Source organism: Tsukamurella soli (assembly GCF_039541155.1).
GTDB lineage: Bacteria > Actinomycetota > Actinomycetes > Mycobacteriales > Mycobacteriaceae > Tsukamurella > Tsukamurella soli.
In genome coordinates this window covers 1-47,769 of sequence record NZ_BAABFR010000037.1, presented here as the reverse complement: position 1 = coordinate 47,769, position 47,769 = coordinate 1, and the positions used below count along the sequence as shown (strand labels likewise).

The 47,769-nt window shown below is 70.8% G+C and carries 58 protein-coding genes and 1 tRNA gene; 32 read left to right on the top strand and 27 right to left on the bottom strand.

What is annotated here, in order from left to right:
* Nucleotides 1-244, bottom strand: a 244-nt coding sequence (locus ABD908_RS13310) for a hypothetical protein (RefSeq protein ID WP_344996417.1), incomplete at its 3' end; no start/stop codon positions are given.
* Nucleotides 245-695: 451 nt separating this feature from the next.
* Here ABD908_RS13310 and ABD908_RS13305 point away from each other — a divergent pair.
* The 4 genes from ABD908_RS13305 (at nt 696) to ABD908_RS13290 (ending at nt 4,499) form a co-directional block, all read left to right on the top strand.
* Nucleotides 696-1,430 (top strand): hypothetical protein, encoded by a 735-nt coding sequence (locus tag ABD908_RS13305; RefSeq protein WP_344996414.1) that lies wholly within the window; start codon nt 696-698, stop codon nt 1,428-1,430.
* 225 nt (nt 1,431-1,655) lie between these two features.
* On the top strand, nt 1,656-2,528 hold the full coding sequence (locus ABD908_RS13300; protein ID WP_344996411.1) for a chymotrypsin family serine protease: 873 nt from the start codon (nt 1,656-1,658) through the stop codon (nt 2,526-2,528).
* Between the two features lie 82 nt (nt 2,529-2,610).
* Nucleotides 2,611-4,149 carry a hypothetical protein gene (locus ABD908_RS13295; protein ID WP_344996409.1) on the top strand — a complete coding sequence of 513 codons (1,539 nt, stop codon included), beginning with the start codon at nt 2,611-2,613 and terminating at the stop codon, nt 4,147-4,149.
* A gap of 14 nt (nt 4,150-4,163) precedes the next feature.
* Nucleotides 4,164-4,499 (top strand): hypothetical protein, encoded by a 336-nt coding sequence (locus ABD908_RS13290; RefSeq protein ID WP_344996405.1) that lies wholly within the window; start codon nt 4,164-4,166, stop codon nt 4,497-4,499.
* 62 nt (nt 4,500-4,561) lie between these two features.
* On the opposite strand, the gene ABD908_RS13285 is transcribed toward ABD908_RS13290, so the two are convergent.
* The 7 genes from ABD908_RS13285 to ABD908_RS13255 form a co-directional block, all read right to left on the bottom strand.
* Nucleotides 4,562-4,828 (bottom strand): hypothetical protein, encoded by a 267-nt coding sequence (locus ABD908_RS13285; RefSeq protein WP_344996402.1) that lies wholly within the window; start codon nt 4,826-4,828, stop codon nt 4,562-4,564.
* Between the two features lie 48 nt (nt 4,829-4,876).
* A complete protein-coding gene (locus tag ABD908_RS13280; protein WP_344996400.1) occupies nt 4,877-5,086 on the bottom strand; it encodes a hypothetical protein in 210 nt (69 codons plus the stop codon).
* Entirely contained in the window at nt 5,087-5,311 is a 225-nt protein-coding gene (locus ABD908_RS13275; RefSeq protein WP_344996397.1) for a hypothetical protein, read from the bottom strand.
* A 161-nt stretch (nt 5,312-5,472) separates the two neighbouring features.
* Nucleotides 5,473-5,763, bottom strand: coding sequence for a helix-turn-helix domain-containing protein (locus ABD908_RS13270; protein ID WP_344996394.1), 291 nt, complete (start codon nt 5,761-5,763; stop codon nt 5,473-5,475).
* A complete protein-coding gene (locus tag ABD908_RS13265) occupies nt 5,760-6,437 on the bottom strand; it encodes a hypothetical protein (RefSeq protein ID WP_344996391.1) in 678 nt (225 codons plus the stop codon). Before ABD908_RS13265 ends, ABD908_RS13270 begins: the two co-directional genes overlap by 4 nt.
* A 48-nt stretch (nt 6,438-6,485) precedes the next feature.
* On the bottom strand, nt 6,486-6,818 hold the full coding sequence (locus ABD908_RS13260) for a hypothetical protein (protein WP_344996388.1): 333 nt from the start codon (nt 6,816-6,818) through the stop codon (nt 6,486-6,488).
* A 63-nt stretch (nt 6,819-6,881) separates the two neighbouring features.
* Complete coding sequence (locus ABD908_RS13255; protein WP_344996385.1) at nt 6,882-7,388, bottom strand: hypothetical protein; 507 nt, start codon at nt 7,386-7,388, stop codon at nt 6,882-6,884.
* A gap of 178 nt (nt 7,389-7,566) precedes the next feature.
* Here ABD908_RS13255 and ABD908_RS13250 point away from each other — a divergent pair, with 178 nt between their 5' ends.
* Together ABD908_RS13250 and ABD908_RS13245 are read left to right on the top strand one after the other, a co-directional pair.
* The gene (locus tag ABD908_RS13250) at nt 7,567-8,157 is read left to right on the top strand and encodes a recombinase family protein (RefSeq protein WP_344996383.1); all 591 of its coding nucleotides are present in this window, start codon (nt 7,567-7,569) and stop codon (nt 8,155-8,157) included.
* A 62-nt stretch (nt 8,158-8,219) separates the two neighbouring features.
* Complete coding sequence (locus ABD908_RS13245) at nt 8,220-8,342, top strand: hypothetical protein (RefSeq protein WP_344996380.1); 123 nt, start codon at nt 8,220-8,222, stop codon at nt 8,340-8,342.
* Between the two features lie 25 nt (nt 8,343-8,367).
* On the opposite strand, the gene ABD908_RS13240 is transcribed toward ABD908_RS13245, so the two are convergent.
* The 3 genes from ABD908_RS13240 to ABD908_RS13230 all read right to left on the bottom strand — a co-directional run bounded on the left by ABD908_RS13240 (nt 8,368) and on the right by ABD908_RS13230 (nt 9,801).
* Complete coding sequence (locus ABD908_RS13240) at nt 8,368-9,138, bottom strand: DUF4389 domain-containing protein (RefSeq protein WP_344996377.1); 771 nt, start codon at nt 9,136-9,138, stop codon at nt 8,368-8,370.
* Nucleotides 9,139-9,244: 106 nt separating this feature from the next.
* On the bottom strand, nt 9,245-9,379 hold the full coding sequence (locus ABD908_RS13235) for a hypothetical protein (protein ID WP_344996374.1): 135 nt from the start codon (nt 9,377-9,379) through the stop codon (nt 9,245-9,247).
* A 2-nt stretch (nt 9,380-9,381) separates the two neighbouring features.
* Nucleotides 9,382-9,801 (bottom strand): hypothetical protein, encoded by a 420-nt coding sequence (locus tag ABD908_RS13230; protein ID WP_344996371.1) that lies wholly within the window; start codon nt 9,799-9,801, stop codon nt 9,382-9,384.
* Nucleotides 9,802-9,861: 60 nt separating this feature from the next.
* Between ABD908_RS13230 and ABD908_RS13225 the strand changes: the two genes are divergently transcribed.
* The 9 genes from ABD908_RS13225 to ABD908_RS27650 all read left to right on the top strand — a co-directional run bounded on the left by ABD908_RS13225 (nt 9,862) and on the right by ABD908_RS27650 (nt 14,910).
* Entirely contained in the window at nt 9,862-10,197 is a 336-nt protein-coding gene (locus tag ABD908_RS13225; RefSeq protein WP_344996368.1) for a hypothetical protein, read from the top strand.
* Complete coding sequence (locus tag ABD908_RS13220) at nt 10,197-10,391, top strand: DUF4926 domain-containing protein (RefSeq protein ID WP_344996365.1); 195 nt, start codon at nt 10,197-10,199, stop codon at nt 10,389-10,391. The genes ABD908_RS13225 and ABD908_RS13220 overlap by 1 nt, the downstream gene beginning before the upstream one ends.
* Nucleotides 10,392-10,454: 63 nt before the next feature.
* A complete protein-coding gene (locus ABD908_RS13215; RefSeq protein ID WP_344996362.1) occupies nt 10,455-10,763 on the top strand; it encodes a hypothetical protein in 309 nt (102 codons plus the stop codon).
* A gap of 20 nt (nt 10,764-10,783) precedes the next feature.
* Nucleotides 10,784-11,314 (top strand): VOC family protein, encoded by a 531-nt coding sequence (locus ABD908_RS13210; RefSeq protein WP_344996359.1) that lies wholly within the window; start codon nt 10,784-10,786, stop codon nt 11,312-11,314.
* Nucleotides 11,315-11,428: 114 nt separating this feature from the next.
* Complete coding sequence (locus ABD908_RS13205) at nt 11,429-12,772, top strand: AAA family ATPase (RefSeq protein WP_344996356.1); 1,344 nt, start codon at nt 11,429-11,431, stop codon at nt 12,770-12,772.
* Entirely contained in the window at nt 12,769-13,023 is a 255-nt protein-coding gene (locus ABD908_RS13200; RefSeq protein ID WP_344996353.1) for a hypothetical protein, read from the top strand. The genes ABD908_RS13205 and ABD908_RS13200 overlap by 4 nt, the downstream gene beginning before the upstream one ends.
* The gene (locus tag ABD908_RS13195; protein WP_344996351.1) at nt 13,023-13,283 is read left to right on the top strand and encodes a hypothetical protein; all 261 of its coding nucleotides are present in this window, start codon (nt 13,023-13,025) and stop codon (nt 13,281-13,283) included. Before ABD908_RS13200 ends, ABD908_RS13195 begins: the two co-directional genes overlap by 1 nt.
* A gap of 32 nt (nt 13,284-13,315) precedes the next feature.
* Entirely contained in the window at nt 13,316-14,383 is a 1,068-nt protein-coding gene (gene thrC, locus ABD908_RS13190) for a threonine synthase (protein ID WP_344996349.1), read from the top strand.
* Nucleotides 14,384-14,388: 5 nt separating this feature from the next.
* Nucleotides 14,389-14,910, top strand: coding sequence for a VOC family protein (locus ABD908_RS27650; protein ID WP_425584379.1), 522 nt, complete (start codon nt 14,389-14,391; stop codon nt 14,908-14,910).
* Here ABD908_RS27650 and ABD908_RS13185 read toward each other — a convergent pair.
* From ABD908_RS13185 to ABD908_RS13175, 3 genes are all read right to left on the bottom strand, one after another.
* Nucleotides 14,828-15,085 (bottom strand): helix-turn-helix domain-containing protein, encoded by a 258-nt coding sequence (locus tag ABD908_RS13185; RefSeq protein ID WP_344996346.1) that lies wholly within the window; start codon nt 15,083-15,085, stop codon nt 14,828-14,830. The genes ABD908_RS27650 and ABD908_RS13185 overlap by 83 nt on opposite strands.
* Before the next feature lie 108 nt (nt 15,086-15,193).
* The gene (locus tag ABD908_RS13180; protein WP_344996343.1) at nt 15,194-16,378 is read right to left on the bottom strand and encodes a tyrosine-type recombinase/integrase; all 1,185 of its coding nucleotides are present in this window, start codon (nt 16,376-16,378) and stop codon (nt 15,194-15,196) included.
* A 153-nt stretch (nt 16,379-16,531) separates the two neighbouring features.
* Nucleotides 16,532-16,616 (bottom strand) — tRNA-Ser (locus ABD908_RS13175).
* A gap of 57 nt (nt 16,617-16,673) precedes the next feature.
* On the opposite strand from ABD908_RS13175, the gene ABD908_RS13170 reads away from it, so the two are divergent.
* Both ABD908_RS13170 and ABD908_RS13165 read left to right on the top strand, forming a co-directional pair.
* Nucleotides 16,674-17,642, top strand: coding sequence for an NAD(P)H-quinone oxidoreductase (locus ABD908_RS13170; protein ID WP_344996340.1), 969 nt, complete (start codon nt 16,674-16,676; stop codon nt 17,640-17,642).
* On the top strand, nt 17,639-18,640 hold the full coding sequence (locus ABD908_RS13165) for a hypothetical protein (protein ID WP_344996338.1): 1,002 nt from the start codon (nt 17,639-17,641) through the stop codon (nt 18,638-18,640). Before ABD908_RS13170 ends, ABD908_RS13165 begins: the two co-directional genes overlap by 4 nt.
* 50 nt (nt 18,641-18,690) lie before the next feature.
* Here ABD908_RS13165 and ABD908_RS13160 read toward each other — a convergent pair whose 3' ends face one another.
* Nucleotides 18,691-19,887: a cysteine desulfurase-like protein gene (locus ABD908_RS13160; protein ID WP_344996335.1), complete on the bottom strand. Its 1,197-nt coding sequence runs from the start codon at nt 19,885-19,887 to the stop codon at nt 18,691-18,693.
* Between the two features lie 133 nt (nt 19,888-20,020).
* On the opposite strand from ABD908_RS13160, the gene ABD908_RS13155 reads away from it, so the two are divergent.
* The 4 genes from ABD908_RS13155 (at nt 20,021) to glfT1 (ending at nt 23,135) form a co-directional block, all read left to right on the top strand.
* Nucleotides 20,021-20,503, top strand: coding sequence for a bacterial proteasome activator family protein (locus tag ABD908_RS13155; protein ID WP_344996332.1), 483 nt, complete (start codon nt 20,021-20,023; stop codon nt 20,501-20,503).
* 64 nt (nt 20,504-20,567) lie between these two features.
* Complete coding sequence (gene wzm / locus ABD908_RS13150; protein WP_344996329.1) at nt 20,568-21,422, top strand: galactan export ABC transporter permease subunit Wzm/RfbD; 855 nt, start codon at nt 20,568-20,570, stop codon at nt 21,420-21,422.
* 1 nt (nt 21,423) lies between these two features.
* The gene (gene wzt / locus ABD908_RS13145) at nt 21,424-22,236 is read left to right on the top strand and encodes a galactan export ABC transporter ATP-binding subunit Wzt/RfbE (protein WP_344996327.1); all 813 of its coding nucleotides are present in this window, start codon (nt 21,424-21,426) and stop codon (nt 22,234-22,236) included.
* The gene (glfT1, locus tag ABD908_RS13140; RefSeq protein WP_344996324.1) at nt 22,233-23,135 is read left to right on the top strand and encodes a galactofuranosyltransferase GlfT1; all 903 of its coding nucleotides are present in this window, start codon (nt 22,233-22,235) and stop codon (nt 23,133-23,135) included. Before wzt ends, glfT1 begins: the two co-directional genes overlap by 4 nt.
* Nucleotides 23,136-23,211: 76 nt before the next feature.
* Here glfT1 and ABD908_RS13135 read toward each other — a convergent pair whose 3' ends face one another.
* The 5 genes from ABD908_RS13135 to ABD908_RS13115 form a co-directional block, all read right to left on the bottom strand.
* Nucleotides 23,212-24,069 carry an endonuclease domain-containing protein gene (locus tag ABD908_RS13135; RefSeq protein WP_344996321.1) on the bottom strand — a complete coding sequence of 286 codons (858 nt, stop codon included), beginning with the start codon at nt 24,067-24,069 and terminating at the stop codon, nt 23,212-23,214.
* A 116-nt stretch (nt 24,070-24,185) separates the two neighbouring features.
* Nucleotides 24,186-25,781 (bottom strand): glycosyltransferase family 39 protein, encoded by a 1,596-nt coding sequence (locus ABD908_RS13130; RefSeq protein WP_344996318.1) that lies wholly within the window; start codon nt 25,779-25,781, stop codon nt 24,186-24,188.
* On the bottom strand, nt 25,778-27,586 hold the full coding sequence (locus ABD908_RS13125) for a glycosyltransferase (protein ID WP_344996315.1): 1,809 nt from the start codon (nt 27,584-27,586) through the stop codon (nt 25,778-25,780). Before ABD908_RS13125 ends, ABD908_RS13130 begins: the two co-directional genes overlap by 4 nt.
* 10 nt (nt 27,587-27,596) lie before the next feature.
* On the bottom strand, nt 27,597-28,022 hold the full coding sequence (locus tag ABD908_RS13120; RefSeq protein ID WP_344996312.1) for a GtrA family protein: 426 nt from the start codon (nt 28,020-28,022) through the stop codon (nt 27,597-27,599).
* A gap of 42 nt (nt 28,023-28,064) precedes the next feature.
* Nucleotides 28,065-28,526: a PNPOx family protein gene (locus tag ABD908_RS13115; RefSeq protein ID WP_344996310.1), complete on the bottom strand. Its 462-nt coding sequence runs from the start codon at nt 28,524-28,526 to the stop codon at nt 28,065-28,067.
* A gap of 146 nt (nt 28,527-28,672) precedes the next feature.
* Here ABD908_RS13115 and ABD908_RS13110 point away from each other — a divergent pair, with 146 nt between their 5' ends.
* From ABD908_RS13110 to ABD908_RS13070, 9 genes are all read left to right on the top strand, one after another.
* Entirely contained in the window at nt 28,673-29,899 is a 1,227-nt protein-coding gene (locus ABD908_RS13110) for a hypothetical protein (protein ID WP_344996307.1), read from the top strand.
* A gap of 32 nt (nt 29,900-29,931) precedes the next feature.
* Nucleotides 29,932-30,192 (top strand): hypothetical protein, encoded by a 261-nt coding sequence (locus ABD908_RS13105; RefSeq protein ID WP_344996304.1) that lies wholly within the window; start codon nt 29,932-29,934, stop codon nt 30,190-30,192.
* Nucleotides 30,193-30,211: 19 nt separating this feature from the next.
* Entirely contained in the window at nt 30,212-32,026 is a 1,815-nt protein-coding gene (gene glmS, locus ABD908_RS13100) for a glutamine--fructose-6-phosphate transaminase (isomerizing) (protein WP_344996301.1), read from the top strand.
* 86 nt (nt 32,027-32,112) lie between these two features.
* Nucleotides 32,113-34,008: an arabinofuranosyltransferase gene (locus ABD908_RS13095; protein ID WP_344996298.1), complete on the top strand. Its 1,896-nt coding sequence runs from the start codon at nt 32,113-32,115 to the stop codon at nt 34,006-34,008.
* Complete coding sequence (locus tag ABD908_RS13090) at nt 34,005-35,933, top strand: arabinofuranosyltransferase (RefSeq protein ID WP_344996295.1); 1,929 nt, start codon at nt 34,005-34,007, stop codon at nt 35,931-35,933. The genes ABD908_RS13095 and ABD908_RS13090 overlap by 4 nt, the downstream gene beginning before the upstream one ends.
* Before the next feature lie 60 nt (nt 35,934-35,993).
* Entirely contained in the window at nt 35,994-37,415 is a 1,422-nt protein-coding gene (dprE1, locus tag ABD908_RS13085; RefSeq protein ID WP_344996292.1) for a decaprenylphosphoryl-beta-D-ribose oxidase, read from the top strand.
* A gap of 53 nt (nt 37,416-37,468) precedes the next feature.
* Complete coding sequence (gene dprE2 / locus ABD908_RS13080) at nt 37,469-38,230, top strand: decaprenylphospho-beta-D-erythro-pentofuranosid-2-ulose 2-reductase (RefSeq protein ID WP_344996289.1); 762 nt, start codon at nt 37,469-37,471, stop codon at nt 38,228-38,230.
* Nucleotides 38,231-38,237: 7 nt separating this feature from the next.
* Nucleotides 38,238-40,196, top strand: a complete 1,959-nt coding sequence (locus tag ABD908_RS13075) for an arabinofuranosyltransferase (RefSeq protein WP_425584378.1) — start codon at nt 38,238-38,240, stop codon at nt 40,194-40,196.
* Between the two features lie 27 nt (nt 40,197-40,223).
* Complete coding sequence (locus ABD908_RS13070; RefSeq protein ID WP_344996283.1) at nt 40,224-41,057, top strand: SDR family NAD(P)-dependent oxidoreductase; 834 nt, start codon at nt 40,224-40,226, stop codon at nt 41,055-41,057.
* Here the strand turns inward: ABD908_RS13070 and ABD908_RS13065 are convergent.
* The 6 genes from ABD908_RS13065 to ABD908_RS13040 all read right to left on the bottom strand — a co-directional run bounded on the left by ABD908_RS13065 (nt 41,050) and on the right by ABD908_RS13040 (nt 44,838).
* The gene (locus tag ABD908_RS13065; RefSeq protein WP_344996280.1) at nt 41,050-41,205 is read right to left on the bottom strand and encodes a hypothetical protein; all 156 of its coding nucleotides are present in this window, start codon (nt 41,203-41,205) and stop codon (nt 41,050-41,052) included. The two genes, ABD908_RS13070 and ABD908_RS13065, sit on opposite strands and share 8 nt — an antisense overlap.
* Entirely contained in the window at nt 41,183-41,461 is a 279-nt protein-coding gene (locus ABD908_RS13060) for an FAD-dependent monooxygenase (protein ID WP_385923050.1), read from the bottom strand. The genes ABD908_RS13065 and ABD908_RS13060 overlap by 23 nt, the downstream gene beginning before the upstream one ends.
* Before the next feature lie 21 nt (nt 41,462-41,482).
* A complete protein-coding gene (locus ABD908_RS13055) occupies nt 41,483-42,883 on the bottom strand; it encodes a class I SAM-dependent methyltransferase (RefSeq protein WP_344996277.1) in 1,401 nt (466 codons plus the stop codon).
* Between the two features lie 89 nt (nt 42,884-42,972).
* The gene (locus ABD908_RS13050) at nt 42,973-43,536 is read right to left on the bottom strand and encodes an energy-coupling factor transporter transmembrane component T family protein (RefSeq protein WP_344996275.1); all 564 of its coding nucleotides are present in this window, start codon (nt 43,534-43,536) and stop codon (nt 42,973-42,975) included.
* 22 nt (nt 43,537-43,558) lie between these two features.
* On the bottom strand, nt 43,559-44,266 hold the full coding sequence (locus ABD908_RS13045) for an energy-coupling factor ABC transporter ATP-binding protein (protein ID WP_344996272.1): 708 nt from the start codon (nt 44,264-44,266) through the stop codon (nt 43,559-43,561).
* Nucleotides 44,263-44,838 carry a biotin transporter BioY gene (locus ABD908_RS13040; RefSeq protein WP_344996269.1) on the bottom strand — a complete coding sequence of 192 codons (576 nt, stop codon included), beginning with the start codon at nt 44,836-44,838 and terminating at the stop codon, nt 44,263-44,265. Before ABD908_RS13040 ends, ABD908_RS13045 begins: the two co-directional genes overlap by 4 nt.
* A gap of 41 nt (nt 44,839-44,879) precedes the next feature.
* Between ABD908_RS13040 and ABD908_RS13035 the strand changes: the two genes are divergently transcribed.
* Nucleotides 44,880-45,455: a TetR/AcrR family transcriptional regulator C-terminal domain-containing protein gene (locus tag ABD908_RS13035; protein WP_344996266.1), complete on the top strand. Its 576-nt coding sequence runs from the start codon at nt 44,880-44,882 to the stop codon at nt 45,453-45,455.
* 380 nt (nt 45,456-45,835) lie between these two features.
* On the opposite strand, the gene aroQ is transcribed toward ABD908_RS13035, so the two are convergent.
* Nucleotides 45,836-46,273, bottom strand: a complete 438-nt coding sequence (gene aroQ, locus ABD908_RS13030) for a type II 3-dehydroquinate dehydratase (RefSeq protein WP_344996263.1) — start codon at nt 46,271-46,273, stop codon at nt 45,836-45,838.
* Between the two features lie 62 nt (nt 46,274-46,335).
* Here aroQ and ABD908_RS13025 point away from each other — a divergent pair.
* Nucleotides 46,336-47,769: arabinosyltransferase domain-containing protein (locus ABD908_RS13025; protein WP_344996260.1), on the top strand; the 1,434-nt coding region annotated here is incomplete at its 3' end.

Below are 47,769 nucleotides of genomic sequence, written 5' to 3'. Positions count from 1 at the left end.
CGGCCGCGCACGCGTGCCTGCCGACAGACCCCACCTGCACCCCCGGCGCGCCGGGCGGCGGAGGGGGATCGACACCGACGATCAACACCCCGACCATCCAGACCACCGCACCCCAGGCACCCACGACGACGATCGGACCCGCCACCAACACCGGCATACCGACACTCCCCACGGACACCGGCGGCACCACACCCGGGATGAGCGTGCAGACCCCGGACTGGCCCACCGCCACCAACGGCTGCATCTACAACTGCGGGACGCCGACGGTCACCCACCCACCAGTCCAGACACAGCAACCGGTGGTAACGCAGCAACCGGCGCAGGCTTCGAGTCCCGCCCCGACGACGATCGGACCACAACTGGTCCCCACTGCAGTTCCCCCGACCCCCTCACGAGTTGTCACCGCCGGGAACACCACCGCGACCGTTGTCAACAGCGACGCCCGCACCACCTGGCCAGAAGCAACCACCACCGAGTACGTGGGTAAAGGCTGGTGGGGGTGGACGAAATGCATACTCGGCACGATGGGCTCAGGCACCGTCGGCGGATTGACCGGCGCGGGAGCCGGTGCCGTCGTCGGTGCAATTCCCACCCTCGGCATCGGAGCCGGCCCCGGGGCCATAGGGGGCGGCGTAGCCGGATACGCCGGTGGTGCCGGTGTCGGTATCGCGACCTTCTGCTAAAGGACAGGATCAATGACGCCCAACACTCCCCGGCGGAAGCTACCCAACCCCTTCGCGCTCATCGCTCTCGTCGCCGCAGCACTGGCGTTGCTCCTCAATCTCGCACTGGGACTGCGGCTCGACACTCCGCAGACATACCTACTACCCGGTCTGCTGCTTTTCTCCGCGTTGACCATCGCCTTCATCCCGTACCGACCAACGGGCGCGCTGCGCGTAAGCAGGCGCATCGTCATCATCGTGGTGTGCCTGTTCATCGGCATGAACCTGCTGGCGGCGGTAGTCGCCACCGCCGTCTACCTGGCAAAGCCCGACTCGGCGACCACATCCGCACCGCACACCGCGGCCGAACTAAGCACCGGATTCAGCACCATCGACAACCCGACTGGACAGTGCGCCACCATCGCCGACAAGGCGCTCGTCACCACCCCCTGCGCCAACCACGACGCGGTGTACGCCGTCGTCACGACAACGACAACCGCCGCTCTGTGCCCCGACGTCGACCGCGTGATACAGACCGGACCGAACCGATACACCTGCGTCGACCTCAACTGGACAGCTGGATCATGCATCGCCACCTCCCCAACCTCGGACCACATCGCCCCGTGTGATCGACCGCAACCCGGCTACCTGCTAGAGAAGCCAACGAAGATCGTCCTCGACCGCACCGCGGAAGCCCAATGCGGCACCGACGGCGGTCGGATCAACGTCCGCCGCAACTACATCGTCTGCACCCAGGTCATCAACTGACCCGGGTAGCTCCGAGCGTAAGTAGTTCAACCACAATCGCTTACACCGCTAACTTGACAGACTCGGGCCGCCTTCGGGACCGGGTCGGGTGAGGATGGTGGGTATGGGCGCTTCCGATGACTGGGACGTTGCAAGTGTCCCGTCCGGTGTGCGGATGTCGTTGCCCGGAGTGGCTCGCCACCGCCGCACCCCTCCCATGTCACCCCTCCGTGCCACACTCACCCCATGCGCACCCACCTCACCCTCATCGCCGCCCTGGTCACAGCCACCGCGGCCTGCACCGGCCCGGCCACCGGCACCGCGCCCACAGCGGTGCAGGCGGGCGCTGGGGCTGGGGCTGGGGTGAGTGCGCCGGAGTGGGTGACTCCGAGCTGGACCGGCCGGCTGAACACGAACAAGGGCGGTGACCAGTACGGCGCGACTCCGCTGCCCGGCGTGGTCGTCGCGCAGCAGCAGGGCACCGCCAGCCCGTACCGGTGCACGTTCGGCGTCGCCGTCAGCGGGCCCGCCGGACCCGCCTGGATCACCGCCGGGCACTGCGACGAGACGCCCGGCGCCCCGCTGTTCGTGTACCCGACCACGAGCATCTCGGGCTCGGACGCCGTGCAGCTCCCGGACACCTACGAGTCCGCCGAGGCGGAGGAGTCTCCGGACCCCGCGACGGGGCTGGTCAGCGACAGCGCCCTGCTCCCGGTGCGGACGCTCGCTCCGGCGGCGACGATGATCGCCGGCCACTTCCCGGTGGAGGGCGTCTTGACAGAGTCGGCGGTGAAGGCGCTGCCGGTCGGCACCACGGTGTGCTTCGACGGCGCGCACTCCGGCGTGACCTGCGGACCGCTCACCAGCACCGACGGGTTGATCCACTTCAACGTAACCGGTGCGCCGGGTGACTCCGGTGCGCCAGTCTTCGCGGTCGACGCGCAAGACCGCGCAGCGCTGATCGGGCTGCTGAAGGGCGGCGACACCGAGGTTGGAACCGCGTACGCCACGATGCTGGACCCTGCACTCTCCCGGCTCCACGCGCACGTAAAGCTCGACCCGTCGGCAACGCACCTCACCGGCACGAGCTTCTCGCAGTCGGTGTCCCCGGCGTCCTGACCCGCGACGGCGGGGGTACGCCGGGCGGTGAAGTCCGTGTCGCCGACCCCGATTGACCAGCTGTTTCGTGTACAACCTGAGCATGGCACCCACTGACATCGACGTCACGGCGTACACGCATCACGTCGACGGCGCCGCCGACACCGTGCACGCGACGCTCACCTACGTCTGCTCCGCCGCGCGTGGCAAGCGCGTGAGCACCGCATGCGATCACCTCGCAGCCGCGGAGAAGATGGTGCGTCAGACCGCCGACGACGGCGGGCACCTCCTGACCGCGGCGAAGCTCCTGACCGCAGCGGTGAAGAAGTGGCAGCACGATCACCCCGACGACGCCACTCTCACCGCCGCGCAGAAGGCCGTGGACGACGCCGTGACGTGGGCGAACACCTGCGAGGCGGCGCTGGACGGCCGGAACACCGGCGGTGACACCGCCACCGCGCAGAACAATCTGCGGATCGCCGACGACGAGGTGGCCGCCGCCCGCAAGCACCTCACCGACGTGATCAACCGCCGCAAGCTTGCGGACAAGGCGCTGGAGCAGGCGTGCGGTCCCGCCATGGCGCAGCTGCGTGCGATCAAGGGGGCGACAGCCGGAACGGACTGGGGCGGTACGGGCGACGGCTACGGCGCTCCCGGCGGCTCATCCGCCCCCGGTGGCACTACCGGCTCCGGCTCCCACACCCCAGCGGCGACCTCGGGCACGGGCTCCGGCACCACCGGCTCCCCCTCCTCCCCCTCCTCCCCCGCCACCCACACCAGCGGCACCGCGGCCCCGGGCAAGTCCACATCCACCCCGGGCACTACTGCACCCGGCACTGCCACACCCGGCACGTCGACCGGCACAGGTACCGGCACTGGATCGGGTTCCGGGTCGGGATCCAACGAGGATGCCGCTCTCGCCGCGGCGCTGCTCAGCTCGTCGAAGGGCGGCCAGTCCTCCTCACCCGCCGCGCAGCAGACGTCCACGCCGACCACGACGACTCCCACCGCCGCATCGGTCCCCACGACGACCCCGGCCCCGACCCAACAGACCGCGGCTGACAACAAGAAGAAGCGCCAGGCGGAGCAGGTCGGCGACGCCGCCCTGTCTGCCGCGGGGATCGGCACCTCCGTGGGGCTGGACAGCGCCGTCATGCCGGTCATGCCGCAGGTGCCGCAGACCTCGACCGCCACTCCCGTTGCCCAAGTCACGCGGCCGGCACCGACATCGCCCCTCGCCGCGCTGAGCACACCGCAGGCCGTGAACCCCAAGGTCTCCGGCACCTCCGTGGCCGGCCTGACCACGAGCGAGGACGTGTCGGGCGGTCGGGCGACTCCGACCGCGTTCACCGAGACCGGCGGCCCCGCCACCACGGTGTCGGAGGCCTCCACCGGTGGCGCGCAACCCGCCACGGTCGGTGGGCCGGGCGCCCATCCGACGCAGGGCATGCCGCAGATGAACCCCGCCGCGTTGGGCGCCGGCATGCCCGTCGGGGGCGCCCGCTCGGCCGGCAGGGCGGAAGAGAAGAAGATCCTCCGCCACGTGGACCCGCAGCTCGCAGAGTTCAGCGGCGAGACCACCCTGGCCGAGAGCGTCCGGCACTACGGAACCATCGGCGTCAACACCGATCACGCGGCCTGACGAGAAGGAACCTCATGAGCGGCAACGACATCGACATCGACAACTTCTCAGCGTTCCAGACCTCGGTCGACGCGATCTCAGGCCTCGGCACGCCCGCGGCCGAGGCCTCCGATGAGCTCGATGCGGCCCTCGCCGAGGTGAACACGGCCTCGGCCGGTCCCCAGCAGCCGCTGGTGCCGGCGTTCACCGCCGCAGTGGCCTCGCTGTCCACGGCGGTTACGGCGGTGAAGGCGGAGGCGGTCCAGGCCGACGCCGCCGTGCACGCCGCGGCGACCGAGCTGCAGCAGGTGGGGCACGCGTTCCAGACGATCCAGCGGCAGGGCGCGGTCTCGGTCACCAGCACCCACTGACCCAGACGCACGACGGCCCCGGCACTCCCACTCGGAGGTACCGGGGCCGCGCCCTTGCCTGCCTACTGCCCGCCGAGCCGGGCCAGACTCCGCGCCTGCTCCACCGCCTGCGCATGCAGCCCCCGCAGCCGTTCGAGCGAGGCCGCATACGCAGCGCGGTCCGTGATGGTCACGGTCGGATCGTGCTGGGCCGCGACCAGCTCCGCGATGGTCGCGTCGAGCTCGGCGGCGCTCTGCGTGACCTCAGTGCTGGCACCTCGCGCGATCGAGGCGGCCATGGCGTCGGCGTGGACGGTGTGGGCACACTTCTTGTTCGACTTTCTGCTCATGGCCGGCACGGTGGCACCGGTCCTCGCGGAGACGGGCGTGGGGCGCGATCAGCCCCTTGGCCAGTCCGCCACTTCGACGACTCGGACCTCAGCTCCGGTTACTCCGGCGAAGGTGCTGAGCATCTCGTGGACCTCTGCGTCGACCTGCTCCCGGGACGCGACCTGACTGCGCGGGCGGAAGGTGTCGGTTTCCAGCTCGGGCACGCGGATCACCCACCACTCGTCGGCTCGGCGGGTGAGCGCGATGTACGGGCGCACTCAGATCACCGGTCGCACGCGACGGAGCGTGTCGCTGCTCATCACGGCGCGTTCCAGCGCCGCGAGGTCACCGGCCTCGACGAGCCCGAGCCACGTGGCCTTCGCCGGCGTCGGCGGATAGCGGCGCCGGAGCTCGGTCCGGCAGACGGCCTGCCAGTCGGCCCGGGAGCGCAGGGCGGCGAACTCCGCGCGGTGAACGCGGAAGCGGTTGGCGTATGCAGTCATGTGCGCACGGTAGCCCCGCATTCAGACACGCGTCAGGTCCGGCGCGAGGTTGTCGGCGCCGACAACCCCTGTCGACCTGCACGTATTCGCTGCCGTCGCACTTACACATCCTTAAGGTTCGGCCAGATTACGGGAGCCCGTAACCTGGCCGACCTGCACATTCACTCACCGAGCACCCGCGCGACCACCTCAGCCCCGTACGTGCGCTCCCACCGCGCCCGAGCCCCGCGCGCGCACCCGGACCAGATCACATCGCGCTCGTACGCGTCGAGCGCCGCGACGGTGCGCGCGACGGAGGCCTCCCGCTCCGCGTAGCTGCGCACCGTGCTCACGCTGATGCCGTGCCGCGCTGCGATCGCATCGACCGCGGTCGGGTCCGCGGCGTACTCGGCGGCGATCTGGGCGCGGGTCTCGGCGTTCGCGACGGCGAACTCGCCGACCTGTCGGGTCACGACGCAGATCGGACGAGCAGACGGGTTCCACCGACGTAGCTGACGACGTGGCCCGCGCCGGCCGGCTGCGACGGCACCCGTGCGGCGGCGAACCGCTCCTGTGCCTCGCCGAGCGACGGGACGAACAGGTCCAGGGCTGGCACGCCCGGTGCACCCGACATGACCTCCACGGTGACAGTTCCGACCTTGACGCGGTGGATCACTTCGCCGTCGCTGCCAGTGATCGGGTCCGTCGCGACCTCGAGACCGGCAGCCGCCCCGAGTGCGGCGGCGAGCCCGGCCGGCTCCGGCATACTGACGAGGATGCGGGTGACGGTGGCGCCGGCCGGGTCCGCGGGCGGATCGGTCCGGCCGGTGCGAACGACGACGATGGTAGTGCCGACGCGGTGGGAGGCCCCCAGCTCGGTCCGCCGCCGCCGCGCCTCGACCGGCAGCCGGTCCAGCGCCGCGGACAGGTCCGGGACGGTGAGCTCGGCGACGGCCAGCCGCGAGTCGCCGGCGAACACGTCGACGGTCAGGTCGCCGACGGTGACGGTGTGCAGGGTCGCCTCGCCGCCGTCCGCGCCGAGGATGCGGACGGTGCCGGGGTCTGCGCCGGCCGCGGCGGCCAGGGCGGTGATGAGCGGCGCGGCGTGCGGGGTGGCGATGTGGATGCGGGTGAGAGTGACAGTCATGCCCGGCATGGTGCACCGGAGCTGCGACAGGTCGCGGGCGCGGCGCGATCAGCTCGCGGCGCTGACCCCGATCCGGAGCGCGGCGATCAAGATGCCGCGTCCGCCGGTGGGCGGCACGTCGAACCCGTTGTCGCGGTACCGGTCCAGTGCCTCACGCAGGTCGTCGACCGTCAGGTCGAGCAGGTGCGGCATCTGGCGCGGTCCGGTGTCGACCGCGATCACGGTGCTGCCGATGGTGACGATCGGCATCGAGCCGGTCGTGCCGCCGAGTCGGGCGAGAGACGTGTGAACCGGTTCGACACCAGCGATCGCGGCCAGAGCGGTGGTGCGCCGGTCGGGAGCGGACGTGGCGACGAGGATGAGCTGGAGCGTTGCGGTCATGGCGGGCATGGTGCCCGTGGGGGTGCGACGGGTGACGGGGTGAGGCGCGATCACGTCAGCTCGTCACACGAGGTGCCACTGGTCGGCGCCGGCGTAGACCCCGTTCCCTCGGGCTTGCGCCGCCGTGAACGCGGCGTGGAGGCTAGCTCCGTTAAGGAAGTCCTCGACCACATCGTGTACGAGGCCTGCACAGGCCCCCGAGTAAACCTGTCCTATCGGGCCCAGCACGCGCACCGTCACGTTCGTGTTCCGCACCGCATCGACGAACGCCGGGCTGCCGCCGTGGCACATGCTGAGGATGACCGCCGGCGCCTTCAGCTTCGGAGGCTTGAACTCCACACACTGGTCTGATTTGTCACTGCTCCAGTAGATCGGCGCTCCGTCGCGGAGGGACCCGTGACCTTCGAGCACGACCAGGTCTGCCTCGCAGCTGCCGAGAACCTCGACCGCGCGGCCGAGTGCGGCCTTAGTGCGGCCGCGGCCGATCAGCTCCACCGCCGGGTGCCCCTTCGCCAATGTGTACAGGCGGGACCCCTGATACCCGACCGCCAACAAGCGCTTCTTCGCCATGCCGACCAGTATCGGGTTCAAGCGAGCAAAACAGTCCGGTCTCAGAACTAAAGTTTCGAGACACCCTGCCGCCCGACGCCACGCGACGCCGAACCCGCAGGTCGCCGAATCTCACAAACAGTGTCAGAAGTCGCGTCTCAGGACGTGGTCGTCGGCGGCTTCTGATACACCCTGCGCCATGACGACTCCTTACGTTCTCGGCCTCGCCCGAGTCAGCACCGAGCACCAGTCCCTGGACCAGCAGACCGACGCCCTCGTCGCGGCCGGCGTCCCGGCCGACCGCATCTACAGCGACAAGGCATCCGGCAGTGCCGGCACGCCCCGACCCGGACTCGACGCGCTCCTCGCCACCGCCCGGCCCGGCGACACCATCGTGGTGGTCGGCGCCGACCGCCTCGGCCGCGACGTCCCCGAGATGTCGGCGACGCTGCGGGACCTGCGCGACCGCGGGATCGTGGTGCGGTCCCTGCGCGAGGGCCTGGACAGCAGCACCCCGGTCGGCGAGGCCATGCTGCAGCTGCTCATCGCGATCGGCGGCATCGAGCTCGCACTGGCCAAGGAACGCCGCGCCGCGAGCCGGGCGGCGCGCAAGGCCCGCGGGCAGTCCATCGGCCGGCCCAGGGCACTCACGGACGCGAAGGCCGCACAGCTGGTGCGACTCGTCCGCGCCGGGGAACCGGTGTCGGCGGCGGCCGAAGCGTTCGGGATCAGCCGCGCATCGGCGTACCGGATCGTGAAGGACGCGGCGCTCGACAGCAGCGCGGCCTGAACCTACGCACCACCGACGCCGCCGTCTGCGCCCTCGCGCTCGGTGACTCCGCGCTCACCGAGTTGCTGCACACTGCGCTCAGCACGGCCAGTTCGCCGACCGAGAAGGCCGCCGCAGTCGCACGCGATCTCCGCCGCCGGTTCGCGCTCGAGGTGCTGGCCGCGTTGCGGGAGCAGCTGGCCTGACAACCGTCCCACCGTCGGCGGCGGCTCAGGGCGTCCAGGGACTGGTGAGGACAGTCGTCCTGGTCGACGTATCGGCGGTAGACACGGTGTACGCGATGTACGCCGGTATCCCGACCAGGATGTACGCGGCGACCAACACCCGCGCCCCTCGGGTCAGGATCAGAGGTCGCGTCCACGAGATGGCTGCCCGGGCGTCGTCGGCGAGGTCATCGTCACCCGACAGATACCTCGGATACATCGGCGTCATGAACAGCACGTACGCCTGGTATCGCAGGTAGTAGCGAAGGACGGCGGCGTTGGCCTGCAAGACCGGTCTCGGCGTGCGCCCGAGCGTCAGGACCAGGACCCACTCGACGACGGCCACCACGGCGCCGCCCAGACCGACGACGTACACCGCCAAGACCGCAGGAACAGCCAGTACCGGTCGGAACAACACCGCCCACCTGTTCATCGTCACCGGCGGCGGGATGTGGACCACCACCGGGGACACACGCGGCCGCCACCGCAACGACGGGTAGTCGCCCGTGAGAAACAACGCATAAGCAAACAGCCGAGCAAGCCAGCCCAGATAGCCGCTCTGATACCGCCAGGCGAAGTCCGGCAGCCGCCCGGTGAACACCGCCGCGACGTACCCGACGATCGTGACCACCTCGGATGCGGCGCCCAGAAACCACAGGACCACCACATGCGGAACAAGCAGGAACACGCGGAACGCTACCGTCAGCCGCCGCTGCCGAACCGCCGGCGCGACGTCGACCTCGACGCGCAGCCCGCCGACCCGCGCGGTGTCCGTCACCTGGGGCACCTCGGGTCGCGGGCACACTGCCACGTCGGTCGCACGGCGACGGTCGACCACTCTGTTAGCGTGCACACCAACATGGCGTTGACGGTAGCGTACGCCGTCACTCCTCGTCCTCCTCGCGCCTCTCCCGATAGCCCTCGGCCTCCCGTTCCATCTCCGCCACGATCGCGGCGACCTCGCGCTCATCGAGCGGTCGCCTCACCCGCACCTCTTCCCACGGTGTGCCCACACCCATGCCTACTCCTCCCCGTACCACGCCGTCGCCCGCACCATCTCCCCGTCCGGCCCAACCACCGTCGCCCGTCCCGCCGCCCGGCCCCCGCTGAGCCGCAGCACGCCGCCGCCCCGGGTCCACGCGCCGAGCAGGTCCGACAGCATGCCCGCCGCGGCCGCCGGCCAGGTCGCCACGTCGTGCACGGTCTCGGTGTGCCGGACGCGGTCCGTGACGACGATCCGCGCCGGGGATAGCTCGGCAGGATCTACGTGGTCACGCCGACCGTGGTAGAGCACCTGGTCGGCCTCCAGGAGTAGGTCCTCGATCGCCATGCCCGTGACGCATCGGCTGACCGGGTCGGTCGCGGCCTCGCGTACGACAGCGAGGAGCCACGCCCTGATCCCCGCCAGTTCGAGATCGAGCTGCACGTCCCGTGAGTCCATGCGGTGCAGGATCGCAGCGGGGTCCGACACGTGTCGTAGGTGCGGTCTACCGTCCCCGACATGGAGCAGGATCAGGACCCCACCGGTGTGCTCGCCGTCGTGCTGACCGACCACGTCGCCGGCACCGGCGACGGCGCGTTCACGGTCCAGAACTGGACCGAGCACGTCTACGGGGATCTGCTCGAATGGGCGGTCGGTTTCCGTGAGGACATCGGCGGTGAGTTCCGCTGGTCCGGGACCGTCCTCGCTGGCACGGTGCAGGTACTCGGCCCGGAAGGCGTCGAGCTGGCACGCCTCAGCTGGGAGACCGCGCCGCTGCCGTCCGGCTACATCCGGGTCTCGCCGGCGGGCGGCCTCGACGCCGAGCTCGCTGCTCTCCTCGGCGGGCAGCGATGATGTTCGCAGAACACGAAGTAGTCATCCTGGTGCGCGACCTACCCGCGGACGGTCTGACCGCGGGCACCCTCGGGACGATCGTCCACGTCTACGACGACCACACCTTCGAGGTGGAGTTCGTCACCGCGGGCGGTGGCCGCACCCTGGCCGTCACCACCGTCGATGCGGCCGACCTGCGCCCCCACACCGAGTAACCCACGAGACGGAGTAGCGCGCTCCACCCCGTGCTTGTCGCAGGCCGGTGACATCCTCGGCGCATGGGTGAGATCAGGGAGTACCTGGAAGCCAAGCAGATCCAGGCGCAAGCGGCAGCCGAGGCGAGCGGAGCGGACGCCGACCGCGCCACCGTCGCGTGGTACCGGAACACTCTGCGCCACCTCGACGAGACAGAGACCGCGATGACCGCGATCCGGGAGCAGGTCCTCGCCATGGTACCGGTCCCGCCGACCCGCGACGTCGTCACCGGCAGCGCGATCGCCGAGGCACTGGAGCAACTGCTCGCCGAGGTGCGCGCCGCCGCTGCGGCGATCCCTCCGCCGCGGAAAACGCGTGGAAACCTGTCGTAGGGCCCGCGCACACTGACCGCATGCTCGAGCCTCCCGATCCCGCCGACGCAGCCCGTCTCAACACCGCGGCCGAAGCAGCCGCAGGTCGGGCACTCTCGCGCGTGAACGTGGCCCGCGGTCGGCGGTACGGCGCGGGTGCGGCTGCCGGACGGCGGCGAGTGGACCAGCGGCGTGATCCAGAAGATCGAGAAGATCAGGTGAACGTCGGCATCACCGAGATCACGCTGCTCACCAACGACGTCGCCCGCACCGTCGCGTTCTGGGCCGCGGTGTTCGGTGTGGAGCCCGAGGATCTCGGCGTCGATCAGTGGGGCCGGGAACGGTGGCGGATCACGCCCGCCAACGGACCGGCCGTGCTGGTCGCGCCCGCGCCCGCCTACCACTTCATCACCCGCGTAGATATGCACGTCACGGTGGACACCGGTGCAGCGGACCGACTCCGGGCGATCGGGGCGGAGGTGTCACTGCCCGGCTGGCCGCTCAGCGCCGTCGACGCGAACGGCACCGACAGCGACGTGCACATGACCGTGCAGGATCCGCCCGACCCGTAATCCCGTCGCGACCTGTCGTACCCGCCGCCCATACTCCTGTGCATGCTCACCTCTCCTCCTCTCGCCCAGCGCCGACGCCGGCGACTCCACCGCGCGCCCACCTGAGAGGACACCATGACCATCGACACCGAACCCGCCCCCATCACCGACGTCGCCTCCTGGTTGGAGGCGACCGGCGAGCGCCGCGCTCTGCAGGCCCTCGGCGAACTGCTGCTCGGCGTGACCGCGGTGGGCACCTCGGAGACGGCGGACCGGTTCACCGCGCGGTGCCTGAACGTGCCGGGGGTCAGTCACCTCGCAGTAGAGGAGCGTCCGCTCGACCCGGTTGCGCGCGTGACGGTTCCGCTCGCGCTGAGCGAGTGGATGCAGCAGCACGGCGGCGCGATAGAGGTCGGCCCGTTCCGCCATTCCGAACCTCCGCAGTGGACGCAGACCGAGGTCGGCGACACGACGTACCGGCACCCGAAGAGGCTGCGCGTGTTCTTCCCCGCCGGCACACTGCTCGACGGCAAGGGCGTGGTGCTCGGCGTGGAGAACCGCGACAGCACGCTCGACGACGCACAGATCACGGCCAGCGTCGCACCCGAACACCGGGCCGCGGTGCAGCCGCTGCTGGACCGCCTGTTCACCCGCGCCGAGCAGCTCAACCCCTACCGCGGAAAGGCAATCCGCGCCACCTACGTCCGCGGCGGGTTGAGGCTCACCGTCATCGACCTCCCGGCGATCACCCGGGAGACCGTGATCGTCCCGCCGGAGGTGTGGCAGGAAGTCGACCTCGGCGTCACCGCGGTACGCGACCGCCACCAGCTGCTCAACGTGCACGGCCTCGGCACCCGCCGCGGGATCCTGTTGGTCGGGCCTCCCGGCACCGGGAAGAGCGCAGTCAGCGCGGTGATCGCGGGCGAGGTGCTCGGCGAGTTCACCGTCATCTACGTGGAGGCACGGGCCGGCGCGGAGCTGCTCACCGCCGTGGTCGAGCAGGCGCAGAAGCTCGGCGGGCCCGTTCTGCTGGTCTTGGAGGACGTGGACCTGTGGTGCCGCGACCGTGCCCGCGGCAGCAGCGGACTGTCGGAACTGTTGCAGGCCATGGACATCGCCAGCGACGCGCGCATCCTCACCCTCGCAAGTACGAACGACGCTGCAACGCTCGACCGCGCGGCCGTGCGGACCGGGAGGTTCGATTCGATCGTCGAGGTCGGCCACCCGGACCGGGATGCGGCCACGGCGATCCTCACCGCGCTCGTCTCGGGGCTGCCCGGCGGTACCGGAGTGGACTGCGACACGGTGGCCGGTGCGCTCCCCGCTGAGACCACCGGCAGCGACCTGCGGGAGATCGTCCGTCGCGCCGTGCTCACGGCCGGTGACACCGGCCAGGTGACCACGAACGGGCTGCTGGCCGAGGTCCGCGGCGGGCGGTACCAGGCGCAGCTGCCGGCCGGCGCGGGAGCGTACCTGTGACCTGCATCGTCTCGGCGGCGCCCGACCCGGACGGGTACGCCACCCGCATCACCCTCACCACCATCGTCCGGCGCGGCGGGCCGGATCGGCTCGGCGCCCTCGCCCTGCAGCTCGCCGGGCTCCCGCCGGAGACCCCGGTGCGGATCAGTCTGTTCGACGGGCCCGCGACGCGCATCCACCGCGTCGAGGTCCAGGACATCGGCGGGGAGTACGCCGTGGTGCTGGTACCGGAGGAACCGGAGGTCATCTGATGCCCGAACCCAATCCATTCCTGACCGTCGGCGCACTGCGCGCGCTGCTGGAGGGCTGGCCCGACGACCGCCCCGTCATGGTCGGCGACTTCGGCGGACCGGTGCGTCGTGTGCTCCACAGCTGTCACGAGACCGTGCTCGGTGACCGCACTGTCGCGGGCCTGCCGAGCGAGTACCTGCAGCCCGAACCGGGCGAGCTCCCGCCGCTGCCCACGGAGCCCGTGGAAGCGCTGGTGCTGCGTGGCGAACTCGCACCGTGACCCCGCGCCCCTCCCGAGGAGAATCCTTCCGCATGACCCCCACACACCGTCCCTGGCCCGGTCTCATCCACGCCTACCGTCACCGCCTGCCCGTCCACGACGACTGGCGGGTGGTGACGCTACGCGAGGGCGCGACGCCGCTGCTGCCGGCGCGGGCGTTGTCCGAGCTGACCGGGTGCGAGGTGCACCTGAAGGTGGAGGGCCTCAACCCCACCGGCTCGTTCAAGGACCGCGGCATGACCATGGCGGTCACCGAGGCCCTCGCCACCGGCAAGAAGGGTGTGCTGTGCGCGTCCACCGGCAATACCTCGGCCTCCGCCGCGGCTTACGCGTCGATCGCCGGGCTGGAGTGCGCGGTGCTGGTGCCCAAGGGCAAGATCGCGATGGGCAAGCTGGCGCAGGCGGTGATGTACGGCGCGCGGATCATCGAGGTGGACGGCAACTTCGACGACTGCCTCGAACTCGCGCGCAAGACCACGGCGGAGTACTCGTCGATCGCGTTGGTGAACTCGGTGAATCCGGTGCGGATCGAGGGGCAGAAGACGGCTGCGTTCGAGATCGTGGACGCGTTGGGTAGGGCGCCGGATGTGCATGCGCTGCCGGTCGGGAACGCGGGCAACATCACCGCGTACTGGCGGGGTTACAGCGAGTATCACGCGGACGGGATCATCGCGGCGCGGCCGCGGATGCTGGGCGTGCAGGCGGCCGGGGCGGCGCCGCTGGTGCTCGGGGCGCCGGTGAAGGACCCGGAGACGATCGCGACGGCGATCCGGATCGGCAGTCCCGCGTCCTGGAATCAGGCCGTGGCCGCGAAGGAGGAGTCGGGCGGGCAGTTCCGGGCCGCGACCGACGAGGAGCTGCTCGACGCCTACCGGCTGGTCGCTCGCACGGAGGGGGTGTTCGTGGAGCCGGCGTCCGCGGCGTCGGTCGCGGGTCTGCTGGCCGCGACCGGGGACGGGTGGATCGAGCGCGGCTCGCTGGTGGTGTGCACGGTGACCGGCAACGGTTTGAAGGACCCGCAGACCGCGATGGCAGACGGGGTGCGCAGCGTGACGGTGGGAATCGATCCGGTGGCGGTGGCGGTGGCGATGGGACTGTGACCTAGATCAGCCTGCTCGTCCTCTACGTCCGCGACCTCGCCGAGTCGGTCCGCTTCTACCAGACACTCGGCCTGCACCTCGTCGAGGAGCAGCACGCCGACGGTCCCGTGCACTACTCCGCCACGCTCGACGGCACCGTGCTAGAGCTGTACCCCGCCCCGCCCGGCGTGCCGCCGTGCCGGGTGCGGATCGGCCTGCGCGTACCCGACCCGGCCGAGGCGATGGAGCGACTGCGCGCGGCGAGGTTCACGGTGAAGCGACCGGGACTGGCGGTGGATCCGGATGGGAACCGGATCGTGATCGGGTGGGGAGGGTGTCGGCACTACCTCCACCTTCGCGGGTTTCCGTCACCCTGCCTGTCCTGCGGCGATACACCGCGGCGGGTCGATACCCTAAGCAGTGCTGAGGGTATCGGCCGCGATTCAGTGCTCTTCTCCCGACGGTTCAGGCCGCCGAGTCCCCGCGCTGCAGCCGCTCGATCTCCGCCGCGGGGATCAGCACACGGCGTCCGAGCCGAGTGCTCTTGACCGAGCCACGGTTGATGAGGTTGTAGAGGTGGGCGCGGGAGATCCGCAGCACCTCCACCGCCTCGGGGATGGTGTACAGAGTGCGGGCAGGCTGGGCGGGTTCCGGCGCCGCGCTGCGGGCGGCGAGGAACTCCGCGAACGCCGCAGCGAGGGCGGCGGGATCGGTGTCGTTCATGTCCACGATCGTCTCCCCCGCCTACGACGTTCGCCACTGTGCCCGCACGACACGCCGAACGACGAACGGCACCGGACGGGATCCGGTGCCGTTCAGGTGTTGAGACGCCTACCCGGTGGGCTTGCTCAGCAGTTCGGCAGCCATGGTGAGTGACGGCCCCTGCGGGTGCACGTAGGTGCGCATCGCGAGCACGCCTCCATCGGCGTGCCCCAGCCACGCCGCGATCATCGTGACCGGCGCGCCGCGGAGGTTCAGCAATGACGCCGCGGTGTGTCGCGACGCGTGCAGCCGGCGGTGCGGCAACTTCGCCTCGTCGAGAGACCGCTTCCACCAGCAGTTCAAGGTGCGGGGGCTGGGCGGCCGGCCGAACTCGTGGGCGACCACGTGGCCGTCCCGTTCCCCTTCCCACAGGTGACCGGCGGCGAGCTTCATCCGCCGCTGTTCCCGGCGCACCCGCTTGAGGATCGGCAGGACGTGCGGCGGGATCGGCAACATACGCGTGGAACTCACCGTCTTCGCATCGTCCTGGTCGATGATCGCGCCGGTGACCGCGACACGAGTCGCCCGCACCGTCAGAGTCGGTTCCTCGGCGTCGAGATCGACCGAGCTCCAGCGCAGTCCACTGATCTCACCGCGGCGCAGACCGAGCAGCGCGAGGTGCACGAACAGCTCACGCTTCCGTGCGTGATCGTCGGAGCCCTCCGCGTGTGCAGCGATGAGCTGATCCACCTCGTCCTCGGTGAGCGAGTCGTCGGTCTTCATGGCGGGCGTACCGCTCGGCTTCCGCAGCGGTTCCACCAACGCGACGACGTTCCGGGCGAGCACGCCCTGCGCATGCAGATCGGCCCACACGGACCGCCACCGCGCAAGCATCGGATTGATACTTGTGCGGGACCAGGTTCCACGCTCCCCGGTGCCGGTCCGCAGCTCGGTCACGAGCTGCTCCACATCACGCTTCGTGATCTTCTGCGCGAGCACGTCACCGTACTTCTCGATCACCGGTCCGAGCGCGAAACGGTAGGCCGCCGCGGTCGTCGGCTTCGTGCGCGCCGCCTTCGCGTCGAGCCACGCCTCGCACGCCTGCTTCACAGTGATGTCCGACGGCGCCGCGTGCGTCCCCTGCGCGAGCTCCGACGAGACCGTCGTATACCACTTCGTCGCCTCGGCCGGCGTCTTGAAACGGCGCTTGTGCTGGAAGCGCGAACCGTCCGCACGCGCACCGTGCACGCGCACCTCGTAACGGGCGCCGCGTGCGGTGTCCACGCGCTCCATGTAGTTGGGCAGTCGAGCCATACGAAAATCCCACCTTGCGGATAGCCGGAGAGCCAGCCACAGGCCTCGACACGCCGAACCACGGCCGGAACAATTCCCAGCGGTGTGGGTCAATCTGGGTCAATCTCGGCGCTCGATTCCCATTGGCGGGAACCGAAAACCCCGATCTACCTGCGGAAGCGACAGGATTTGAACCTGCGAGGGTGTTACCCCTGCTCGCTTTCAAGGCGAGTGCATTCGGCCGCTCTGCCACGCTTCCCTCAGCTGGGATGGTACCGGACCGGCTGGGGGCGGCCCCGTGTGCTACCCATGAACCATGCGCGCGATCGTCGTGAACGAGACCACCCGGGAGCTACGGATCGGCGAGGTGCCCACTCCGCAACCGGGTACGGGTGAGGTGCTGGTCAAGGTGGCCGCGGCGGGCGTGAACCGCGCGGATCTGCTGCAGCGCCGCGGCCTGTATCCGCCGCCGCCCGGGGTCACCGACATCATCGGCATGGAGGTCTCCGGCACCGTCGAAGCCGTCGGCGAGGGCGTCGACGGGCACGCGCCCGGCGACACGGTGTGTGCGCTCATCGCCGGCGGAGGGTACGCCGAGTACGCCGTCGTCCCCGCCGGCCAGCTGCTGCCGGTCCCGGACGGGCTCGACACCGTCGACGCCGCGGCACTGCCCGAGGTCGCCTGCATGGTGTGGTCCAACCTCGTGATGGAGGCCGGGCTCGGCGGCGGCGAGACGGTATTGATCCACGGCGGCGGCAGCGGGATCGGGACCCACGCGATCCAGGTCGCCAAGGCCCTGGGAGCGACGGTGGCGGTCACCGTCGGCTCGGAGGCGAAGGCGCAGCGCTGTCGCGAGCTGGGCGCCGACATCGTGATCAACTACCACGAGCAGGACTTCGCAGAGGTACTCGCCGGCCGGGTCGACGTGATCCTCGACATCATCGGCGCGAAGTACCTGCAGCGCAACGTCTCCGCGCTCGCTGTCGGCGGGCGACTGGTGATCATCGGCATGCAGGGCGGCGTGGCGGGCGAGCTGAACATCGGCATGCTGATCGGCAAACGCTGCCGCGTGATCGGCACCAACGTACGGAACCGCCCGCTCACCGGTCCCGGCTCCAAGGCCGCGGTCGTCGCCCAGGTCCAAGAGCACGTGTGGCCGATGATCGCGGAAGGGACTGTTCGGCCGGTGATCTCGGCTCGTCTCCCGCTTGCCGACGCCGAGGAGGGGCAGGCGCTGCTCGACTCGGCGGATTCCGTCGGCAAGGTCCTCCTGCTCCCCGCATGACGGACACCGACGATCTGGCCGCACGCCTGCTCGAGGCGCACCTCGCCTTCGAGCGGGATCAACTGCGCGGCAGCAATTATCATGCACTCGTGCTGGAGGAGATCGAGCACGCACTGGAGACGGCATCGACGGTGACGCTGGCCGAGGCCGTGACACCTGCGATGATCCGCGCGACAGCACTGAAGTACGCGGCGCAGGTCCCCGTCGAGGGCGCGATCCCCGAACTGGTCGGCGAGATCGCCGCTCGGCTGTACCGCCATCGCGCCAACGACGAGAACACCGTGGCGCAGATCGTCGACGCCCACGAGTTCGAGGGCCTCGCCGCCGCGATCGCCGAGCTCGACGTGACCCGCCGTGTCGCGGAACGCATCTGGACCAGCCCCACGACTGCCGACGCCGCCGTCGCCGCGCTCGCGCACACCGCTGTGGCCGTCGCCGACGACGGTCGCGCGCTGCTCGACCGGCATGCCGCCACCCGGGCCGCGCGACGGCTCGTAGCCCGCCTCCGCCTCCCGACCAGCGAACGCACCGCGCTCCAGGACCACACCGAGAACGTGCTGCGCCGCGCCGTCACCTTCGTCCTCGAACGTGCGGCCGGAGCGGATGCCCCGGACATCACCGGTGCCGCCCGCGATCTGTGGCGGCGGCACCGCTCGGACACCGTCGCCGGCTTCCGCGATCTCGTCTCCGACGACGACGTCGACGCCGTCGTGGTGGCGGTCTTCGAGTTCTGGCGGACGTTCCGCAACACCGACTACTTCGCTTCACTGCTCGGGAGCGGCGTCGACTACGTCTTCGAGAAGTACGGCGACACACCGCTGTACGAGCTGCTGGAGGAGCTCGGGGTGGGCCGCGAGGACATGATCGAGGAGGCGCTGCGGTTCGGGCCGCCGGTGATCGGGATGCTCGACGAGCGCGGCCTGCTCGAGCCGCTGCTGCGCCGCCGGCTCGCGCCGTTCTACGCCTCCGACGAATTCCGCGCCGCCGCAGAATCGTGACCCACGGTCGATCGCTTCCGCGCCGAGCTGCGGCCGGTCGCGGCCCGGGACTACCCCAGCGAGCCGAGCGCCCGGATCAGCTGGTCGACGTCGTACGGCGTCGAGTAGGCACTCAGCCCGACGGTGACGGCGCCCCCGAAGTCCGGCACGCCGACGCTGTCGAAGAACCGGCTGGGCTGGTCGCCCAACGCGCAGATACCGTTGTCGGCGAGCCGCTGGACCACCTTGCGCGCAGGCACTCCGGGAACGGTGAACGACACCGTCGGGACACGCCGTTCCGGCGCGCCGATGAGCGAGACCTGCGGCGCGGACGCCAGGGACTCGAGTAGGTACAACAGCAGCTTCTGCTGGTACTCGCGCACCGAGTACATCGATTGCTCGAGCCGCTCACGCCGGGTGCCGGACGAGGTCTCATCGAGCCCGGCGAGGTGGTCGATCGACGCGACCAGCCCGGCCAGCATGGCGTACTGGTGCTCGCCCATCTCGAGTCGCTCGACGCCTCTGGCGGTGGGGTCGACGCTGGTCGGCCGCAGCCGATCGATGAGGGCCGGGTCGCGGAACGCGAGCGCCGCGTACTGGGGGCCGCCCCACCGATTCGCGGACACCACCACCACATCGGCACCGAGTGCCTGGATGTCGACCAGCTCGTACGGCGCAGCGCTGGTCGCGTCCACCACCAGCAACGCGCCCACGGCGTGCGCGGCCTGCGCAGCCGCGGCCACATCGATCGTGGTGCCGATGGTCGACGATGCGAGGGTGACGGCGATCAGCGATGTCGCGGACGTGGTGAGCTGCTCGAACTGCCAGCCCGGCACCTCGCCGGTCTCGATGTCGGCCTCGGCCCATTTGACGGTGGCCCCCACCCGGTCGGCGAGACGCAGCCACGGCGTCTGGTTGGCCTCGTCGTCGAGCTTGCACAGGACCACACCCGACCCCAGCCACACCCGGGCGCTCATCGCCTCGGCGAGTGTGCCCAGCAGCCGGTCGCGGCTCGGTCCGAGCACGACACCGTCGGGCTGCCCGCCGACGAGGTCGGCGACCGCCTGGCGCGCCGCGGCGACGATGGTCCGTGTGTGCGCGGCGGCCGGGTACCCGCCCGACGGTGCCGCGACGAACCCGCGGAAAGCGCTTGCGACGGCCGACGCGACGGTGCCGGGGATCTGCGCCCCGGCCTGCGGATCGAAATAGATCCATCCGTCGCCGAGCGCGGGGAAGAGGCCCCGCACTCGGGCAACATCGAAAGTCATGCTCATGACCTTAACCGCTGCCCCGTCCGGGACCCGCTGGCTTGGATCCGTCGTCGCGCTCACTGCAACGGACCATACACCCGGCCTCGGACAACCCCGCCGCGTCTACCGACTCGTGGGTAACAATGGTTTCATGACCGAGCGCGACGACATCGAGATCATCCCGGCCCACGACAGCGATTCCGCCGGCGAGCAGGGGGGATCCGACGACATCCACGCGATGGTCGAGCAGCCCGCGAAGGTCATGCGGATCGGCACGATGATCAAGCAGCTGCTCGAGGAGGTCCGCGCGGCCCCGCTCGACGATGCCAGCCGCACCCGTCTGCGGGACATCCACCGCAGCTCCGTCAAGGAGCTCGAGGACGGGCTCTCGCCGGAGCTGCAGGCGGAGCTGGAACGCCTCGCGCTGCCGTTCTCGGACGATGCGACACCGTCGGACGCGGAACTGCGCATCGCGCAGGCCCAGCTGGTGGGCTGGCTCGAGGGACTGTTCCACGGGATCCAGACGACCCTGTTCGCACAGCAGATGGCGGCCCGCGCGCAGCTCGAGCAGATGCGCCAGGGGGCGCTGCCACCGTCGATGTCGCGCGGCGAGGGACACGGCCAGTACCTGTGACCCCTCCGCTGGTCGGCACCACTGGCGCTCCTGCCACCCCCGGCCAGCGGTAGGCTCTCGCTTCGTGTCCGTCACCATCCCCTCGCCTGCCTCACCGCCGGTGTCCGACTCGCGCACGTTCGCACGCGCCGTTCAGGACCTGCGCGACGGCTTCGGGCACCGAGAGCTGTGGCTCGAACTCGGCTGGCAGGACATCAAGCAGCGCTATCGCCGGTCGGTGATCGGCCCGTTCTGGATCACGATCGCCACGGGCGTGATGGCGGCGGCGCTCGGCCTGCTGTGGTCGGTGCTGCTCAACGCCAACCTGCGGGTCCTGCTCCCGCAGGTCACGGTCGGTCTGATCATGTGGAACTTCATCCAGAGCTCGATCCTGGACGGTTCCGAGGTGTTCATCAAGAACGAGGGCCTGATCAAGCAGCTGCCCTCCCCGCTGTCGGTGCACGTCTATCGGCTGGTGTGGCGGCAGGTCCTGTTCCTGTTGCACAACATCGCCATCTACGTGGTGGTGATCCTGATCTTCCCGCCGCCGCACTGGACGCTCTCGATGCTGCTGGCCTTCCCCGCGCTCGGTCTGCTGATCCTCAACTCGGGATGGGTGTCGATGTTCTTCGGCATCCTGGCGACCCGCTACCGCGATATCGCGCCGCTGCTCGTCGCTCTGACCCAGCTGCTGTTCTACGCGACGCCGGTGGTGTGGTCGCTGGACACGGTTCCCAAGTCGCATGGGAACTCGGAGCGCGCGCGGATCGTCGAGATCAATCCGCTGTATCACTACCTGGAGATCGTCCGGGCACCGATGATCGGCAGGGAGCAGCACCTCTACCACTGGCTGATCGTGATCGGCTGCACCATGGTCGGATGGGCTGCGACCCTACTGCTGATGAAGCAGTACCGTTCCCGAGTCGCGTATTGGGTGTGAGATGACCGTTTCGATCAACACCTACGACGCCTGCGTCGACTTCCCGATCTTCGACGCGAAGTCGCGGTCCATCAAGAAGGCCGTGCTGGGCAAGGCCGGCGGCCGGCTCGCCTCCAACGACCACAAGGTGGTCGTCGTGGAGGCGCTCAAGAACATCAACATGCACCTCGTCGAGGGCGACCGGATCGGTCTGGTCGGGCACAACGGCGCCGGGAAGTCCACGCTGCTGCGACTGCTGGCCGGCATCTACGAACCGACCCGCGGCTCTGCGGTGGTGAGCGGCCGGGTCGCGCCCGTGTTCGACCTTGGCGTGGGCATGGACCCCGAGATCTCCGGCTTCGAGAACATCGTGATCCGCGGCCTGTTCCTCGGACAGAGCCGCAAGGCCATGCAGCGCAAGATGGACGAGATCGCCGACTTCACCGAGCTCGGCGACTACCTCTCGATGCCCCTGCGCACCTACTCGACAGGTATGCGGATCCGGCTCGCGCTGGGCGTGGTCACCTCCATCGACCCGGAGATCCTGCTGCTCGACGAAGGCATCGGGGCCGTGGACGCCGAGTTCCTGCGCAAGGCGCGGGTGCGCCTGCAGGAATTGGTGGCCCGTTCCGGAATCCTGGTGTTCGCCTCCCACTCGAACGAGTTCCTGGCCCAGCTGTGTGACCGGTCCGTATGGATCGACCACGGCGAGGTCCGGATGGACGGCGACATCGAGGAGGTCGTCACGGCCTACGAGGGCGAGGACGCGGGCCGGCGCGTGCGGTTGGTGCTCGACAAGATGGAGCGCGAGAACGCGGAGGGCGACCGGAAGTGAGTCCCTGCATCGTCGCCGTCGTGGTCACCCACAACCGGCCCGAGTTGCTCACCGCGTCGCTCACTGCGGTGGCCGGACAGTCACGGCCGGTGGATCACCTGGTCGTGGTGGACAACGCCGATCAACCGGCGGTGCGGGACATCGTCGACTCGCAGCCGGTGCCCACCACCTACATCGGGTCGAAGTACAACCTGGGTGGCGCCGGCGGGTTCGCACTCGGCATCCTCCATGCGCTGGCCCTCGGCGCCGACTGGGTGTGGCTGGCGGACGACGACGGCCGCCCCGACGGGCCCGAGGTGCTGGGCACGCTCCTCGACTGCGCGACCCGGCACGGCCTCGCCGAGGTGTCGCCGGTGGTCGCCGACATCGACGACCCCGACGTGCTGGCGTTCCCCTTGCGGCGCGGCCTGGTGTGGCGGCGTCGGCGCAGCGAGCTGGCGCAGCCCGACGACCCCGACTCCGACCTGCTTCCGGGCATCGCGTCGCTGTTCAACGGCGCGTTGTTCTCGGCCGACTGTGTGGCGGCGGTGGGCGTGCCCGACCTGCGGCTGTTCATCCGCGGCGACGAGGTGGAGGTCCACCGACGACTAGCCCGGTCGGGGCTTCCCTTCGGCACCTGCCTGACCACGGCGTACCTGCATCCCAACGGCTCGGACGAGTTCAAGCCGATCCTCGGCGGCCGGATGCACACGCAGTACCCGGACAACGAGACCAAGCGATACTTCACCTACCGCAACCGCGGGTACGTGCAGTCCCAGCCGGGACAGCGGAAGCTGATCCCCCAGGAGTACGCCCGCTTCGGCTGGTTCTTCCTGGTGCAGCGCCGCGACCCGGGGGGCTTCCGGGATTGGCTGCGGCTGCGCGCCCTGGGTCGCCGGGAGCGATTCACTCGGCCGTAGCGGGTGCTACCCGGCGACGTCTCCGTAACCGGACCCTGCCAGCGTCTCCGGCCGAATAGTCGGCCTCGCGGCCGCCTCAGAGTCGGTTTGCGGAGGTTCCGAGGACGATCGACGGCGGCCTCATGTGATCCCCGCGCCGGATCATCGCCAGGATGTCCTGCACGACCTCGTCCCAGCTGTACACGACGTCGTGATAGGTCAGCCGAAGCGGCTCGAACCCCAGCACCCGCAGCTTGCGGTCACGCGTCCGGTCCGAGTGGAACCGGTCGCGGTGGGGCTCTTCCCCGTCCACCTCGATCACCAGCCTCCGCCCCACCAGCAGGTCGACGAGGCCGACGCCCGCGATCGGCACCTGGACACTCAGCCTGATGCCCCTCGCGCGCAACCGGAGCCTGGTCATGGTCTCCGTCCCGGAGTCTGCTCGGCCGTCGCATCGTGTCCACAGGTTCTTGTGCGCATGCGGAGAGTCGCTCAACACATCCCGCACGTCGCACTGCTCGAGCATCCCCTTGTTCACCATCGAATCGAGGATCACGATGAGGTCCTCCTCGCCCACGTGGTTCGCCGCCGCGGCGACCGCGACGGCCGCGGTATCGACCGCGCCGACGAGCGGCGGATCCGCCCGGTACGGCTTGCACCCGCGGGCGCCGGCCGACCGTGCAGCCTTCGGGAACCGCACGTGCCTCCCCCGCGCCCCCGGCGGGATCCACACGCCGCGCCGCTCGAGCGCGGCGACGCAGCTGAGCACGCCACCGGCCGAAACCGCCGATACCACAGACGAATCCGCGGAAGAATGCGCGTACCACCCCCGCCGCAGTCGCCGCCAGTCCGCGCCGTGCGCCTTCATCTGGTCATAGCTGTATCCGAGGCTCTTGAACTGCGCCGCCGACACCACGCCCCCGTGATCGGCGAGGAGCCTCCCCAACTCCTCCATTCGGACATCTCACCCGATTCTCGACGGCCGTAGGGAGGATTTCCGGAGATCGACCCCACGAGCACCGCCGGGCCGATAATCGACGTCCCAGCGGTGTCGGAGTCGTCTTGCGGAGATCAGCGCCAGTAGGTGTGTCGGGTGTGGGGGAGGGCCTGCGGATCGGGGCCGACTGCGGGCGGCGGCCGCTCGAGGTGCACCACCTGCAGGATATGGAACTGCTCCTGGTGCACCACCGCGAGGCCGCCGTCATCGAGCGACATCTGCATGTCCGAGCCCATGAACTGGAACGGCCGGAAGGTCCAGATCAGGTTGCCGTTCTCCCGGTGCCGGGCGTCGTCGATGCGGTCGGCATCCGCGAGTACCCATGCGGCGGTGCAGTTCTGAGCCGCCCACGCCGCCCACTGGTTGACCCCCTTCGCCCGGTCCCACAGCACGCCGTCGGTGCGTCGGTCACCGTCTGAGCCGATGTCGCGGAGCCCTACGAAGTCCCCCGGCAGCCCCTCGTACGCGATCCGCAGCGACGTGGTGGACCAACTGGGCTGCACCTGGAACAGCACGCAGTCGCCGGGTCGGGCATGGTCGCGGATATACCGCGCGGCATAGCTGAAGTCGCTGCCCCCGGGCTTCGACAGCGGCGACCGCTGCCACAGGTAGCCGGGCACGGCGCACACCGCGAGAACCACCAGGAGCACCGCAACGCCCACCCGGCCCGGCATCCGCAGGCGCGCGGCACCATCGGCCACCACCCGGACGCAGACCGCGAGAGCCAGCACCACCCCCGGCACCGTGCACACGAGGTAGCGCCCCACATACATCGGCGAGATCGTCGACACCCCCACCACGAGAAGCACCGGCACCCACGCCACCGGCAGCGCCCAGTGCAGCACCGCCGCCCACCGCCGCCACCCCCCGCGCCACAGCAGCAGCCCGGCCACCGCAACCAGCGCCCACGCCGCCGCCGCGAACGCCCAGGAATGATCGAACCACTGGTCCACCAGGATGTTCTGCGGCAGCATCCAGCCCGGCCACTCCAGCCAGTCGACCTGCCCCTTCTCCGTCGCGGCGAGCCCGATCACCGGCGACAGCACGGCCAGCGGGACGACGGTGGCGATCAGCGCGGGACGGGCGGCGCACCACCGCATTCCACGCTCGGCGCCCCAGGCCAGCGGCACCAGTGCGGCGGCCGCCGCGAGGGCGGTGTACAGGAACAGTCCCACCGCCAGCGTCACGGTGAGCCCGTAGAGCAGCCACCGTCGGCGGGACGGACGCTGCGCGGCGACGTGGCCCGCGATCAGCATGCCCGTGGTGGCGGCGATCACCCACGCATAGGAGCGCGCCTCGACTCCCGCCCACGTGACCCGGGGCAGCAGGATCGCGATCACCGCCGCAACGACGGCGAACCCCGGCCCGCCCAACCGTCGCGCGAGCACGTACATCAGCGCGACCGCCACGCCCACACCGATGCTGGAGAACACGCGCAGCGACAGTTCCCCCAGGCCGAACGTGCCCGCCCACAACGCCGCCGCGTAGTAGTACAGCCCGTGGACGACATCGATGTCGCCCAGCATCCGCCACAGCTCGCCCGGCGACCGGTCGATCGCGGATACCGTGGCCAGCTCGTCGAACCAGAACGAGGGCCGGTTCGCGTGCCATACCGACACCAGCAGCCCCAGCAGCCCGAAGAGCGTCGGCGGGGCGAGCCGGCGGATCATCGATCGGTGCCGTACAGCCGATCCCAGTTCGCGGTGGCGGTCAGCTCGGCCGCGGCCGCGCGGTAGGTCTCGCGTAGTTCGGGCGCCCGGTTGCGCAACTCCCGGGTGAGCGCCAACGCGCGCTTGCCGAGTCGGACGGCCGTCGCCCGGTCCCGGCGCCGGCGGTGCACGCCGCCCTGGCCGGCGTCGGTGACGGCGGCGTCGGCGAACCGCGCGACGTGCCACCACTGCGCATCGTGCGCGGGCACGGCCACCGGCCGCGGGTCTACGCGCCCCAGCAGCTGAGCCGCCACCCGCTTGACGAGCACCGAATCGAGCCGGTCCACCGCAGGTTCCGGTGGCGCGGGTTCGATCTCGGTGTGAGGGTTCATCTCGGCGGAGAACTCGCCCGCCGCGAGGACGACGGTGTCGGGATAGCCGGCGCGCAGCCGCGCGACATCGGCCAGCCGGCCGCAGCCGCCATCGCGCAGCACCCCGGGCCCGGCGAGGAAGTCCTCGACGGCGAGCAGCTTGGTGGCGGCGAGGCCGTACTGCATCGCGGCGATGGTCTGCGCGACGTCCCGCAGCAGCAACGCGGCGTAGTGCGGGCCGTCGAACGGCGTGTGCAACGCCGCGACGATCAACCCGTTGCGCGACGCGAAGTAGCGGGACCAGCTGTCCCGGTCCTTGCGGTGGAAGTCCTGGTGCCACACCGCGGCTCCCGGCAGAGTGACGGTGGGGAACCCGGCGCCGCGGGCGCGCACCGCGAACTCGATGTCGTCCCACTGCAGGAAGATCGGCAGCGGCAGCCCCACCTCGGCGATCGCCTCGCCCGGGATCAGGCACGTCCACCAGCCGTTCCAGCCAGCGTCGACGTACCGGTCCTGCCGGTGCTCGCGCACGTCCGCGCCGACCAGCGCCCCGGGGGAGGGATGTCCGGCCCGCAGTACGCCGATCGCCGGGCGCTCGGCCGAGAGGTGCAGGCGCGCAGGCTCACTCATCGAGAGCATCTGCGCGCCCACCAGCACGCGCCGCACGGCGTGCGCCGAGAACGCCGCGAGGCGCAGCACCGACTCGGGCTCGAGCCGGATGTCGTCGTCCATCACCACGACATCCACCGGTCCGTCGCCGCGAGTGGCCTCTCGCATTCCCCGCGAGAAGCCGCCCGCCCCACCGAGGTTCGGCTGCCGAAGCTCGACCAGCCGGTCCCCCAGCACCGCCCTGGCCGCGGCGGACGCCGGGCGGGACGAGGCGAGGTCGCTCCCCTGGTCGGTGACGTAGACGGTGTCGACCTGCGCGACGAGGTCGGCGTCCGCGGCGAGCGCCCCGACGGTGGCGGCGCAGTCGTCGGCGCGGTCGAAGGTGCAGATCGCGACGGCCAGCCGGCGCGGGGCGGCCGCCGGGGCAGTCCACCGCACGCCGGACACCGTCGCGCGGTCGGTAGCGGACAGGCGCAGCCACACCGCGCCACCGTCGGCGAACCGGTCGAGGGGCACCTCGAGCGCGACAGGGCCCGCAGCCGCCCGCGTCGCGACGGTCCACTCGCGCCCCAGCGCGTCGGAAGCGACGACGGTGACGGTCACGTCACCGTCGACCTCGAGCGCGACGGTCACGGTCCCGACCCGCGTCCAGCGCTGCCAGTACGCGGCCGGGAACCGCCCGAAGTACGTGTCCGTGGATACGACACTGCCGGGTTCGAGGGTCAGCGAATCACGCTCGCGGGTGGCCCGCCCGGTCTCGACGGTGGCGTACAGCTCCGCCGGCACCGTCGGGTCGGCGTGCGCGAACAGGCCGCGCTGAAGCACGTCGGTGGCGGGGCTCGGCATCACGTGGCCCCTAGATCATCGTGAAGATGACGACCCGCTGCACCACGAAGTTGATGACGGTGGCGGTGCCCTGCGCGAGCACGTATGCGACGAGCCAGTGCAGCGTGTTGCCGGGCCAGGCGTGCAGGACGCCGAGGAAGATGCCCTCCTGCACGATGAAGGTGACCAGGTAGAGGGCCCACACCGCGGCGAGCCGACGGTGGCTGGGCGCCGCCTGGAACGTGTGCCGCCGGTTGAGCCAGTACGCGGTGGCGGTGCCCACGACGAAGCCGACCGCCTTGGCGTAGAACTCCCCGACGCCGAGTCCCTTCCCGAGCCCCAGGGTGAGGCCGAAGTCGATGACGCCGCAGAGCCCGCCGATGAGGACGAAGAGCACGATCTGCTTGTGCAGCGCGTGCTGGGTCGCACTCTCCTGCGAGTCCGGGGCTGTAGTCACGCGGAACAGGGTACCGCCGCCGCGGCGCCGGACCAGGATCCGTCAGCGCAGCGCGAGCACGAACACCCGGGCGCCGCCCTCGAACGCCCTGTGGAGGGCGGCGGGATCAGGCTCGCCGGACGGGCCGAAGCCGATGTCGTTGAACGTGGCGAAGTTGCGGTTGGCCTTGGCTATCACGCCGTACAGCTCGGTCACGCCGGCCTCATCGGACACCACACGGACGTCCGCGGTGCGGCGCTTCCCGAGCAGGTCGATCTCGACGGGATCGCCGGTGCGCAGGTTGCGCCCCCACGCGAACGGGGTCCCGACCAGCAGCGCGCCGTCGTGTCGCGTGTACGCGACGGGGAGGTCGTAGTGCCGCCCCGTCTTCCGGCCGACCACGTGGATCGTCAGCAGGTACCTGCCGATCCCCTTCGACACGAACGGCGCGCGCAGCGCCACCCGGATCACGGAGTTCATCACATTCTGCAGCGGCATCGTCTGTGCCGTCCCGGCCCGACTCATATCACGACGCTAGCGACACGCCGGACGGATTGCACGCGCTGTTCCGCCGGTTCTCGCCCGCGGTCCGCTAGGGTGCCTCACCAACCCCTATCATCAGCATCTTCTCAGGTAGCGCGTTACGCCTGTTACTCATGTAGCTTTGTGATGTGGCGACGACAGATCTGCACCCGAAGTCCCTGGTCACCCGCCTGCTGCGCGGCGGATGGTCGGCCAGTGGCACCGCGCTCGTGGCCGTGTTCGTCGCCCTCGTGGTCGGCTCCGGCGCCTACCTCGCGGTCGCCCTGAGCAACCCGACGCCGGTCACCGACAAGTCGTACAGCGACCTCATCGCCGCGCGCCGGGCGGTCGATCAGTCCCGGTCGATGTTCGGCCTGCTGTCCACCGCCGCGACCAACGCCACCGGCGGCGTCGGCGACATGGCGAAGGCCGTCCCCCAGATCTTCGACGCCGTCGACGCGGCGCGCACCGGCGCGCAGCAGGCCCTCGACGGGCTCGATTCGGCGCCGTCGGCCTCGGCCGCCGCGAGCCGCGTCGCCGGGTCGACCGCGGGGATCGACTCCGCGTTGAGCCAGGTGCAGGGGCTGGGCCAGTACGGCCAGACGATCCAGCAGGCCGCCACGCAGGCGACGCAGTCGCTGCGCAGCGCGCACATCCCCGGTCTCGCGAAGGTGGAGCCGCAGCTGAGCCGGATCGACACCGCGGCCGGTAGCGTCGCGTCGGTCGCCGGCCAGGCCGGCGGGCTGCGCACGACCCTGGCGAACATGAACGCCCAGCTGGCGAACACGGCGGCGTCGCTGGACTCGTCGCTGGCCTCGGCGCGTGACTCCGCGCGCAAGCTGCGCGACGGCCTGGCCAAGATCTCCGCGACCCGCGCACAGGCGACCACCGCCACCAACGACCTGGTGACCGGCCTCGGCCAGCTCAAGGCCGTTCTGGGGTCGATCGACGAGCAGTTGGCGACGGCGCAGCAGCAGCTGCCGCCGGTGCCGAAGGACCCGGCCGCCGAAGAGAAGGCGCTGCAGAAGGAGGCGGCGAAGAAGAACACGCACCCGCTGCCCATCGCGCTGGGGGCGGCCGCCCTCGCGGGTCTGCTGACGTACGGCATCGGCTCACTGGCCGGCGCCCGCTCGACCCGCGACCTGCTGCGGTCCTTCGTCCCCAACCCGCTCAAGGGCCTCGCCGCCGACCACACCGGCGCGCACGCGGCGCCCGAGGACGACCAGCAGACCCGTACCGTCGACCGCCTGTTCATCCCCGCCGAGACCGGCACCACCATGGTCTTCGACACCGACCCGGCCCTCTCGGTCGACGAGATCCGGAACGCCGCGCAGACCAAGATCACAAAACCTGCCCGACATCGGGCAGGAAGTTGACATAGCTCCGTCATCCGGGCAACATTCGCCGGGTGCCGGAGCCCGAACTCGTCGACCACGTCGCGCGCTCGACGGGGCTGTCCCCCGCCGAGGCCGCGCGGGTGATCGATGACGTCACGGCGTACTACCGCGAGACGGTGGACGAGTTCGTGCGAAGGCGGCATCGGGACCTCCACCAGCGTGGCCGGCGCAACGCCGAGATCTACGCGGAGGTCGCGGGCGAACTGGCCGACCGGCTGTTCGCGGCGCCCCCCCTGTCCGAGCGGCAGCTGCGGCGTCTGATCTACACCTGAGCGAGGAGACCAGAAGCGTATGTGCGGAATCGTCGGCTACATCGGCGGCCAGGCGGCCACCCCGATCCTGATCGACGGCCTCACCCAGCTGGAGTACCGCGGTTACGACTCCGCGGGCATCGCTGTGATCGGGCCGTCCGGAGCACGTCGCGTGCGCAGCGTCGGTCGCGTACGCGACCTCGAGGCGACGCTGCCCAAACGCCTCGCGGGCAAGGTGGGCATCGGGCACACCCGCTGGGCCACGCACGGCGCACCATCGGAGGCGAACGCGCACCCGCAGGCCGACGCCTCCCAGCGCGTGTTCGTGGTGCACAACGGGATCATCGACAACGCCCGGGCCCTGCGCGCGGGACTCGAGGCCGACGGTGTCGAGCTCACCTCCGACACCGACACCGAGGCCATCGCCCATCTGATCGCCCGCACCGCGGCCGACACTCTGGAGGAGGCGGTGCTCGCGACCGTCGCCCGCCTGACGGGAACCTACGCGCTCGCGGTGCTCGACACCGCGCACCCCGACCGGATCGTGGTCGCCCGCAACGGCTCCCCCCTGATCATCGGTATCGGTGACCACGAGATGTTCATCGCCTCGGACGTCTCGGCCGTGGTGCGGCACACCACCCAGGTGGTCCACCTCGACGACGGCGAGTGCGCCACCGTGACCGCCGGCGGCTTCCACCTGTTCACCGCCGACGCCGACCACGTGGGCAAGACCGCGACCACCGTCGAGATGACCGCCGCTGAGCTCGAGCTGGGAAACCACCGGCACTTCATGCTCAAGGAGATCCTCGAACAGCCGTACTCTCTGGAGCGCATGCTCACCGGCCGGCTCGATGAGCGCTTCGCCACCGCCCGCCTGGACGGCCTGAACCTGGATCCCCAGGCGCTACGCCGGTTCAAGCGCGTCAAGATCCTCGGCTGCGGCTCGGCCTACTACATGGGCCAGCTGGGTGCGCAGCTCATCGAGGAACTCGCCCGCGTGCCTGCGGACGCCGAGCCCGCCAGCGAGTTCCGTTACCGGAACCCGCTGATCGAGCCCGACACCCTGTACGTGGCTGTGAGCCAGTCGGGCGAGACCGCCGACACCGCGTTCGCCGTGCAGGAGGTCAAGCGCAAGGGCGGCACGATCGTCGGCCTGGTCAACGTGGTCGGCTCCACAATCGCCCGCGAGGTCAGCGGCGGGGTGTACCTGCACGCGGGCCCCGAGGTCGCGGTGGCGTCCACCAAGGCCAACACCCATATGGCCGTCGGATTCGCGCTGCTCGCGCTGGCCCTGGGCCGGGTGCGCGACCTGTCGATCACCGACGGCACGCGGATCGTCAAGGCGCTCAAGGAGCTTCCGCGGCAGATCGGCGAGATCGTGGCCGACGGCGACAAGGTGGTCGAGGCCGCGGAGCTGCTGGCCACGGCGCCGAGCCTGTTCTTCATCGGCCGCGTGCGCGGGTACCCGACAGCGCGCGAGGGGGCGCAGAAGTTCAAGGAGATCAGCTACCGGCACGCCGAGGCGTACCAGACCTCGGAGCTCAAGCACGGCCCGCTCGCGCTGATCAGCCCCGAGCTGCCCACGGTGGCCATCGTCCCCGACGACGAGCTGCTGGACCGGAACATCGGTGCCCTGCACGAGATCTCGGCGCGCGGCGGCGAGATCGTGGCGATCACCCACCACGGCGTCGAGGTGGATGCGCGCCTGGTGATCCGGGTACCCAAGACCGAGCCCGAGCTCGACCCGATCCTGCTGATGATCCCCACCCAGCTGCTCGCCTATCACGCTGCGCTCGCGCTGGGCGAGAACATCGACAAGCCGCGCAACCTGGCCAAGTCGGTCACCGTCGAGTAGCGCCGGGCCGTCCGCGGTTCCGGCAACGCCACGACACGGCTCCGGTGCCCCGCGCGGCGGCGCGGTGCCCGGTAGCCTGAGCCCCGATGCTCCGCCCCAGCCTGTTCACCCGACGCCTCGGTAGCCGCCTGCCCGGCGCCTGCGAGGTGGTGGCGGCGCTCGCGGTCTCCGCCGGCGTGACCGCCGCCGTGGTGGCGGGCTCGCGCCTGTGGCGAGGCGCGCCGTACTCGGAGGGGTACTCCCTGCACGCCGTGACCAATGCGGCCGTGATCGTGTGCCTGGCCGCCCTGGTGGCGACGACGGTGGCGATACGTCGCCGGCTGCGGCCCCGCCTCGTCGCGGCCGCGGGGTACGTGCTGACGGCCGCGCTACCCACGCTGGCCTTCGGGCTGCCCCTCGCGCGGACCCCGCTGTACTACGGCGGCCTGCACCTCGACCAACAGTTCCGCACGCAGTACCTGATGCGGCTCACCGAGTCGCCGGCACTGTCGGACATGAACTACGCGGGCCTGCCGCCCTACTACCCCGCCGGCTGGTTCTGGCTGGGCGGCCGCGGCGCATCGATCCTCGGCATCCCCGCGTGGCAGTTCATGAAGCCCTGGTGCCTGCTGACCCTCGCCGCGGCGGCGACCCTCGCCCTCGCCCTGTGGCGGCGGCTCACGCCGGCGGCCGCCCTGCCGGTCACCACGGCATCGGTGCTCGCGGTGCTGTTCACCAGCCACCAGGAGCCCTACAGCGGCGCCCTCGCAATCCTGGCGCCGCCGGTCACCGTGATCGCCTGGGGTGCGTTGCGGCGGGCAGCGCCGCGCCTGCCCGCCGGCCCGCTGGCGCTGGTGGCCGTGGCCCTCGGACTGACCGCGGCCACGTACACCCTGTACGCGGCCGTCGCGGTGGCGGTACTGGCCGTACTCGCCGTCACCGCGTGGCGGGCGGGCGTCCCGGCGACGACGGTGGCGGCTCGCACCGGGACGGTCGCGGCGGGCGGCGCGGTGATCGCGCTGGTCGTGTGGCTGCCATACCTGATCTCGTGGGTGCGGGATCCGCATTCGACGGCCGGGGCCGCACAGGAGTACCTGCCCACCGCCGGCGCCGCAGCGTGGCTGTCCCAGTTCGAGCCCACCCCGCTGGGCGTGACCACCGCGATCGGCAGCCTGTGGATCCTCTGGCGGCTGCGGCGACACCGCGTCGCCCAGGGGTTCGCCGCGCTCGCCGCCGTCGGCTACGCGTGGACGTTCGCCTCGCTCGTCGCCGCCGCGTTCGGTACGACCCTGCTCGGGTTCCGCGTTCTGCCCCTGCTGTATTCGACACTGGCGGCCGCAGCGGTGTTCGCCGCGGCCGACCTGATCAGGTGGGTCCGTCGTCACGCGGTGGACCCGGTGACGCTGCGCCGCACCGCGATCGGCGTCGCACTGGCCGTCCTCGTCGCACTCGCCCAGCAGGCCACATGGCAGCTGCGGAGCGACGGGGCCCTGGCGTATACCGACACCGACTGCGCCGGCCACCGGGCCGACGGCCGACCGGCCGGCGCGCAGGCCGCGCTGCCCGCCGTCGACGCCACGATCACCCGGCTGACCGGGCGGCCGCGCCGCGACACCGTGGTCCTCCCCACGGATTTCACGCTGCTGGCGTGCCACGGCTACCGCGGCTTCACCTCGTATATCGCGCAGTACGCCAACCCGCTCGCCGACGAGGCGCAACGGAAGGCGCTGGTGCTGACGTGGGCCCGGGCCCGGACCGCCCGCCAGCTGACCGCCGAGCTGGACGCCTCGCCGTACCGGCCACCCTCCGTGTTCGTGTTCCAGCGCACCGCGGCGGGGCTGCTCCTGCGCGTCACGCGCGACACCTTCCCGGCCGACCCGAACACCGCATGGACCTCGGTCACGTTCAGCCGCACCGCCTTCACCGCGCCGGACTTCGTGTTGCGCGACGTCGGTCCGTACACCGTCGCCTACCGCCCACACGCCGCTGCGGACGCCGCGTGACCGCGATCCCGGCGCCGCGGTTCACCGCCGACGTCGCCGCCGCCCTCGTCTCCGCCGGCGCGCTCACGGCCGCGCTCGTCGGCCTCGCAGCCGTATGGCACCCGCCCGTGTACCCGCAGAGCCAGATGCTGCGGTCGGCGACGACGCTCGGGCTCACGGCGGTGATCCTGGCGCTGCTCGCGTGCGCCGTCTTCGAGGCCGCCGGACGACGGCCGAGAGTGGTTCGCGCCGTGGGCTTCCCCGCTGTCGCCGCGCTGCCCGTCCTGATGTACGGGATGCCCCTGCTGCGTACCCGGCTGTGGCTGGGCGGGATCAGCGGCGACCAGCTCTTCCGCACCCAGTACCTCACCCGGTTCACGGATTCGCCACTGCTGCACGACATGACGTACCAGCACACGCCGCCGTTCTATCCCGCGGGCTGGTTCTGGCTGGGCGGGCGGTTCGCCGCGATGTTCGACCTGCCCGGCTGGGAGGCCATGAAGCCCTGGTCCCTGCTGACCCTGGCGTTCGCGGCCGGGGTGACGTTCGCGCTGTGGCGACACGTGCAACCCGGGCGGGCCATAGCCCTGACGACGATGACGGTGCTCGCCACCCTCGCCACCGATGCGCAGGAGCCGTACGGCGCCACGCTGATCATGGTGTTCGCGCCGATGATGGTGCTGGCCTGGCATGCGATGCGCACCGGCGATCGGGTGGACCTGCTGCTCGCGGGGATCTTCGTGGGCGTGCTCGCGATGACCTACACGCTGTACGCGGCGGTGGCGGCCGCCACCGTCGTCATGTTCGCCGGATTCGCGGGCCGCATCCGCGCCGCACACTGGCGCGATGTCGCGGCCCGGCTCGGGGTGGTCGCCGCGATCTCCGGCGCGATGGCCCTACTGGTGTGGATCCCGTACCTGCTGGCCATCGCCCACCTGCCCACCGCCGACTCGGGTGGAGCCACCGACTTCCTCCCCCTCGCCAGCGCGATGGTGTGGCTGCCGCAGGCCGATACCTCCGCTCTAGGCCTCGTCTGCCTGGTCGGCACCGTGTGGCTCGCGTGGCGCATCCGCACCGACCGGGTCGCGCAGGCGCTCGCCGCCGGACTGGTGACGATGTACGCGTGGGCGCTCGCCTCGCAGGTGTTCACGTTGTTCAGCGCCACCCTCCTGGGCTTTCGGGTGCACGCCGCGATGTACGGGCTGTACGTCAGCGCGGGGGTCATGGCCGCGTACGACGGTGCCGGCACCCTCCGCACGGCGCGGTTCGGCGGGGGCCGGACATCGCTGCGCGAGGTCTCGCACGCCACGCGTGCCCGCATCTCCCGCGCCGCGGCGGTCCTCGGACTGATCGCCGCGCTGGCGGTCGCGCAGCAGGGCCTGGGCGGGCTCGGCTCCCAACTCGACGCTGCCTACCAGGACGTCGACGGCACGATGAGCCGCGCCGACGGCGGTGCCCGCCGCGACCAGTCCGACCTGGCCACCGTGGACGCCACCGTGCTGTCGCTCACCGACCGGTCCCGCGAGGACACCGTGGTACTGACCACCGATCCGGTGTTCCTCGCGCTGTACCCGTACTGGGGCTTCCTCGCGTCGTTCGGCCCGTACTCCAACCCGCTCGGCCGCTACCCGGAGCGGGTGGCCGAGATCACCCGGTGGGCGGACGCCCGCACACCGGCCGACCTGGCCGCCGACCTGCGCAGTTCGCCGTTCGGGGCGCCCGACGCGTTCGTGTTGCGGGCGGCCGCACCCACCGACGGCCACGTCGTCGACGGTGCCGGCGCGGGCCTGCCCGGGGCCTACTACCTGCGGATCACCGAGAACACGTTCCCCAACGACCCGAACCTGTACGTGCGCTGGCTCGCGTTCGACCCGGCCGCGATGGCGGGCATGGCGGTACGCACGGTGGGTGCGTATGTCGTGGTGGTGCCCAGCCCCGAACAATGATCCGCCCGCCGCCGCCGCGATCCGCGGGGTCGCGACCACCGCGCGGTAGCCTCTTAGGCGATGTCTACGTCAACGAACACCTACCTGCCTATCACCACGCGCAAGCTGATGGGCTGGTCACGCACCACCCCGATCCAGGGGCACGTTCTGTCCACGCCCGACGTGGAGCAGATCGCCAAGGCCGTCGCGCTGGTCGCCGACGCCGAGGCGGACAAGCCGTCGTACCTGCGCCGCGGCGTCATCGCCCGCGGCCTGGGCCGTTCATACAACGAGTCGGCGCAGAACGCCGGTGGCCTCACGATCGACATGACGCCGCTCAACGCGATCCACGACATCGACGCGGACAACGCGATCGCGGACGTCAGCGCCGGGGTCGACCTGGACACGCTGATGAAGGCGGCCCTGCCGTTCGGCCTGTGGGTGCCCGTGTTGCCCGGCACGCGGCAGGTCACCATCGGTGGTGCCATCGCGCACGATATCCACGGCAAGAACCATCACAGCGCCGGCAGCTTCGGCAACCACGTGGTCGACCTGCAGCTGCTGGTGGCCGACGGCCGCATCCTCACCCTCGGGCCGGACGGGACGCCCGACGACCCCACCGGCGAGTTGTTCTGGGCCACCGTGGGCGGCATCGGCCTCACCGGCATCATCCTGCGCGCGAAGATCAAGATGCACCGCACGGAGACCGCGTACTTCCTCGCCGACACCCGGGTGACCAGCAACCTGGACGAGACGATCCAGCTGCATCTGGACGGCTTCGAGGACGGCTACGAGTACGCATCAGGCTGGTTCGACTCGATCTCGGCCAAGAAGCTGGGCAGGTTCAGTGGCTCTCGCGGCAGCCTTGCCAAGCTCGAGGACCTTCCGGACAACCTGGCCAAGGATCCGCTGAAGTTCGACGCGCCGTCGCTGGTGACGCTGCCCGACGTCTTCCCCAACGGGCTGGCCAACAAGTTCGACTTCTCGATCGTCGGCGAGCTGTACTACCGGATGGGATCGAACTCCGACAACAAGATCAAGAACCTGACGCAGTTCTACCACCCGCTCGACCTGTTCGGTGAGTGGAACCGCGCCTACGGCTCCAAGGGCTTCCTGCAGTACCAGTTCATCGTGCCGATGGGGAACGAGGACGAGTTCAAGCGGATCATCCGCGACGTCCAGGCGTCGGGCCACGTGTCGTTCCTCAACGTCATCAAGCTGTTCGGTGACGGGAACTCAGCCCCGCTGAGCTTCCCGTTCAAGGGCTGGAACGTCTGCCTCGACTTCCCCATCAAGAAGGGCCTGCACGAGTTCGTCACCGAGCTCGACCGCCGGGTCTTCGCGATGGGTGGTCGCCTGTACACCGCGAAGGATTCGCGCACCACCGCGGCGATGTTCCACGCCATGTACCCGCGCGTCGACGAGTGGATCGCCACCCGCCGCCGGATCGACCCCACGGGCGTGTTCATGTCCGATATGGGCCGTCGCCTGGAACTGGCCTGACCGCCGCCGCGGCGAAGCCCCGAACCGCACCGACAACCAAGGAAACAGACCTGATGAAGAACGCCGTGGGCGTCCCCCAGTCCCTGCTGCTGCTCGGCGGCACCTCCGAGATCGGCCTCGCCATCGTCGCGGAGTACCTGCAGAAGGGCCCGATGCGCGTGGTCCTCGCCGCGCTGCCGAACGATCCGCTGCGCGAGCAGGCGGTCGCGCAGGTGGAGGCGGCGGGAGCGTCGTCGGTCGAGCTCGTCGACTTCGACGCCACCGACTTCGACGCGCACCCCAAGACCATCGACGCGGCCTTCGCGGGCGGCGACATCGACGTCGCGATCGTCGCTTTCGCTCTCGACTTCGACGCTGAGGAGCTGTGGCAGAACCAGCGCAAGGCCGTCCTCCTCGCGCAGGTCAACTACACCGGCTCCGTCTCGATCGGCGTCCTGCTGGGCGAACGGCTGCGGGCGCAGGGCCACGGCCAGATCATCGCCATGAGCTCGGTGGCGGGGCTGCGCCCGCGGCGCAGCAACTTCGTCTACGGCTCGTCGAAGGCCGGCTTCGACGGCTTCTACCTCAACCTCGGCCTGGCTCTCGAACCGTTCGGCGCATCCGTGCTGGTGATCCGGCCGGGCATGGTGCGGACCAAGTTCTCGGCGCACGTCAAGGAGGCCCCGCTGACCATCGACAAGGACGTCATCGCCCGGCTCGCCGTGGACGCCGCGCTCAAGGGCAAGACCCTGATCTACGCGCCCGCGCCCTGGGGCTTCGTGAGCTTCGGCTTGAAGAACGTCCCGCAGCCGATCTTCAAGAAGCTGCCGATCTAGCCCGCGGATGGCCACCGACCGATCCGAGGCCGTGACGGCCACAGCACCCGTACCCCCGGCATCACCGGATGCCGCCGCGCCGCACCGCGCGGTCACCGTCGTCGTGGACCTCGCATGCGCGGTGGTGCTCGGCGGGATCGTCGCGGCCGTCGGCTACGCGGCGATCGGCACGGTGCACTGGCCGGCGTACCCGAGCTCCGATGTCACCCGCACGCTGACCACCCTCGGGCAGGTCGCGTGCATCGCGATCCTCGCGGTGTGCGCGTGGCTGCTGTCGACGGAGCCGTTCGGCCGCGCCGTACGCCCGGCGCTCGCCCGCACCGCGCGGGTGCTGGCGTTCGCCGCGACGTCGGCGCTGGTCACGGTGACGCTCGCGCTACCGCTCGGCGCCACCAAGCTGTACCTGGGCGGAATCACCGTCGACCAGCAGTTCCGCACCGAGTACCTCACGCGGTTCACGCAGTCCCCGGCGCTGCACGACATGACGTACTTCGGGATGCCGCCGTTCTACTCCCCCGGCTGGTTCTGGCTGGGTGGGCGGTTCGCGCACATCGCAGGCCTCGCGGGGTGGGCGGCGTTCAAGCCGTGGTCGGTGATCTCACTCGCGGTGGCCGCGACGGTGGCGCTGGCCCTGTGGCTGCGCGTGTGCACGCCCACTCGAGCGATCGCCGCGACCCTGGCGACCACGGTGGCGATGCTGCTGTACGGCTCGGCCGAGCCGTACGGAGCCGTCATCACGCTCCTGCTTCCGCCCATGTCGATCCTCGCCTGGCGCGCGCTGACCGGCACCGCCGGCCGCGCCGCCGTGGTCGGGGTGGGCGTGTATCTCGGTGTCGCCGTGTGGTTCTACACCCTGTACCTGGCCCTCGCGGCGTTCACGGTGTGCGTCATGGCGGTCGTGGCACTGGGCGCCGCGTGGTGGCGCCGGCGGGTCGGCGACTCCGTGCCCTTCCTGCCGATCATCGGCCGATTGGTCGGCATGGGCGTGATCGCGATCGTGATCGGCCTGGGCGCGTACGGCCCGTACTTCGTGAAGGCCCTCTCGGGCAGCCCCACCGGTAAGGGCACCGCCTTCCACTACCTGCCCGTCGAGGGCACCGTGGTCCCCTTCCCGATGCTGCACGCGTCGCTACCCGGCCTCCTGGCACTGATCGGCGTGGTCTGGGCGATCCTGCGCTGCCGCACCAACTCCCTGGCGCAGGCGATGGGCCTTGCGATCGCCGCCGCCTACGGGTGGGCGCTGCTGTCGATGGCCGCCACGCTCGCCGGGACCACCCTGCTGGGCTTCCGCACCGAGTCGATGCTGCACGTGCTGCTGGCCGCCGCCGGGGCACTGGGCGTCGTGGACCTCGTCGCCACAGCGTGCGCGGCCGCCGGGACCGGCGCCCGGGTCGCGGCCGTGGTGCTCGCCACCGTCGCCGCGATCGGCGTGGCGCAGACGGTGCCGCAGCAGCTCTCGGGCGTCATCTCGACCGCCTACACCGACACCGACGGCGACGGCGTGCGCGCCGATGCCCGCCCGCCCGGCGCCGAACAGTACTTCCCGGCGGTCGACGCGATCATCCGCCGCGAGACCCACCGGCCGCGTACCGGCACCGTCGTCCTCACCGCCGAGTACGGCTTCCTCGCCGTCTACCCGTACTGGGGGTTCCAGAACCTCACGTCGAACTACGCGAACCCCCTCGCGCAGTTCGCCGCCCGCTCCGCGGCGATCAAGCAGTGGGCCGCATCGACGTCGCCCGACGACCTGATCCACCGTCTGAACACCTCGAAGTGGCGGCCGCCCACCGCATTCGTGTTCCGTTCGGCCTCGGACGGCTACGAGCTGCGGCTGGCCGAGGACGTGTACCCCAACAACCCCAACGTCAAGCGATACACCGTCGCGTATCCGCCGGCACTGTTCGACGACCCGCGGTTCGACGTGAGCACCGTCGGTCCCTTCGTCGTCGTGGTGCGTAAGCCCTGACGCCCGCCCCGCCGAGAAGGAGACCCGATGTCGTTTCGCCGATCGCTACAGGAGCTGATGCAACGCAGGACGCTGCTGCCCGGGCCGGTCGACTCGGTGCTGTCGGGGCGCGGGCGGGACGTGTCGGGCCTGACGGTGCTGGTCACCGGCGCCTCGGCGGGCATCGGCCGGGAGACGACGGTGGCGCTCGCGGCGCGCGGTGCCACGGTGATCGGCGTCGCGCGGCGCGAGCAGGAGCTGCGGGCGCTCGCCGACGAGACCGGATGCCGCTGGGTCACCTGCGATCTCATGGACTCCGACGCGATCGACCGGCTGCTCGGCGAGCTCGGCGGCGAACCGATCGACGTCCTGGTGAACAACGCGGGACACTCGATCCGGCGGCGCATCGTCGACTCCACCGACCGGCTGCACGACTACCGGCGGACCATGCAGCTGAACTACTTCGCGGCCGTGCAGATGTCACTCGGCCTGCTGCCGGGGATGATGAAGCGCGGCCAGGGGCAGATCGTCAACGTGTGCACGTGGGCGTTGCACGCCAACACCTTTCCGCGGTTCTCCGCCTACGCCGCCTCGAAGAGCGCACTCGCGATCTTCGGCCGCTCGCTGAACGCCGAGCGCCCGCACCCGAATGTGCACGCGACCAACGTGTACTTCCCCCTGGTGCGTACCGAGATGATCTCGCCCACAGCCGAGTACGACGGGGTCGGCGCCCTGTCCGCCGCGGAGGCGGGGCGCTGGATCCTGCACGCGGTGACGCACCAGCCGGTGGAGGTCTCCCCCGCCGCGCTGCGTGCCGTCCTGCCGGTGATCGACCTGCTGTCCCCGCCCGCCGCGGACCGGGCGATCGCCTCGCTCACCTGATCCCGAACGCCTCGACAGGGACATCGATCGGCCACCCGGCGGGGTCCGGGCGGTCGGCGCCCACCCAGGCGATCACCCCGTCGGGCCGGACCAGGGCGTAGCGGAACCCGGTCGCACCCGCCGGCTCAGCGCCGGTGCCGGGGCCCATCAGCGCACCGTCTCCCGCCGACAATCGATCCGACGGCCGGGAGCCGTCCGTCAATGGGGCCACGCACTACGAGCGAGAGGCGCCAGCAGAGGTCGGCCGCGTCGGCGAGCCCGAGTCCCAGCCCCTGACCGCCGAACGGCGGATGGACGTGGGCCGCATCGCCGGGCAGCAGCACTCGGCCGAGGCGGTAGGTCCGCGCGACACGGGGATTCAGCCTGCTCCGACGGGCTGTCGTGCCACTCACACCCGCTGACATCCTCGCGAGCAGCCCGGGGATTCAGTCGCCGATCGAATCCGTCCACGCCCGGCGGTTCCACCCCATCCGAGCACGCCCACCGGGACCCTGCTTGACCGCCAACACCTGATGAATGGTCACCTTGCCACGCTCGAACGCGAGCGCACACGTCGCCAGGTACAGCAGCCACGTCCGGGCGCGCTCGACCCCCACCAGGGCCACCGCCTCGTCCCAGCCCGCCTGCAGGTTGTCCACCCACGCCCGGAGCGTGAGCCCGTAGTGCTCGCGGAGCGACTCGTCGTCCCGCACCTCCAGGCCGGCCCCCTGAAGCGCGGTGACGGTGTCCGAGAGTGGCAGGATCTCGCCGTCCGGGAAGATGTAGCGCTCGATGAAGCTGGGCGCGGACCGCTTCCGCGGTTGCAGCGGCCGCACCGCGGCGATGGCGTGGTTGAGCAGGCGCCCGCTCGGCACGAGCAGATCGGCGAGATGGTCGGCGTACCCGGCGAGTTCGGCCCGGCCCACGTGCTCGCTCATCCCGACCGAGGCGATCGCGTCGAACGGTCCGTCGGTGACGTCGCGGTAGTCCTGCAGGCGGATCTCGACCCGCCCCGGCACCTCCCGCCGCACCCGTTCGACGGCGAGGTCCCGCTGCTCGCGGCTCAGCGTCACCCCCACGACCTCGACGCCGTACTCGCGTGCAGCGTGGATCGCCAGCGAGCCCCAGCCGCAGCCGACGTCGAGCATCCGCATCCCCGGCCGCAGTCCGAGCTTCCGGCAGATCAGGTCGAGCTTGCCGCGCTGGGCCGCGTCCAGGTCACCGTCGGGCCCCGACGGCCAGTAGCCGCACGAATAGACCATGCTCGGGCCGAGGACCAGCCGATAGAAGTCGTTGCCGACGTCGTAGTGATGGGATATCGCCTGCGCATCCCGCTCCCGACTGTGCAGCTGAGGCTGCTCGCGGCCGTGTAGATGGAGCCGCTCACCATGCACTCCCAGCCGCAGTCTGCGGGTCGGGATCTCGGTGCTCGGCGGCGGCAGGGGCCTGCCCAGGCCACCCTCGAGCAGCACCGTGGCCGCAGCGCGGGCCACCGCGCCGGGGGGGACGTGAGCGAGCTGGTGGTGGCCGAACCGGTCGATCACCTCGGGTCGATCGAGGACGTCGACGATGCTGCCCTCGATGTCGAGGTCGCCCGACACGAATGCGCGCACCAGGCCGAGCTCGTTCGGTGCCCACGCGATGCGGCGCAGCGCCCGGGGACTGCGGAACACCACCGTCCCCGCTGCCGCCGCCGGCGATGTCGGGTCGGGTCCCGCCTCCGAGCCGTCCCATGCGCGTACCCGCACGCCGACCTCGACCCCGAGAAGCTCCTCGACCGCAGCCGACAGGCGGGGCGCGACGGGGCGCAAGCGGACGACTGGCAGGTAGTCGGTGGCGAGGGACATCTCAGCTCCATTCGTAGTTCGAAGTTCCCTACCTCCACGGTATGCCCGTTCACGCCCGTTCGCCCGCCCAACCGCCCACCGAATACGGCTCACAGGCCGCGCGCCGCGATGGCCTCCCCGATCAGGTCGGCATCGCGGATCAGGCGCACCAACACCGTCGGGAGCACCCGGACCGGCGACGCCTTCTGCCCGCGCGCCCAGCACGCCTCGCGCGTGGACCGCACGGTGAGCGTCACCGTCGGGATACAACGGATGGTCAGTGCCAGCAGCAGTTCGACACGCGGACCCAGGAGCCGGCCGAGAACTGCGACGAGGTCGGTGACGCGCGTGGTGAACACCAGCAGGCCGGCCGCGACCACGCCCACCAGCAGTTGTCCGACCGGCGCCACCGCGGCGCCGAGCCCGTCGGTGAACCAGTGGAAACCGGTGAGGACCGCACCGAGCACCAGCGCCGGTCGTAGGGCCTGCCACATGTAGCGGGGTCCGAGACGCGCGAGCGGGAACAGCGCCAGGCACATCACCAGCGCAGCGGCGAGAGCCACGGGCCGGGGGAACACGGCGAGCATCGTGATCCCGCCGGCGACGGCGATCAGCTTGGGCGCCGCCGGAATCCGGTGCACGACGGATGATCTCGGCGCGTACGTGCCGATCACGGTGGCCCGCTCAGCGCGCGGGTCATCGCGCGGCCAGCTCGCGGTAGTAGCCGACCGCCTCGGCGGGTGCCGCATCGCAGGCGATCTCGCCCCGATCGATCACGAGGACCCGGTCGAAGTCGTCGAGCATGTCGAGGTGGTGTGTCAGCAGGATCACCTGCTGCGCCAGACCCGCCAAGATCTCCTCGACCCGCAGCATATTCCGCAGGTCGAGCAGCGTGGTCGGCTCGTCGCACACCAGGATCTCGGGCTCGGTCACCAGCACGGAGGCGAAGGCGAGAAGCTGCTTCTGGCCCGAACTGAGCAGCTGCGCAGGGCGATCCGCGAGCTCGGCGAGCCCGTACCGGTCGAGTGCCTCGGCCACCCGAGGATCGGCGACGCCGGTGCGCCGGGCCCGCCGCCCGCGGCCCCGCAGCGACAGTGCGACGTCCTCGGCCACCGTCGGCATGATGATCTGCGCCGACGCGTCCGCGAACACGAAGCCCACCCGCTCGCGGGCACGGGCACGATGGCGCCGCACGTCGTCGCCCCCGACGGTCACGGTGCCCCGGTCCGGTACCACAAGGCCGTTGAACGTCCGTGCGAGCGTGGACTTCCCGGACCCGTTGGCGCCGACGATCCCGATCCGCCGCTCGGTCAGCGCGGCGGTGATCCCACGCAGCACGGGCTCGCCGTCGAACGCGTGCCATACGTCGTCGAGCGCGATCCCGGACGCCGGCGCCGGGGTCACGTGAGGATCTTCGGATACGCCCGTACCACCGTGGCCGTGACGAGCGCGGTGACCACCACCTTGATCAGGTCGCCGGGCAGGAACTGCACCGAGCTGGAGACCACCGCGAACAGACCCGAGCCGACCCGCCACGCCTGCCAGGGGATGCCCACGGCGTACACGACCACCATCATCCCGATCACGTTGGCCGACAGCAGCACCGCGACGTTGCGGCGCCCGAACCGATCGACCAGCAGTCCGGTCACCAGTGCTCCGACGATCGAGCCGATGAGATATCCGCCCGACGGGCCGGTGATCACCGAGATCCCGCCGCTGCCGCCGGCGCCGATCGGCAGGCCGACGACGATCAGCACCACGTACACCAGGACCGAGATCGCACCCCGGGGCGCGCCCAGCAGCGTCGCGGCCAGCATGAAACCCAATGTCTGCAGCGTGATCGGCGTGGCACCGCCGAAGGAGATGCCGCCCGGCACCGCCAGAACGGCCATGAGGGCGGCGAACATCGCGATCAGGGCGAGGTCACGCGGGGACACGGAGCCACCCAGTTCGGCATGGGTGCGGCGATTGAACACGGTTCAGTAGTAACGGGAGTGCTCGGATACAGTCAAGTCCCGTGGCGATCAACCGACAGGACGTGCTCGACTCCGCGATCCGAGTCCTCGACACCGTCGGCCTACCGGACCTGACGATGCGCCGCGTGGCCTCCGATCTCGGCGTCGCCCCCGGTGCCCTGTACTGGCACATCCCCAACAAGCAGTCGCTGCTCGCTGCGATCGCCGACACCGTCCTCGCCGATCCCGCCCTCGCGGCGGCGGCGTCCAAGTCGCGCATGCGGTGGGATCGCCGCCTGGCCGGGTACGCGCACGCGCTGCGCGCCGTGCTGCGCAAGCACCGCGACGGTGCCGAGGTGGTGTCCGCCGCTCTCGCGTCCCGCCTCGGCAGCCGCGGCATCCACGACGCGATCGCCGCGATCGCGGCCGACGCAGGCGCCAAACCCGCCGACGCCCGCGCCGCCGCAGGGACCCTGGTGCACTTCGTGGTCGGCTTCACCTTCGAGGAGCAGACGAGGGAGCTGATGGACCGCGCCGGCGCCGCAGCCGGCGAGACCGACCAGGTGAGCACCGACCGCTCGTTCGCCGACGGTGTCGACCTCATCGTCGACGGCCTCCGCACCCGCCTGCCGGCATGAGCCCACCGGCCGCCCCTTCGGGCGCTTACCGACAGCACACCAACTCACCGAATGTCGCGACGCTCACCAAGGAGGCGCTCGTCGGTCAGCGTCCGAACCTTCGGTAGGCATCGGCACTTTCGGTAAGAGGCTGCACCGTCGGTAAGCGACAACCGAGCGAGTCGGCTGGAGGCGTCTCGCGGCTGAAGGGCTCGGCACTCACCCGCGCGGGCGAGCGATTGCCGGGGTTGGATCCATGCATCGGTCACATCAGATGCGACGCCCCACAGCCTCCCCGTATCGACGCACGCTCCCGGAAGGCGCTCCCGCGCCTGTTCATCCAAGCGCGGGAGGACATTTCGGTCGCGGGAAGCCAGGCAGGCGATGTACTACCAGCGCCGCTACCCGATCGCGTCGGCGGCGCGGTCGATGGCGTAGCCGTAACCGGCGATGCCGCAGCCCACGATGATGCCGCTGGCGATGGGCGAGATGAAGGAGTGGTGCCGCCACTCCTCCCGGGCGTGCACGTTGGTGATGTGCACCTCGAAGATCGGGACCTCGGGAATCACCAGCGCGTCACGCAGCGCACCGGAGGTGTGGGTCCAGGCACCGGCGTTGATCACGATCGCGTCGAAGACTCCGCGCGCGGCGTGGATCCAGTCGATCATCTCGCCCTCGTGATTGGACTGCCGACAGTCGACCTCGACGCCCCGACCGGCCGCCACCCGCTCACACAGCGCGACCACGTCGGCCAGCGTATCGGTGCCGTACACCTCGGGCTGGCGGATACCCAGCGTATTGAGGTTGGGACCGTTGAGCACGAGGATCTTCGAGGTCACGCGGCGAGCGTAACGCAGGGACTTCCGGTCCGGCACAGGTCCTGGGACTAGCATCGTCGCTCGTGCAGCAGCCGATGCGTCCCGCCGGAGACCCGGCCCCAGGCAGTCCGGCCCCGGCCGCTCCCACGCGCTCGGCGCGGCGGGCCCGGATCACCGCCGCGGTCACCGGCCTCCTGGGTCTGTTGTTCGCGATCCTCACACCACTGATGCCGGTGCACCAGACCACCGCCACCCTCAGCTGGCCGCAGCACGGCACGCTGCGCGGAGTCACGGCGCCGCTGGTCTCGTACGTGCCCGACAGTCTCGACGTCTCCATCCCCTGCGCCGCCGTCGACTCCCTCCCCGGCGGGGTCGGGGTGCTGGTGTCCACGGCCCCACCCGAGTCCACCGACACGCTCGGGCGCGCGCTACTGATCCAGGTGACCGGCGACGCCGGTGCACCACCCGACCGTCGCACCCTCGAGGTGGTCGTGCGGAACACCCCGCTGGTCTCCGCCACCGTCGCGCAGCTGCAGTCGCCCGGCTGCGGCGCCATCACCTTCTCCGGGACGGCCGACACCGTCCGCGGTGAGATCACCGGCCTGCGCGCAGCGGACGGCTCCGCGATCGTCGGCGAGAAGCACAACGGCTTCGACTACCGCCCGCAGGTGGTCGGGGTGTTCACGCAGCTCACCGGCCCCGTCACACCGGCGACCGCCATCCGGTTCACCGCGCACATCGACACCCGCTACACGACCACCCCCGCGCTCGCCCGGTGGTGCACGATCGTCGCGGCGATCGCGCTGATCCTGCTGAGCCTCGTCACCCTGCACCGCCTCGACGGCGACTGGGACGGCCGCCGCCACCGTCGGGTCTTCCCCCGGGGCTGGTGGCGCCCCACCCGCCTCGACTCCACCGTGATCGCGACGCTCGTGATCTGGCACTTCGTCGGCGCCAACACGTCCGACGACGGCTACATCCTGACGATCGCCCGCACGGCGTCGCACGCGGGCTACACGGCCAACTACTACCGCTGGTACGGCGCTCCCGAAACGCCGTTCGGGTGGTACTACGAGGCGTTCGCGTGGCTGGCCAAGCTCACGACGGCGAGCCCCTGGGTCCGGCTGCCCGCACTCGCGTGCGGCATCGCCACGTGGCTCATCATCAGCCGCGAGGTGGTCCCGCGCCTGGGCCGCGCAGCCCGCAGCCGGTACACGATGTGGGCCGCCGCCGGGGTGTTCCTCGTGTACTGGCTGGCCTACAACAACGGCCTGCGGCCCGAGCCGGTGATCGCGCTCGGCGCGCTGCTGACCTGGTGTTCCGTCGAGCGCGCGATCGCCACCGGCCGAGTGCTGCCGTACGCCGTCGCCTGCATAGTCGCAGGGTGGACTCTGGCGGCCGGGCCCACCGGCATCATGACCGTCGCCGCCCTGCTGGCCGGCTTCCGGCCGGTGCTGCGCCGCATCCTCGCTCGCGCCCGAGCCGCGGCCGACGGTGCCGGCCGGGTCGACGGTGCC

Bases quoted from the DNA above. Each gene is read 5' to 3' on its own strand.
- ABD908_RS13300 (WP_344996411.1), top strand. From the start codon at position 1,656: ATGCGCACCCACCTCACCCTCATCGCCGCCCTGGTCACAGCCACCGCG.
- ABD908_RS13220 (WP_344996365.1), top strand. From the start codon at position 10,197: ATGTTCGCAGAACACGAAGTAGTCATCCTGGTGCGCGACCTACCCGCG.
- dprE1 (WP_344996292.1), top strand. From the start codon at position 35,994: ATGTCTACGTCAACGAACACCTACCTGCCTATCACCACGCGCAAGCTG.
- ABD908_RS13135 (WP_344996321.1), bottom strand. From the start codon at position 24,069: ATGGAGGAGTTGGGGAGGCTCCTCGCCGATCACGGGGGCGTGGTGTCG.
- ABD908_RS13165 (WP_344996338.1), top strand. From the start codon at position 17,639: ATGACGGACACCGACGATCTGGCCGCACGCCTGCTCGAGGCGCACCTC.
- ABD908_RS13285 (WP_344996402.1), bottom strand. From the start codon at position 4,828: ATGAGCAGAAAGTCGAACAAGAAGTGTGCCCACACCGTCCACGCCGAC.
- ABD908_RS13250 (WP_344996383.1), top strand. From the start codon at position 7,567: ATGACGACTCCTTACGTTCTCGGCCTCGCCCGAGTCAGCACCGAGCAC.
- ABD908_RS13265 (WP_344996391.1), bottom strand. From the start codon at position 6,437: ATGACTGTCACTCTCACCCGCATCCACATCGCCACCCCGCACGCCGCG.
- ABD908_RS13130 (WP_344996318.1), bottom strand. From the start codon at position 25,781: ATGATCCGCCGGCTCGCCCCGCCGACGCTCTTCGGGCTGCTGGGGCTG.
- ABD908_RS13170 (WP_344996340.1), top strand. From the start codon at position 16,674: ATGCGCGCGATCGTCGTGAACGAGACCACCCGGGAGCTACGGATCGGC.
- ABD908_RS13230 (WP_344996371.1), bottom strand. From the start codon at position 9,801: ATGGACTCACGGGACGTGCAGCTCGATCTCGAACTGGCGGGGATCAGG.
- ABD908_RS13305 (WP_344996414.1), top strand. From the start codon at position 696: ATGACGCCCAACACTCCCCGGCGGAAGCTACCCAACCCCTTCGCGCTC.
- ABD908_RS13070 (WP_344996283.1), top strand. From the start codon at position 40,224: ATGTCGTTTCGCCGATCGCTACAGGAGCTGATGCAACGCAGGACGCTG.
- ABD908_RS13185 (WP_344996346.1), bottom strand. From the start codon at position 15,085: ATGAACGACACCGATCCCGCCGCCCTCGCTGCGGCGTTCGCGGAGTTC.
- ABD908_RS13260 (WP_344996388.1), bottom strand. From the start codon at position 6,818: ATGACCGCAACGCTCCAGCTCATCCTCGTCGCCACGTCCGCTCCCGAC.
- dprE2 (WP_344996289.1), top strand. From the start codon at position 37,469: ATGAAGAACGCCGTGGGCGTCCCCCAGTCCCTGCTGCTGCTCGGCGGC.
- ABD908_RS13205 (WP_344996356.1), top strand. From the start codon at position 11,429: ATGACCATCGACACCGAACCCGCCCCCATCACCGACGTCGCCTCCTGG.
- ABD908_RS13125 (WP_344996315.1), bottom strand. From the start codon at position 27,586: ATGCCGAGCCCCGCCACCGACGTGCTTCAGCGCGGCCTGTTCGCGCAC.
- ABD908_RS13290 (WP_344996405.1), top strand. From the start codon at position 4,164: ATGAGCGGCAACGACATCGACATCGACAACTTCTCAGCGTTCCAGACC.
- ABD908_RS13275 (WP_344996397.1), bottom strand. From the start codon at position 5,311: ATGACTGCATACGCCAACCGCTTCCGCGTTCACCGCGCGGAGTTCGCC.
- ABD908_RS13215 (WP_344996362.1), top strand. From the start codon at position 10,455: ATGGGTGAGATCAGGGAGTACCTGGAAGCCAAGCAGATCCAGGCGCAA.
- ABD908_RS13095 (WP_344996298.1), top strand. From the start codon at position 32,113: ATGCTCCGCCCCAGCCTGTTCACCCGACGCCTCGGTAGCCGCCTGCCC.
- ABD908_RS13180 (WP_344996343.1), bottom strand. From the start codon at position 16,378: ATGGCTCGACTGCCCAACTACATGGAGCGCGTGGACACCGCACGCGGC.
- ABD908_RS13210 (WP_344996359.1), top strand. From the start codon at position 10,784: ATGCTCGAGCCTCCCGATCCCGCCGACGCAGCCCGTCTCAACACCGCG.
- ABD908_RS13115 (WP_344996310.1), bottom strand. From the start codon at position 28,526: ATGAGTCGGGCCGGGACGGCACAGACGATGCCGCTGCAGAATGTGATG.
- wzt (WP_344996327.1), top strand. From the start codon at position 21,424: ATGACCGTTTCGATCAACACCTACGACGCCTGCGTCGACTTCCCGATC.
- ABD908_RS13160 (WP_344996335.1), bottom strand. From the start codon at position 19,887: ATGACTTTCGATGTTGCCCGAGTGCGGGGCCTCTTCCCCGCGCTCGGC.
- ABD908_RS13225 (WP_344996368.1), top strand. From the start codon at position 9,862: ATGGAGCAGGATCAGGACCCCACCGGTGTGCTCGCCGTCGTGCTGACC.
- ABD908_RS13075 (WP_425584378.1), top strand. From the start codon at position 38,238: ATGGCCACCGACCGATCCGAGGCCGTGACGGCCACAGCACCCGTACCC.
- ABD908_RS13060 (WP_385923050.1), bottom strand. From the start codon at position 41,461: ATGTCAGCGGGTGTGAGTGGCACGACAGCCCGTCGGAGCAGGCTGAAT.
- glmS (WP_344996301.1), top strand. From the start codon at position 30,212: ATGTGCGGAATCGTCGGCTACATCGGCGGCCAGGCGGCCACCCCGATC.
- ABD908_RS13055 (WP_344996277.1), bottom strand. From the start codon at position 42,883: ATGTCCCTCGCCACCGACTACCTGCCAGTCGTCCGCTTGCGCCCCGTC.
- ABD908_RS13235 (WP_344996374.1), bottom strand. From the start codon at position 9,379: ATGGGTGTGGGCACACCGTGGGAAGAGGTGCGGGTGAGGCGACCGCTC.
- ABD908_RS13195 (WP_344996351.1), top strand. From the start codon at position 13,023: ATGCCCGAACCCAATCCATTCCTGACCGTCGGCGCACTGCGCGCGCTG.
- ABD908_RS13295 (WP_344996409.1), top strand. From the start codon at position 2,611: ATGGCACCCACTGACATCGACGTCACGGCGTACACGCATCACGTCGAC.
- ABD908_RS13065 (WP_344996280.1), bottom strand. From the start codon at position 41,205: ATGGGCCCCGGCACCGGCGCTGAGCCGGCGGGTGCGACCGGGTTCCGC.
- ABD908_RS13155 (WP_344996332.1), top strand. From the start codon at position 20,021: ATGACCGAGCGCGACGACATCGAGATCATCCCGGCCCACGACAGCGAT.
- thrC (WP_344996349.1), top strand. From the start codon at position 13,316: ATGACCCCCACACACCGTCCCTGGCCCGGTCTCATCCACGCCTACCGT.
- ABD908_RS13255 (WP_344996385.1), bottom strand. From the start codon at position 7,388: ATGGCGAAGAAGCGCTTGTTGGCGGTCGGGTATCAGGGGTCCCGCCTG.